Below are 56,354 nucleotides of genomic sequence, written 5' to 3'. Positions count from 1 at the left end.
GTTCATGGGGCAAGGGTCGCACGGCGTTCATGGCGCGAGAGCCGCGAGAGCCGCGAGAGCCCTGCGGTGGACTCGGTGCACTCCCGGCCGAGCCCTGCGGTGCACCGGGCGCACCCCCCGGACCGAGCCGTACGACTCACTCCCCGGGCTCGCCCTCCTCGAAGCTGGCGAAGTACGCCGCCGCCATGTCCTCGTCCCCGTGCCCCTGCGCGGCCGCCCGCTCGAAGCGCTCCGCGCTCGCCTCGGCCACGTCCAGACGGGCTCCGTGCCGCCGGCCCGCCGCCACGATGAGCCGCGCGTCCTTCGCCGCCGTGGTCACCGCGAACGCCGCCGGGGACAGCCCGCCGTTCAGCACCAGCCCGGTCTTGGCCCGCAGATACCCCATGTCGAGCGGGCCGCCGTCGATCACCTCGAAGAACCGCTGCGGGTCGACGTCGAGGGCCTTGGACAGCGCCAGCACCTCCCCGGCCGCGTTGGTCACCGCGAGCACCCAACTGTTGGCCACCAGCTTCAGCCGGGTCGCGGTGCCCGCCCCGCCGTCCTCGCCGGTCCACACGGTACGGGCGCCGACGGCGTCGAACACGGGGATCACCGTCTCCCGACCCGCACTCGGCCCCGCCGCCAGCACGGTGAGCTGACCGGCCTCGGCGGGCTGGCGGGTGCCGAGCACCGGGGCGTCGTAGAAGATGAGGCCGTGGTCGCGGGCGAAGGCGGCCAGGTCGGCGATGAAGTCGACGCCGGCGGTCGTCGACTGCATCCACACGGCACCGGAGCGCAGCCCGGGCGCCGCCTCGCGCATGACGTCCAGCGTCGCGGGGCCGTCGTACAGCATGGTCAGGACGGCGTCGGCGCCCTCGACCGCCTCGGCGGGGGTCGCGGCGACGGACGCCCCGTCGGCGGCCAGGGGCTCAGCCTTGGCCCGGGTGCGGTTCCAGACGCGGACGGTGTGCCCGGCCCTGACCAGGTTGCGGGCCATCGCGGCGCCCATGATGCCGGTGCCCAGGACGCTCACGGTGAGCTTGTCGGTCATGACGTCGACTTCCTGTTCTCGTGCGGACGTTGCTGCCGTGATCCAGCTTGCCCGGGGCCGGGGCGCCCGGGGGAACCGCCCCCGAATAGAGTGAACCGGTGAACGGCGACTGGCTCATCCGCGGCCGCGACGGCCGCCTCAGCGTCTATCTGCCGACCGACGACGGCGTGCTGTGCCGGGCGGAACTCGGACCCGGCGGCCCCTGGGAATCCCCGCGCCGGGTCGGCGGCGACCAGAAGCTGCGCCCCGGCCCCGCCGTCGGCCAGGGCGCCGACGCCTACGCCCATCTGGCCGCCTGGCGCCCCACCAGGGCGGGCGAGGCGGGCCTGGTCCACTCCACGCACTTCCGCCCGCGCCTGGCCGCCCTGGACTGGATCTCCATCGGCCACCCGAACCAGGCCGGCGACCGCACCGGCACGCCCGCCGTCGCGGTCGACGCGCAGGGGCGGGCCCATGTCTTCGTCCGCAACAGGGGCGGCGGTGTGAGCATGCGCGGCCAGAAGGAGGCCGGCGGCTGGGGCCCCTGGCGCGACCTCAAGGGGCGCGACGTACAGGAGGACCTGGCCGCCGTGACGGGGGAGTCCGGGCTGGTCGAGCTGTACGCGGCCGTCCCCGGGGCCATCCTGTACTGGCGGCAGGAGAAGCCGGGTGCCGTCCCGGTCCTTCAGGAGGCGATGGAGACCCCGGTCCGCCCGGGCACCCTGCGCGCCCTGGCCACCTCCGCCGAGCACACCACCCTCTTCTACGGCGACGACTCCGGCGACCTGTGCGCCTGGCGCCCCGGCACCAAGCCCGTCGCCCTGCTGACGTCCGCCGGCCCCGGCCCGGTGTCCGCGATCCGCTGTGAACTCGACGGCCACGATTGCACGTTGCTCGCCCAGCGCTCGGCGTCCGGGCGGACAGCCTTCGCCGCCTACCCCACCGAGGACGAGTCGGCCGGTGCCTGGTGGACCGAGTCGGGACCCCGGCTGCCCGCCGACGCCGCCGTGGCGCTGGCCAAGGACGAGCAGGACCGGGTGGTCGCGGCCTCCCTGTCCCCCTCGGCCGGACAGCTTCTGCTGACGCGTCGCAAGGACGAGCCGGGGCTGGCGCTGTCCGCGTGGGAAGCGGTCTGACGCGCTGCGAACCGCAGGGGAACTGGTGAACGAACCCGCATATGATGTACCGGGTTCAGGGGTTCCCGCGTCCGTGACGCGGCGGGCTTGAGGAAGGTGCACCAGGCCATGCGGAGAAGGTCGGCGGGCCCCGGGGGCACTGCAGGTCCGGTCGGGCGCGGCACGGCGGATCAGGGCCGTATCGCGTCGGGGGCGGCCCACGGCGAATGGCTCACCCTCGGCAGGGACCGCCGGCTCACGCTCTACGCGCCCACCGAAGGCGGGCTGCTGCGCTGGACGGAGACCGCCGTCGGGGGCCCCCAGTGGAGCGGACCGCACTACGTGCCCGTGGCGGGACTCACCCATCTGACGGTGGCCCGGGGCGCGGACACCTACGTCCACCTCCTCGGCCGCCGGGAGCGGACCGCCGCCGACGGCACGCGCGCGGTGGACGTCGTCCACGCCATCCAGTACCAGACGGGCCTCGCGGTCACCGACTGGCGCTCGCTCGGCAACCCGCACCAGAACCAGGACCAGAACCAGGACCAGAACCAGAACCAGGACCAGGACCGGGAGCAGGGCGGGGAACTCGGCCCGCCGGTCGGTGCCATCGCCTCCGACGGCACCGTGCACGTCTTCGTGCGCGGTGCGCACGGGGGCCTGATGCTGCGTCGAGAGGGCCCGAACGGCAAGTGGCGTGCCTGGGAGGACCTGCGCGGAGCCGGCCTCGACGCGCTGCCCGCCCCGGTCGCCCTCGCCGGCGGCCGGATCGAGGTCTGCGCCGCCGCCGAGACCGGCGTACTGATCTGGCGTCAGGCCGAGCCGGGCGGCGACTTCAGCGGGCCGCGCGGCTTCTCGCTGCGCCCCGCGCCGGGCACCGTCGCCGCCGTGGAGACCGGTCCGGACCGGCCCACGTTCTTCTGGACGGACACCGAGAGCGGTGGTGCCGCGGCCTGGCGGGTCGGGGGCTCGCCGATCGCGCTGGGCGCCTCCCCGGCCGTACGGCCGTACGCGGTGCTGCGTACGTCGCTGGACGGTTACGACTGCGTCGCCCTCGCCTACCGGGACCGGGACGGCTCGGCCGTGCTGGGCATGGGCGGCACCGAGAACGAGTCGGCCGGGTTCTGGTGGTACGGGCTGTCCGAGCCCTGCCAGGGCGCCCCGGCGCTGGCCCGGGACGGCCGCGACCGGGTCGTGATGGCACTGATCGGCCCCGACGGCCTTCCGAGGGTGGCCCGCCAGAAGGACGGCACCGGGGTCTCCCTCGGCGGCTGGCGACGCCTCCAGGGGCCCTTCTGATGGATCTCCGCGGAAGAAGCGGAAGAAGGAGCGGCGTTCGGTGCGTGCTCTCGGCGTGCCGGGCGTCGCGACGCCGCGGAGATCCATCAGAAGGGCACGAGGCCGCCCTGCCCGTCGAATTCCCGCCTGCCGCGCGGCGTCCGGCCCGCACGCTCGCGGCGTTGCGCAACCGCCCACGTGACTGCCGCCGGGGGAGGGCACCCCATCGAGGCGGGCCCGGCGCCTTGCGATCGCACGCACCGGACACCGCGCGTGCGTCCTTCGGGCGGACGGCGGGAATCCGACGGCAGGGCCCGGCCCGGCGCCCCGGTCGTCAGCCGCCCGTCGCGGGTGACTTCTTCGCGGACTCGGGGATCGCGGAGTCCGAGCGGATCGCCTTCCAGAGTTGGGTCGCCTGCGGTTCGACGGCCACCACCCGGTTGGGATCCACCTTGTCGTACGCCACCGGCAGCATGATCGTCTCCATCCTGGACGGGTCGACCCCGTTCAGGCTGCGGCCGAAGTCCGCGAGCTTGGTGAGCGAGGCGAGGTCGGAGTCGGTGGTGAGCGCGGTGGTGAGCTCGTCGGCGATCTTGTAGGTCTTGGTGGGGCTGCCCAGCAGGTCCTGCTTCTTGATCTCGGCGAGCAGGGCCACCATGAACTGCTGCTGGAGGCCGATGCGCCCGAGGTCGCTGCTGTCCCCGACGCCGTGCCGGGTGCGCACGAACTGCAGGGACCGGGTGCCGTCGAGCCGGTGGGTGCCGGCGGTCAGGTTCAGGCCGCTGGAGGAGTCGTGGATGTCCTGCTCGACCTTGACGGTCACGCCGCCGATCGCGTCGACCAGCCCCTTGAATCCGGCGAAGTCGATCTCCACATAGTGGTCCATGCGGACCCCGGACATCTGCTCCACGGTCTTGACCACACAGGCCGCGCCGACCTGCGAGTAGATGGAGTTGAACATCACACGCTCGGCCGACCTGACCTCGGTGCCGTCCGTCTTCGTGCACGCGGGCCGGCTGACCAGGGTGTCGCGCGGGATGCTGACGGCTACGGCACGGGTGCGGCCCTCGGGGATGTGCATCACCAGCGCGGTGTCCGAGCGCGCCCCGGCGACGTTGCCGGCGTCCAGCGCGGCGTTGGCGCCGGCGCGTGAGTCCGAGCCCAGCACCAGGATGTTCTGCCCGGACGTGGGCAGTTTCTCGGGCCGGTTGTCGCCGATGGTCTTGTCGAGGTCGACGTCCTTGATGTTGCCGTCGAGGCTGCTGTAGAGCCAGTAGACCGTGCCGCCCGCGGCCAGCAGCAGGACCAGGAGCGTCAGCAGCACGATGCGTCCCCAACGCCTCTTGCCGCGCGGGGACTTGCGTCGTCCTTCGCTCGGCGCCGCCCGGCGGGCACGGCGGGACTCGGTGGTGGCGCTGTGCGTCATCGTGTCCGGATTCCTCTCCTCACGGACCCCGCGTCGGCGGGGGTGCGGGGGTCCGGGTGGGGGGTGCCGGCCCACTGATGCCGTTGGTGAACTGCGAGAACTATAAGCAACGGCACAGAGTCGCTTTGAGAGCGGGGGACTTTAGCATGTCTTGGCGATGAACAACACAGTAAGCGCTCTTGACCGGCCATAAGAGTCGCATAAGATATGGCAATCCTGTGACCAGTGGTGGGGGAGCCGTTGGCCGGGGTGAGGGGATCCGGTGATGCCGCCGCGGCAAGGGGGCCGCTTGGCACTCCATGTTCAGGGGTGGGGCGTCCGGTGCGGAGTGAGTGACTGTCCGCATGGGGCGAAATGTTGTGGTAGGAGTGCCAGTTGGCGGAGCATCCGCGTCTCAGCGTCGTCGTTCCTTTTCAGGATGTTGAGGGCTATCTCGCCGAATGCCTGGAGTCGATAGCGCGCCAGTCGTTCCGTGACTTCGAGGTGATCCTCGTCGACGACGGCTCCACCGACGGATCCACGCGCATCGCCGCCGACTTCTGTGCGGCGGACCCGCGCTTCCGCCTGGTCCGCCAGCACCCGCACGGCCCGGGACACGCCCGTAACCACGGACTGCGGGCCGCCGACCCGCGGGCGGAGTTCCTCGCCTTCGTCGACGGCGACGACGTCATTCCCGAATACGCCTACGAACTGCTGATCCGCACGCTGCGGGAGTCCGACGCGGACTTCGTCTCGGGCAACGTGCAGATGATGAACTCCACCAAGAAGTGGCAGTCCCCCCTGCACAAGACGCTGATGCAGAAGAACCGGCGCGGTACCCACATCACCAGGTTCGAGGGGCTGATCTACGACCGCACGGTCTGGAACAAGCTGTTCCGCCGCTCCTTCTGGGACCAGCACGCCATCCGGTTCCCCGAGGGCGTCCTGTACGAGGACTCCTGGGTCAACATGTACGCCCACTTCAGCGCCGCCAAGGTCGACGTCATCACCGACGTCGTCTACTTCTGGCGCCGCCGCGAGGGCGGGGCCGCGCCCTCGATCACCCAGCGCCACAGCGAGCTGTCGAACCTGCGGGACCGGGTGTCCGCCGTGCGGTCGGTCAGCCGTTTCCTCGCCGGGCAGGGCTCGCGCGCGTACGAGGACAGCAAGCGCAAGTACGACCTCGCCTGTCTGAAGTCCGACCTCATGCTGCACATGAAGGTGCTGCCGGACGCCGACGACGAGTACCGCGAGTCCTTCATGCGGTGGGCCAAGGAGTTCCTCGACGAGGCCGACCCCGCCATCATCGACGAGCTGCCCGCCGTCGACCGGATCAAGTGGCTGCTGGTCCGCGCGGGGCGGCAGGCCGAACTGGTGGAGGTCGTCGAGTTCGAGCGCCGCGGCGGCCCGATACCCGTCCAGCGCCGCTTCCACCGCTATCTGAAGTACCCCTACCTCGGCGACCGCGAGGTGGGCCTCGACAAGAAGGCCTACCGGCTCGACAAGGAACTCTCCCTGCACGGCTCGCTGACCGACGCGAACTGGAGCCCCGACTCCGACCTGCTGACCCTCAGCGGCACGGCGTACGTCCGCTTCATCAACGTGCACAAGAAGCACATGTCGGTGAAGGCGATCGCGCTGCGGAACAAGAAGCAGGGGCGGATGCTGGTCACCCCCGCGAGGACGACGTATGCGCCGCAGGCCACCGAGCACTCCCAGCAGAATCGTTACTGCTATGACTGGGCCGGCTTCGAGACCCGTATCGACACCACCCGCCTCAAGCGCAAGGGCCAGTGGGTCGAGGGCACCTGGGACGTGGCCGCCGGCGTCCTCAGCCGCGGGCTCTTCCGCTACCGCGGCATCTCCCGCGGCAGCGCGGGCAACGGCGCCAACCCGCCGTACCGGTACGTCGACAGGAACACCCGCGTCCTTCCGGTGTTCCTGCAGGGCAAGCTCAAACTGCGCGTGGAGATCGTGCGCTGCCGGATCACCGGTCACCGCATCGTCGGGGACCGGTTGGAACTGCGCGGCGTGTACCTCGGCCCGAAGGTGCCCGAGTGGGGCAAGTTCCGGGTCACCAGCATGAGCGGCGCCGGACGGCACGACGCCCGGGTGTACTTCACCCCCGGCGGCGAGGGCTGGTGCACGTTCGCGGCCCGCGTTCCGCTGCGCGTCCTGGTGCCGGGCTTCCGCGCCGGCGACGGCACGGGCGCGGAGGTCCCGCAGTCCTGGAACATGGGCAGCAACGGCTGGAAGACCACCTTCCACGTGGAGGGCCGCAAGTCGCCCCTCTACCCGGTCATGGCGGAGGACACCCCGGACGGGCACCACCGCATGCCCGACTCGCTGCAGACCCCTCAGGGCGACCGCGAGGTCGTGGTCCACCGCAACGGCTCCGGCTACCTGGTGCTGTTCGAGCGCGCCACCCTGCCCATGGCGACGCGCGTGGCGTGGCGGGAGGACGGCGCACTGGAAATCCACGGCCGCTACCTGGCCGCCGACCGGCTGACCGACGAGGAGTACCGGGCCGCACACCTGGTCGTGCGCTCCCGCGCGCACGGCGCGGAACGCAGTGTGCCGCTCGAATGGGACGGCGACGAGTTCCGTTGCGTCCTGTTCCCCGCCGCCATGCGCACCCTGGCCGGGGACATCCCGCTGGCGGCCGGCCGCTGGGACTTCTTCCTGCGCCGCCAGGACCTCTCGGCCGTCGCGCGCGAGGACCGCCTCGAAGACCTGACGGTGAAGCTCGAGCAGGACCTCATCCCCGCGTTCGGGCAGGACTACGAGGAGAACGAGCGCCGCTACGAACTCCAGGCCGAGGCCTGGGACCGGCTCTCCCTGCTGGTGCACTCGGCCATGCCCGACGACGCCCGCGGCCCCTACCGCCAGAAGCTGCTGCGCACCAGGGCCTACCCGGCCGCCCGCCGCTGGCAGGTGCGCCCCGCCGTCCTCTTCGACGCCTTCAAGGGCACCCAGTACTCCGACAGCCCGCGCGCCGTGCACGAGGAACTCGTGCGGCGCGGCGTCGACATCGAGCACCTGTGGGTCGTCCGCGACGACCAGGTCCAGGTGCCGCCGACGGCGACGCCCGTGCGCATGTGGTCACCGGAGTGGTACGAGGCGCTGGCCACCAGCCGCTACGTCGTCGCCAACAACCACCTCCCCGACTGGTTCGCCAAGCGCGAGGGACAGGTCGTCGTCCAGACCTGGCACGGCACCCCGCTGAAGAAGATCGGCCACGACATCGAGGCCATCCACTTCGCCGACCAGCGCTACCTGGAACGGGTAGAGAAGGAGGTCCAGAACTGGGACATGCTGGTCTCGCCCAACAGCTTCTCCACCCCGATCCTCAAGCGGGCCTTCGGCTTCCCCGGCGAGATGGTCGAGTGCGGCTACCCGCGCAACGACGTCCTGCGCCGCCCGGACATGGAACACCGCGAGCAGGAGATCCGCCGCCGCATCGGCCTGCCGGAGGACAAGCGGGTCGTGCTGTACGCGCCCACATGGCGCGACGACCAGTTCTACGCCCCCGGCAAGTACAAGCTGGACTTCCGCATCGACCTGGCGGACGCCCGCGCCCGCCTCGGCACCGACCACGTGCTGCTGGTGCGCCGCCACCCCAACGTGGTGGACCCGGTGCCGGGCGCCGGCGACGGCTTCGTCTTCGACGTCTCCGACTACCCGGACATGGCCGACCTGTCCCTGATCACCGATGTGATGATCACGGACTACTCGTCCCTGATGTTCGACTACGCCAACACCGGGCGCCCGATCCTGTTCTTCACCTACGACCTGGACCACTACCGCGACACGCTGCGCGGCTTCTACTTCGACTTCGAGCACAGCGCGCCCGGCCCCCTGGTGCACACCTCGCGGGACCTGGTGACGGCCATCGCCGACATCGACCGCATCCAGGACACCTACGCCGAGCGCTACCGCCGGTTCCAGCGCGACTTCTGCGACCTGGACGACGGCTACGCCGCCGCCCGGCTCGCCGACCGGATGCTCGTCGCGGGCGGCGACCTCGCACCCGAGGACGCCATGGCCCCGCCCGCAGGCAGCGCCGGCACCCGGCACTCGGTGCGCTCGCTCACTCCGATCCGGTGGAAGGCCCAGCACTGGTTCGCGCGGCCCGGCGGCGACCGGCTGGACGCGCTGCCGGCTCAGCCCGCCATGGACGGCCGTACGTCCGAGGGGACCGCCGAGGACGGGACGTACGGGACAGCGACTGAGGGCCGAGCACATCAGGACGTGATCGCGTGACGTCGACGCCTTCGGCCGGTAACGCCCGCGAGCCCCGCCCCACCCCGGCCCGCCCACCGGGCCACGACGCCCGATGACCCCCGCCTCAGCCGGTGCGCACCCGGAGCAGCAGGGCCAGGTGGTCCGAGGCGCCGGTGTCGCGGACCTGGCACCGGGACTTGGGCAGCCCGGTGAACAGGTAGTCCAGCTTGTGGCCGGAGAGATGCGTCGCCCGGCCCGAACGGTCGGCGGCCGTCGCCTGGTCGCATTCCCGGTGGGTGCGGTAGGGGACGGCGGGCCACACCCCCGCGTCGGGGTTGCGGGCACCGGGCGGACCGACGTTCAGGTCGCCGCCGTAGACCGTACGCCGCGCGGGCACCGCGGCCACCAGCGCCCGGAGCTGGTCGTCGCGGAACTCCCAGTCGGGGTGCGCCCGGTCGCTGCCCGGCGGACTCAGATGCGCGCCGCACACCCGAACGTCGGCTGCCGCGACCGTCGCGCACAGGACGCCGCGCCGCACCCCGACGGCGGGCTGCCGCGTGGGCACCGACCGCACCTCCGACAGCGGATCGGCCGACAGGATGCCGAAGCCGGCCGCGCCCTGCCCGCGCCCGGCGCAGCGCACGGTCGCGGTGCGTCCGGCACCGTCGCGCCAGGTGTAGGCCCGGAACGCGGTGCGCCAGGACCGGCCGAGGTCCTCGCGCACCGCCTCCATGTCGCCGGCACACGCTTCCTGTACCAACACCACACGGGCCCCGCCGGTGGTGGCGAGCCACTTCAGCGCCCGCTGCTTCGCGTCGCGGTCGCCGGTGTGCTCGCAGTGCCACTGCCGCACCCCGCACATGTTCCACGTCGCCACCGTCAACGCCCGGACCGAGGGCGTGGAGCGCGCCGGCCCGGCGGCACACTGCGTCAGCGCCGCGGCCGCGGCGAGCGCGAGCAGCGCGAGCGCGGCGGCCGCGGCCCGCACCGGCCGGGAGGTTGTCGGAAGCATCACGACATGATGTCCGATGGGCTGTTCGGACACAAAAGTACCCCTCACTTCGCACGTTCCCGCCCGACCTCGAAGCATCTCTGAGAGTGGAGTCCGTACATGTCCAAAGCACCTTCGAACGGGCGGCCCCTGCTCAACGGCATCGAAGCCTCGGGGACGTTCCCGGTGGAGTACCGGTTCGCCCACGCCAAGGGCGGCAACCGGCACCTGGTCGTCGTCTTCGCCAACTTCTCGGCGCCCGACGACTACGGCTGGTCGAACGGCGTCTTCGACAACGTCAGGGCCAACATCCTCTGGATCCGTGACCGGTTCGACGGGATGAACAGCTATTACCTGTGCAAGGGGATGGACTTCTCGCTGGAACAGTCCGTCGCCACGCTCATCTTCAACGTCATGAAGGCCCTGTCGCTCACTCCGGGGGACGTCACCCTGTGGGGCGGCTCCAAGGGCGGCAGCGCGGCCCTCAACTTCGGACTGCGGTACGGCTTCAGGAACATCGTCTCCATCGTGCCCCAGTTCCAGATCGGGACGTATGTGCGGGACGTCCACCCGAAGGTGGCCGCTTACATGCTGGGCGAGGGGGTGCCGGAGGAGAACGTGCGGATCGTCGACTCGATCCTTCCCGACCTGGTCCGCTCGGAGGTCAACCGGGAGGCCAACATCTACCTGCTCTCCTCGCCTCAGGACGAGCAGTACGCGAACCAGGTGGAGCCGTTCCTGGGCCTGTTCCAACGGTACGAGAACTTCAACTTCATCTTCAGCGAGTCGTCGTTCATCACCGACCACACCCAGGTGACCCGGCGCAACGTCCCCGCCCTGATGGGCATCCTCAACCTGCTGGCCGATGGCATCCCGCCGCGCCTGGGATTCGTGCGCAACGGCTACGAGGAGCCCGATCGGGACAAGTCGGCGATCGACGCCTACCTGTCCGCCACGTCCATGGTGAAGGACACGGCGGCCTTCCCGCCGCCGGTGGTGAGGACGCCGGCCCTCAACACCGAGGTCCCGGTGTCCGGAGGGCTCTTCACGGGCGTCGCCGCGGGAGCGGTACGCGTGAGCCTGTGGGAGAACGGCAAGTTCCTGGCGTCGCCGCCCGTCGCGGCGGACGGCAGCTGGTCCTGGGAGCCGAAGCGGCCGTGGACCAAGGGAAAGCACCTCGTCAGGCTCTTCTCGGTGAACGCGGACGGCTTCCACTCGGAGCGGACCGAGGTGTCCTTCACCGCGGTCGACGTCCCGGCGGGCGTGGGACTGCCAGGGATGGTCCAGGGCGCCGTCGTGTCGACGGTGGGGCAGGGCGCGGACGCTCCGCTGGTGCTGGAACCCGTCGCCCACGAACAGGTGCTGGACTCCCGGGTGGTCTTCACGGGCTCCGCCGCCGGCGCCGCACAGATCGGGTTCCGGGAGAACGGCGCACTGCTGGGCGGCGTGGCGGTCGCCGCGGACGGCACCTGGTCGTGGGACGCGGGCTGGGCCTGGTCCGCCGGCATGCACGTCGTGGACGTCTTCGCCGTCGACGCCGCCGGGGCCGAGTCCGCGGTGACCCAGGTGCCGTTCACCGTCATGACCGCCTCCGCCGTGAGCGGCACGAGCGCCTATTACGGCGGTACTTACTGACCGACGACAGAGGGCCCCCGCCGCGGCGGGGGCCCTCTTCACACGCGTACGCCCGTTACGCGGGAACCGACGCCACGCCCGGCGCCAGGAACTTCTTGCCGTTCACGCGCTCCGAGACACCCTCGCGGTCCAGGTACGGCGTGATGCCGCCCAGGTGGAAGGGCCAGCCGGCGCCCGTGATCAGGCACAGGTCGATGTCCTGGGCCTCGGCGACGACGCCCTCGTCGAGCATGAGCCCGATCTCCTGCGCCACCGCGTCCAGGACCCGGTCGCGGACCTGCTCCTCGGTGAGGACCACGTCGCCCTGCTTCAGCAGCGCCGCGACCTCGGGGTCCAGCTCCGGCTTGCCGCTGTCGTAGACGTAGAAGCCGCGCTTGCCCGCCTTGACGACGGCCGCCAGGTTCTCGGAGACCTTGAAGCGGTCCGGGAACGCCTTGTTGAGGGTCTCCGAGACGTGCAGGCCGATGGCCGGGCCGACCAGCTCCAGCAGGACGAGCGGGGACATCGGCAGGCCCAGCGGCTCGACCGCCTTCTCCGCCACGTCGACCGGCGTGCCCTCGTCGATGACGTTCTGGATCTCGCCCATGAAGCGGGTGAGGATGCGGTTCACGACGAACGCCGGGGCGTCCTTGGTGAGGACCGCGGTCTTCTTCAGCTTCTTGGCCACCGCGAAGGCGGTCGCCAGCGAGGCGTCGTCGGTCTGCTCGCCGCGGACGATCTCAAGGAGCGGCAGCACCGCGACCGGGTTGAAGAAGTGGAAGCCGACGACCCGCTCGGGGTGCTTCAGCTTCGACGCCATCTCCGACACCGAGAGGGACGAGGTGTTCGTCGCCAGGATCGCGTGCGCCGGGGCGACCGCCTCGACCTCCGCGAACACCTGCTGCTTGACGCCGATCTCCTCGAACACGGCCTCGATGACGAAGTCCGCGTCCGCGAAGCCCTCGGCCTTGTCCAGCACACCGGTGACCAGGGCCTTGAGGCGGTTGGCCTTGTCCTGGTTGATGCGGCCCTTGCCGAGCAGCTTGTCGATCTCGGCGTGGACGTAGCCCACACCCTTGTCGACGCGCTCCTGGTCGATGTCGGTCAGCACGACCGGCACCTCCAGGCGGCGCAGGAACAGCAGCGCGAGCTGGGAGGCCATCAGACCGGCGCCGACGACACCCACCTTGGTGACCGGGCGCGCCAGGTTCTTGTCCGGCGCGCCGGCCGGGCGCTTGCCGCGCTTCTGCACCAGGTTGAAGGCGTAGATGCCGGCCCGCAGCTCGCCACCCATGATCAGGTCGGCGAGCGCCTTGTCCTCGGCGTCGTAACCCTGCTGCAGGTCACCGTTCTTGGCGGCGGCGATGATGTCCAGCGCACGGTAGGCGGCGGGGGCCGCACCGTGCACCTTGCCGTCGGCGATGAAGCGGCCCTTGGCGACGGCCTGGTCCCAGGCCTCACCGCGGTCGATCACCGGACGCTCGACCTCGATGTCGCCCTTGAGGACCTGGGCCGTCCAGATCAGGGACTGCTCCAGGAAGTCGGCGCCCTCGAAGATGGCGTCGGCGATGCCCAGGTCGTAGACCTGCTGGCCCTTGAGCTGCTTGTTCTGGTTGAGGCTGTTCTCGATGATCACCGAGACGGCCTTGTCGGCGCCGATCAGGTTCGGCAGCAGCGTGCAGCCGCCCCAGCCCGGGACCAGGCCCAGGAACACCTCGGGGAGGGAGAAGGCCGGGAGCGCCTTCGACACGGTGCGGTACTTGCAGTGCAGACCGACCTCGACGCCACCGCCCATCGCGGCGCCGTTGTAGTACGCGAAGGTCGGGACCGCGAGGGCCGCGAGGCGCTTGAAGACCTCGTGGCCGCCCTTGCCGATGGTCAGCGCGTCCTTGTGCTCCTTCAGCAGCTCGACGCCCTTGAGGTCGGCGCCGACGGCGAAGATGAACGGCTTGCCGGTGATGCCGACGCCGACGATGTCGCCGTCCGCGGCCTCCTTCTCGACCTGGTCGATGGCGGTGTTGAGGTTCGCCAGCGAGGCCGGGCCGAAGGTGGTCGGCTTGGTGTGGTCGAAGCCGTTGTCCAGCGTGATCAGCGCGAAGCGCCCGGCGCCGGACGGCAGGTCGAGGTGGCGTACGTGTGCGCTTGTGACGACCTCGTCCGGGAACAGCTCGGCCGCACCCTTCAAAAGCTCAGCGGTGGTGCTCACTTGTCCCCCTCGAAGTGCGGGTTCTCCCAGATGACCGTCGCGCCCATGCCGAAGCCGACGCACATGGTGGTGAGGCCGTAACGGACGTTCGGCTGCTCCTCGAACTGACGGGCGAGCTGTGTCATGAGACGCACACCCGACGAGGCCAGCGGGTGGCCGAAGGCGATGGCGCCGCCGTACTGGTTGACGCGCTCGTCGTCGTCCGCGATGCCGTAGTGGTCGAGGAAGGCCAGGACCTGGACGGCGAAGGCCTCGTTGATCTCGAAGAGGTTGATGTCCTCGATGGACAGGCCCGCCTTGGCGAGGGCCTTCTCCGTGGCCGGGATCGGGCCGTAGCCCATGACCTCCGGCTCCACGCCCGCGAAGGCGTAGGAGACCAGGCGCATCTTCACCGGGAGGTCGTGCTCGCGGGCGAAGTCCTCGGAGGCGATGATCGAGGCGGTGGCGCCGTCGTTCAGACCGGCCGCGTTACCGGCGGTGACCCGGCCGTGGACGCGGAACGGGGTCTTGAGGCCGGCCAGGTTCTCCAGGGTGGTGCCGGGGCGCATCGGCTCGTCGGCCGTGACCAGGCCCCAGCCGGTCTCGCCGGCCTCGGCGTTGGTCCGACGCACCGAGATCGGCACCAGGTCGGCCTGGATCTTGCCGTTGGCGTACGCCTTGGCGGCCTTCTCCTGCGAGCGCACCGCGTACTCGTCGGCGCGCTGCTTGGTGATCTGCGGGTACCGGTCGTGCAGGTTCTCCGCCGTCATACCCATGAACAGGGCGGACTCGTCGACCAGCTTCTCGCTGACGAAGCGCGGGTTCGGGTCCACGCCCTCGCCCATCGGGTGGCGGCCCATGTGCTCGACACCACCGGCGATGACGGCGTCGTAGGCGCCGAAGGCGATCGAACCGGCGGTGGTCGTCACGGCGGTCAGGGCGCCGGCGCACATGCGGTCGATGGAGTAGCCGGGCACCGACTGGGGGAGGCCGGCGAGGATGCCCGCCGTACGGCCGATGGTCAGGCCCTGGTCGCCGATCTGCGTGGTCGCGGCGATGGCGACCTCGTCGATCTGCTTCGGGTCGAGACCGGGGTTGCGGCGCAGCAGCTCCCGGATGGCCTTCACGACGAGGTCGTCGGCACGGGTCTCGTGGTAGATGCCCTTCGGGCCCGCCTTGCCGAACGGGGTGCGGACGCCGTCGACGAAGACGACGTCCCTGAGGGTACGAGGCACGATGGCTCTCCTCCAGAGGTGCGGGACGCTGAGCGCTTGCTCATGGCCATGCTACTTATGAGTAACGTAGCTGCACAGTCCCGGGGGCCCAAGCGGCGAAGGTCACACCTTCGGGGGAGCGGTCGAGCCCCTGGGGGTCAGTACCGGCGTGGGCACGGGATGCGACCCGGGCCCGTCTCCCATGATCACCCCGAACAAGGTCCGGGCCACCTCCGCACCGAACCCGTGCACGTCATGGCTCATCGCGGACAGGGTCGGATGGGTCAGCCGGCACAGTTGCGAGTCGTCCCACGCCAGCAGCGACACCTCTTCAGGCACCCGCAGCCCCATCTCGGCCGCCACCGACAGCCCGGCCACCGCCATGATGTCGTTGTCGTAGACGATCGCCGTCGGCCGGTCCGCGGGCGAGGCCGTCAGCAGCGACCGCGTCGCCCGCGCCCCCGCGTCCCCGGAGAAGTCGGTCGCGACCTGCGACGCCCCGGCCAGCCCCAGCCCCCGCGCCGCCTCGTCGAACGCGGCCGTGCGGATGGCGGTGTGGCCCAGCGCCGCCGCCCCGCCCACCCGCGCGATCCGCCGGTGCCCCAGCGCGGCCAGATACCGCACCGCCTCCGTCACGGCCGTGGCGTCATCGGTCCACACCGACGTCAGCCCGCCCGTCAGCGACGGATGCCCGACCGCGACCACGGGCATCCCGAGCCGCCGCGCCACCGCCACCCTGGGATCGTCCGCACGGAAGTCGACCAGGATCGACCCGCCGATCTGCCGCCCCCGCCACCACGACTCCTGCAGCCCGGCCTCCTCCTCCACGGTCCGCACGAGCCGCAGCAGCAGCGAGCACGAGTGCTCGGTCAGCACGCTCTCCACACCCGAGACGAACTCCATGTAGAAGGGCTCCAGGCCGAGCATCCGCGCCGGCCGGCAGACCGCGAGACCCACCACGTCCACCCGCGACCCGGCCAGCGTCCGCGCCGTGAGGTTCGGCGCCCAGCCCAGCTCCCGCGCGGCCCGGAAGATCCGGTCCCGGGTCGCCTCGGACAGCCCCGGCTTGTGGTTGAAGGCGAGGGACACCGCCCCCTTGGACACCCCGGCGCGCGCGGCGACGTCCTTGATGGTGACGCGAGGACCTGAGAGTCCTGTCATCGGGCGGGCTCCATGCAGTACAGGGCGGACCGGGCGGCGGCTGCGTCGGGAGTCTCCCAGCCGGACACGCCGATGGTCACCTCCTCGCCGGGCAGCAGCGTCACCAGGCCCCGGTCGGCACGGGCGCCCGGATCCAGCCGGTCGGCCTGGAGCAGCAGATCCCGTACGAGCGTACGGGCCGTCACCGCGACCCCGCCCGGCACCAGCGCGACCTCGAACTCCGGCCGGGGATACGGCACTTCCCGGTCCGGCGCGGGGAAGTGCACCGCCCGCAGCCCGTCCGCGTCGGCCACCAGGAACTCCTTCGGCCCGGCGGGCTCCAGCTCCTTCGGTACGGCGACCCGGTCCACCGCCCGCCGCCCGGCGGCGAAGTCCACGCTCGCCTCCTCGACGACCTCGCCCTCGACCGACATCCGCCGCAGCCGCACGGCACCGGCCCACGCCTCGGCCGCCTGGTTGACGACAGCCAACTCCCGCCCCCGGAGCGTCAGCAGCCGGTCCGCGTACAGCCGCCGCAGCTCGTGGTACAGCGGCTTCTGACGCCCGTCCCCGTCGATCGCCGCCCAGGACGTCACCGGCCAGCAGTCGTTGAGCTGCCACACGACCGTGCCCGCGCACACCGGCCAGTGCGACCGCCAGTGCTCGATCCCGGCCGCCACGGCCCGCGCCTGATTGACCTGGGTGAGGTAGTGCCAGCGGTCGAAGTCCCCTTCAGGGAAGGTGAAATGGCGCTCCAGGCCCCGCCTGAGCTTTCCGTTGCCGTCGTCGGCCTTCTGGTGGTGCAGCATGCCGGGGGAGTCCGCCGCGAGCTTCTCACCGGGCAGGGCGCGCCGCAGCGTGGCGTACGCGGGCGGCGCCTGCCAGCCGAACTCGGCCACGAAACGCGGCACGCTCGCGCGGTACTCGGCGTAGTCCTCCCGGTTCCACACCTCCCAGGAGTGGTGCGTGCCGTGCGCCGGGTCGTTCGGATGCCGGTGCCACGACCCGGACCAGGGGCTGCCCGCCGTGTACGGTCGCGTCGGGTCCAGCTCGGCCACCACCCGCGGCAGCAGGCCCAGGTAGTACCCCTCGCCCCAGGAGTCCCCGGCCAGCCGGGGCTCCCAGCCCCAGTCCCGGAACCCCCACAGGTTCTCGTTGTTGCCGTTCCACAGCACCAGCGAGGGATGCGGCATCAGCCGTACGACGTTCTCCCGGGCCTCGGCCTCCACCTCCCCGCGCAGCGGCTGCTCCTCCGGATAGGCCGCGCACGCGAACGGGAAGTCCTGCCAGACCAGCAGCCCCAGCTCGTCACAGGCGTCGTAGAAGTCCTCGCTCTCGTAGAGCCCGCCGCCCCAGATCCGCACCAGGTCGACTCCCGCGCCGGCCGCCTGCCGCAGCCGCTTGCGGTACCGCTCCCGGGTCACCCGGGACGGAAACACGTCGTCCGGGATCCAGTTGACTCCCCGGGCGAAGAGCCGCTCGCCGTTGACGACCAGAGTGAAGCCGGTGCCGTCGGCGTCGGCCCGGCGGTCCAGTTCCACCGTCCGAAAGCCGATCCGCCGCCGCCACACGTCCAGCTGGTCCGCACCGTGCAGCAGCGTCAACTCGACGTCGTACAGCGCCTGTTCGCCGTATCCGCGCGGCCACCACAGCCGTACGTCCGGCACCTCGAGACGTACGGTCCCGCTCGTCCCGTCGATCTCCGCCCGCGCCCGCACCCCGTCGACCGTCGCCTCGACGGTGAGCGGTGCCTCCACCCGGGTGCGCTCGACGTCGATCGCCAACTCGACGCGTCCGGCGCCCTGTTCGACGGTCACCAGGGGCCGCACCCGGGCGATCCGGGCCGTCGACCAGTGCTCGAGGCGCACCGGGCGCCAGATCCCGGCCGTCACCAGGGTCGGCCCCCAGTCCCAGCCGAAGGAGCAGGCCATCTTGCGGATGTACTGATACGGCTCGGCATAGGCGGCGGGCCGCTCGCCCAGCCTGCCGCGCACGGCCTCCGCCTCGGCGTACGCGGAGGCGAAACGCACCGAGAGCCGCCCGCTCAGGCCGGTCACATCGAAGCGGTACGAGCGGTGCATGTTCCGGACCCGGCCGAGCAGCCGCCCGTCCAGCGAGATCTCGGCGACGGTGTCGAGCCCGTCGAAGACCAGGTCGGTCTGCTCGTACGCCGCATGGGCGGACGCGGCGTCCAGATCGGTCTCGTACGTCCAGTCCCGCCGCCCCACCCACGCCACCTCGGTCTCACCCAGGCCGAGAAAGGGATCCGGGATCACCCCCGCCGCCAGCAGATCGGTGTGCACACAGCCGGGCACGGCGGCCGGCAGCGCGGCCGACTCGTGCCGCAGGACCCATCCGTCGGTGAGCGGTGTCGCCTGAAGCATGCGCGCTCTCCTAAACCGATTCATCCCAGTCTTGGGAAACAGGTTGGCATCGTTGGCGAGATAGGGACTTTACCGGTTAAGAAAACGTTGTCAGAGTTCGGAACCAGCCAACCCGCTCATGCTCGTCCGTCCCGAGAACGGAGCTGACGCACATGAACCGCCGTACAGTCCTCGCCATGATCATGGGTGCCCTGCTGCTCTCGGCGTGCACCGGCACCGGAGGAAGCTCGAAGGGCGCGGAGGCCAAGGCCGCCGACGACCCGTCAAAGGTGAGCGGCACCATCACGGTTCTCACCCACCGGACCGACCTCGTGCAGGACGGGACGATGGAGAAGTACGCCGCCGAGTTCAACAAGACGTACCCCAAGGTGAAGGTCGAGTTCGACGCCATCACCGACTACGAGGGCGAAGTCAAGATCCGTATGAACACGGAGAACTACGGCGACGTCCTCATGATCCCGGGCGTGATCGAGAAGAAGGACTACCCCAGGTTCTTCGCCTCGCTGGGCAGCCAGGCCGAGCGCGGCGAGAAGTACCGCTTCACCGACTACACCACCGTCGACGGCAAGGTCTACGGCCAGAGCCCGCTCGGCGCGGTGCCCGGCTTCATCTACAACAAGAAGGTCTGGCAGCGGGCCGGGATCACCGACTGGCCCACGACACCGGACGAGTTCCTCGACGACCTGAAGGCGATCAAGGCCAGGACCGACGCCGTCCCGTACTACACCAACTTCAAGGACATGTGGCCGCTGACCCAGTGGACGCAGGTCAACGGCTCGGTGAGCTGTGACGAGCAGGCCACCACCAGGCTCGCCGAGGGCGACCCGTGGGCCGAGGGCACCGATCTGCGCACCGCCGACACGCTGCTGTACGACATCGTGAAGTCGGGTCTCGTCGAGAAGGACCCGACGACCACCAACTGGGAGGCGTCCAAGCCCCGGATCGCCAAGGGCGAGATCGCCACGATGTGGCTCGGCTCCTGGGCGGTCATCCAGATGCGGGGCGCGGCGAAGCAGGCCGGCGCCGACCCGGACGACATCGGGTTCATGCCCTTCCCCGCCCAGAAGGACGGCACGTTCTGCGCGGTGACGCTGCCCGACTACAACCAGGCCGTCAACATCCACTCCGAGCACAAGGAGGCGGCCCGCGCCTGGATCGACTGGTTCACCGACAAGTCCGGCTACGCGGCGGACAACCTCGCCCTGTCCCCGCTCAAGGCCGACCCGCTGCCGGCGATCCTGAAGCCGTACGAGGAGGCGGGGGTGAAGCTCCTCGACCTCGACGACAGCAAGGGCGCCCAGGTCAAGTCCATCGACAACCAGTCCGAGGTCGGCATCAACAAGCCCGACTACCGCCAGGACCTGGTCGACCTCGCCCGTGGCGCCACCAAGGGCAGCCTGGACGACTTCCTGAACGGCCTCTCGAAGAAGTGGACCGACACGCAAGCGTCCCTGGGGTCCTGATGACGGACACCACCGAGAAGGCGGCCGTCGAGCCGGCCCCGGGGTCGGCCGCCCCGCAACCGGCCCCCGCCCCGCGCACGGCACGCCTGTGGCGCGGGGCCACCCCCTGGCTCTTCCTGCTCGCCCCGCTCGCCCTGCTGATCGTCTTCACCTACGCGCCGATCGCCAACATGGTCGCGTACAGCTTCACCGACTGGGACGGCGTGAGCCCCGAGCTGCACTACACGGGCGCCGAGAACTACGCCGAACTGTTCACCCGCTCCGACCTGTTCGAGGTGTTCTGGGTCAGCGGCTACTACCTGGCGGCGTCCGTCGTCCAGATCGTCGCCGCGCTGTACTTCGCGACGATCCTCAGCTTCAACGTCCGTTTCCGGAACTTCTTCAAGGGCGTGCTGTTCTTCCCGTATCTGATCAACGGGGTCGCCATCGGCATGGTCTTCCTCTACTTCTTCCAGGACGGCGGCACCCTCGACTCGGTACTGAGCCTGTTCGGCGTGGAGACGGACCGGGCCTGGCTCGGCACGCCCGAGTCGGCGAACACCTCACTGGCCGCCGTCTCCGTCTGGCGCTACCTGGGCCTGAACTTCGTCCTCTTCCTGGGCGCGATCCAGTCGATCCCGGGGGAGCTGTACGAGGCGGCCGAACTGGACGGCGCGAACCGCTGGCACCAGTTCCGCCACATCATCGCGCCCGGCATCAAGCCGGTCCTGTCCCTGACCGTGATCCTGTCGATCTCCGGCTCACTGTCGGTCTTCGAGATCCCGTACATCATGACGGGCGGGGCGACCGGCACCGAGACCTTCGTGATCCAGACGGTGAAGCTGGCCTTCCAGTTCAACAAGACGGGGCTCGCCTCGGCGGCCGCGGTCGTGCTGCTGCTGATCGTCCTGGCGGTGACCTGGGTGCAGCGGCGCCTCGTCCCCGACGAAAAGGTGGACCTCGTATGACCCGCCGCACGGTGGCCCGCACGCTGGTGTACCTGTCCCTGATCGCCGCGACGGTGGTGGTCCTGCTCCCGCTGGCGGCCGTGGTCCTGACGTCGCTCAAGTCCGAGCGGGAGATGGCGAACGACAGCGGAGCCCTCGCCCTCCCGGACGACCTGCTGAACTTCCACAACTACGCGACGGCGTTCCAGGACGGCCGCATGCTGTCGGCGTTCGGCAACACGGCGGTCATCCTGCTCTTCGCCATCGGCGGCACGGTCCTGATCGGCTCGATGACGGCCTACGCCATCGACCGCTTCACCTTCCGCTTCCGGAAGCTGGTCGTGGCGCTGTTCCTGACGGCCGCCCTGGTCCCCGGCGTCACGACCCAGGTGGCGACCTTCCAGATCGTCAACAGCTTCGGCATGTTCGACAGCCTGTGGGCGCCGATCGTCCTCTACATGGGCACGGACATCGTCTCGATCTACATCTTCCTGCAGTTCGTCCGCTCGATCCCGACCTCACTGGACGAGGCGGCCCGCCTGGACGGCGCGAACGCCTTCACGATCTACCGCAGGATCATCTTCCCCCTGCTGAAACCGGCGATCGCTACGGTGGTGATCGTCAAGGGCATCACCACCTACAACGACTTCTACATTCCGTTTCTCTACATGCCGTCGGAAGATCTTGGCGTGATCTCGACGTCGCTGTTCCGCTTCAAGGGCCCGTTCGGCGCCCACTGGGAGACGATCTCGGCAGGAGCGGTCCTGGTGATCCTGCCGACCTTGATCGTCTTCCTGCTCCTGCAGCGCTTCATCTACAACGGCTTCATGAAGGGAGCGACGAGGTAGGCGCTCGTCAGCAGACGGCGACTAGCCGGACAGCGCGGCGACCAGAGCGGGCGTGACCTGCTCGACCTGCCACGCCCGGGCGCCGTATCCGGCCAGCGCCTCGGCGACCGACTCCGCGCTCACTTCCTTCGGCGGCTCCCAGCAGACCCGCCGCACGGTGTCCGGAGTGATCAGGTTCTCCTGGGGCATGTTGAGCTGCTCGGCCAGCGCGGAGACGGCCGCCCGGGCCGCGGAGAGCCGAGCCGCCGCGACCGGGTCCTTGTCGGCCCAGGCCCGCGGCGGCGGAGGCCCGGTCACGGGCTGTCCGGGGGCCGGCATCTGCGACTCGGTCAGAGCCTTCGCACGATCGACGGCGGCCTGCCACTGCTCGAGCTGCCGTCGCCCCATCCGATGCCCGAACCCGTTGAGCGCGGCCAGGGCGTGCACATTCCCCGGCACGGAAAGCGCGGCCTCCACGATGGCCGCGTCCGACAGCACCTTGCCCGGAGACACATCCCGTTTCTGCGCGATACGGTCCCGCGTCTGCCACAGCTCCCGCACCACGGCGAGCTGCCGGCGCCGGCGCACCTTGTGCATCCCCGACGTCCGCCGCCAGGGATCCTTGCGCGGCTCGGCGGGCGGCGCGGTCGCGATCGCGTCGAACTCCTGCCACGCCCACTGAAGCTTCCCCTGCCGGTCCAGCTCCTTCTCCAGAGCGTCCCGCAGGTCCACGAGCAGCTCGACGTCCAGGGCCGCGTACCGCAGCCACGGCTCGGGCAGCGGACGGGTCGACCAGTCGACGGCCGAGTGGCCCTTCTCCAGCACGAACCCGAGCACGCTCTCGACCATCGCGCCGAGCCCGACTCTGGGGAACCCGGCGAGCCGCCCGGCCAACTCGGTGTCGAACAGCCGGGTCGGCACCATGCCTATCTCCCGCAGACAGGGCAGATCCTGGGTGGCCGCGTGCAGCACCCACTCCACACCGGACAGCGCCTCGCCGAGACCGGACAGATCGGGGCAGGCCACAGGGTCGATCAGGGCGGACCCCGCGCCCGCGCGGCGCAGCTGCACCAGATAGGCGCGCTGGCCGTAGCGGTAGCCGGACGCGCGTTCGGCGTCGACGGCGACCGGGCCCGAGCCCGCGGCGAAGGCGGCGATCACCTCGGCGAGCGCGGCCTCGTCGGCGATCACGGGCGGAATGCCCTCGCGGGGCTCCAGCAAGGGGATCGGCGCCTCCGTAACAGAAGATCCGTCGTCTTCCGGAGGGGCGCCTCCGGCGGTTCGCAGGGAACAGTCTGCTGCGGTTTCTTGGGCGTCGGTCACGTGTCAAGGGTATCCGCAAGGGTGAGCGGCTGACCTGCGCGTTCTGGACACATTGCCGCTGACCTGCACAAACGCGGCTCGTCGGCTCTCATGGCTGACCGATGCTTCTCGGCCACGCGAATGGCGGCGCCCGCCGACGGAACGTTCCGTCGGCGGGCGCCCAAGGGTCGTGCATCAGTCAGCGGCGGGCACGGGACGGGACCGGCGGCCGATCCCGTTCACGTCAGCGGGTTCATCGAGGGATTCAGAGATCAGGGGATCAGGGGATCAGGGGATTGAGTGGATTCAGTGGATGATGCCGGTCCGCAGGGCCACGGCGACCATGCCGGCGCGGTCACCGGTGCCGAGCTTGCGGGCGATGCGGGCGAGGTGGCTCTTGACGGTCAGGGCGGACAGGCCCATCGAGACGCCGATCGCCTTGTTCGACTGGCCCTCCGCCACCAGCCGCAGCACCTCGACCTCACGGCCGGACAGTTCGCGGTAGCCGCCCGGGTGGCTCGGGGCACCCGGGTGGCGACGGTGCATACGGGCGGCGGCGGCGCCGATGGGGGCGGCACCGGGCCGGGTGGGGAGCCCGACGTTGGTGCGGGTGCCGGTGACGACGTAGCCCTTCACACCGCCGGCGAGGGCGTTGCGCACCGCGCCGATGTCGTCGGCGGCGGACAGGGCGAGGCCGTTGGGCCAGCCCGCGGCGCGGGTCTCCGACAGCAGGGTGAGGCCGGAGCCGTCGGGCAGATGGACGTCGGCGACACAGATGTCGCGGGGGTTGCCGATGCGGGGACGAGCCTCCGCGATGGACGAGGCCTCGATGACGTCGCGCACACCGAGCGCCCAGAGATGCCGGGTGACGGTGGAGCGGACGCGGGGATCGGCCACGACCACCATGGCGGTCGGCTTGTTCGGGCGGTAGGCGACCAGGCTTGCGGGCTGCTCGAGGAGAACGGACACCAGGCCTCCTGGGGTGCGGGGACGACTTCAAGGTCACAGTCGTCTTCGGCACCAAACCCATGGCCCTTTAGAGAAAGATCACGATTTAGTGAGTAACAATTGGGGCAATTCAGACACATGGTCGATCACTCGGCGAGTGAATGGCTTCGATCATGGACTGTTCCTGACCGGAAGTGGCCGTATCGACAAAGTGACGGTCAAGCGTGTGGCAGTCCGGCGCCGATGGTGATCAACGGGACTGCGGATCGCGGCGCTGCGGCAGCGTCACCACCGACGCGTCGCCCGGACCCGCCGGCGGCAGGCCCGCGACCTGGGCCAGCAGATCGCACCACGACGCCAGATGGGCCGCGGTGTCCGGGACGCCGCCCAGGCCCTCGCGCGGGGTCCAGGAGGCCCGGATCTCGATCTGCGAGGCCGCCGGGCGCTCGGACAGGCCGCCGAAGTAGTGCGAACTCGCGCGCGTGACGGTGCCGCTCGGCTCGCCGTACGACAGCCCGCGCGCCTGGAACGCGCCGGTCAGCCACGACCAGCACACCTCGGGCAGCAGCGGGTCGGCGGCCATCTCCGGCTCCAGCTCCGCGCGCACCAGCGTCACCAGCCGGAAGGTGCCCCGCCAGGCGTCGTGGCCCGCCGGGTCGTGCAGCAGCACCAGGCGGCCGTCGGCCAGGTCCTGGCCGCCGTCGACGACCGTCGCCTCCAGCGCGTAGGCGTACGGCGCCAGCCGCTGGGGCGCCTTGGTCTGCTCGACCTCGATCTGCGGCCGCAGATGGCTGCCGCGCAGGGCATCGACTGCGGCCCGGAAGGCCGGGGGAGCCGTGTTGTGCGCATGACGGTCCGCCTCCCCGGTCTCCTTCGCGTCATCCGTTCCGCCAGTGCCGTCCGACAGTCTTCCCTGAGCCGCAGCCATGCCGGGAAGATTAAGGGGAACGGGGGCTTCGTGCAGGGAGAGACACCCGGACAACACGGCAACCCCGGCACGGGGCCGGTTTCCGCCGTGCGAGACTTGGCCCGTGAGTGCCAACCAGACGCCGCCGTCAGCCACCTACGATTCCGCCTTCCTCAAGGCGTGCAGGCGCGAACCCGTGCCGCACACGCCGGTGTGGTTCATGCGGCAGGCCGGGCGCTCACTGCCGGAGTACCGCAAGGTGCGCGAGGGCATCCCGATGCTCGAGTCCTGCATGCGGCCCGAGCTGGTCACCGAGATCACCCTCCAGCCCGTGCGCAGGCACGACGTGGACGCGGCGATCTACTTCAGCGACATCGTCGTCCCGCTCAAGGCCATCGGCATCGACCTCGACATCAAGCCCGGCGTCGGCCCGGTCGTCGAGCGTCCGGTCCGCACCCGCGCCGACCTGGACCGACTGCGCGACCTGACCCCCGAGGACGTCTCGTACGTCACCGAGGCCATCGGCCTGCTCACCCGCGAACTCGGCGCCACCCCGCTCATCGGCTTCGCCGGCGCGCCTTTCACCCTCGCGAGTTACCTCGTCGAGGGCGGCCCGTCGCGCACGTACGAGAACGCCAAGGCGATGATGTACGGCGACCCCGAGCTGTGGGCCGACCTGCTGGACCGCCTCGCCGACATCACCGCGGCCTTCCTCAAGGTGCAGATCGAGGCCGGCGCCTCGGCGGTCCAGCTCTTCGACTCCTGGGTCGGCGCCCTCGCCCCCGCCGACTACCGCCGCTCGGTGATGCCCGCCTCGGCGAAGGTCTTCGAGGCGGTCGCCGGGTACGGCGTCCCGCGCATCCACTTCGGCGTCGGCACCGGCGAGCTGCTGAAGCTCATGGGCGAGGCCGGCGCGGACGTCGTCGGCGTCGACTGGCGCGTCCCGCTGGACGAGGCCGCCCGCCGCGTCGGCCCCGGCAAGGCGCTCCAGGGCAACCTCGACCCGACGGTCCTGTTCGCCACCCCCGAGGCGATCGAGACCAAGACCCGCGAGGTCCTCGACGCCGCGGCCGGACTCGAGGGCCATGTCTTCAACCTCGGCCACGGCGTGATGCCGTCCACCGACCCGGACACCCTGACCCGGCTCGTCGAGTACGTCCACACGCGGACGGCCCGGTAGCGACCCTCACCACGTGTGGGGCCGCGCCCGCCTGCCGAACAACAGGCCGCGCGGCTCCGGTGGCGGCGGTGTCCCCGGCTTGAGCGGCCAGGCGATCGCCATGCCGGCCAGGAAGCCCACGATGTGCGCCGCGTACGCCACCGTGCCCGCGTCGGAGACGCCCTCGCCGCTCGAGTACACCGCCTGTAGCCCGAACCAGAAGCCGAGCACCAGCCAGGCGGGCAGCCGCAGCGGCAGGAAGATCAGGAACGGCACCAGGACCCAGACCCTGGCCTTCGGATACAGCACCAGATAGGCGCCCAGCACGCCCGCGATGGCACCGGACGCGCCGATCAGCGGGTCGGCCGAGTCGGCGTTGAGGAACGCGAAGCCGTAGGACGCCGCGTAGCCGCAGACGACGTAGAAGACGAAGTACCGCACATGGCCCATGCGGTCCTCGATGTTGTTGCCGAAGATCAGCAGGAAGAGCATGTTGCCCAACAGGTGCAGCCAGCCGCCGTGCAGGAACAGCGCGGTGAAGACCGACAGCGCGGGGGACTTGTCGTAGTCCGGCGGCCCGATCACACATCCGGGGCCGCGCGGGCCCACGGCGACCTCGCCGGTGGGCACCACTCCCGGCAACTGGCCGTGGATCAACTCCCGCGGCACCGCCGCGTACTGGTCCAGGAACGCGTGCAGTTGGCACGTCTGGGCCAGACTGCTCTCACCGGCCACGGAGCCGGCTATGCCGGGCGTGGACAGGAAGACGAAGACGTTCGCTGCGATGAGCGCGTATGTCACCCAGGGAGTACGGCGCACCGGGTTCACGTCATGGACGGGGATGACCACGACTGGTATCTGCCCGGGATCCGTGCGGCGAATCGGTGAACGTGGCCGCGGCCGTGTGCGTATGACTCGGCAACCGCTCGCGGCACGGGGAAGGCGGGTCGCGGGGACTACGTGAGGAACAGGCGATGAGCGACGACCGAGTTACCCCTCCGATCCACGCGTTGCCCGACGGTGAGGCCGAGATCGCGGTGGTGCTGCGGCTGCCGTGGGAAGACGTGGCCCGGCTGGGTCAGGAGGCCGGACGTCTGGCGGCGCAGATGCAGCGTCCCGTGACTCTCGACGAGGCCGTGAGCCACCGGTTGCGGTCAGCTGCGCATGCCAAGCCGGCTACTCAGCAACCGTCCGCCGTTGCTGCGGCGTCCGTTTCGGCTCTGCCCCCTCGGCCTGCGGCGCCCGCCGAGCAGGCGCGGCAGGCGATCGATCGGATCAACGGCAGCGCGTAAGCGTCGCAGGGGTGTGGGTGGTTGGGCGGCTGCGGGGCCCGTTGTGGCTGGTCGCGCCCACGCGGCGGAGCCGCATATCGATACAGCCCCGCGCCCCTAGGCGGGCTGCCCTACTGCCTTTACAGCCTTACGGGCCGCTACCAGTACCGGATCCCATACCGGTGAGAACGGCGGGGCATATCCCAGGTCCAGGGACACCATCTGTTCCACCGTCATGCCCGCCGTCAGTGCCACCGCCGCGATGTCCACCCTCTTTCCCGCGCCCTCCCTGCCGACGATCTGGACGCCCAGGAGGCGGCCCGTGCGGTGTTCCGCGAGGATCTTGACCGTCATGGGGGAGGCGCTGGGGTAGTAGCCGGCGCGGCTCGTCGATTCGATCGTGGCCGTGACGAACTTCAGGCCCGCCCTGCGGGCGTCCTTCTCGCGCAGGCCCGTGCGGGCGATCTCCAGGTCGCAGACCTTGGAGACCGCGGTGCCGACGACGCCGGGGAACGTGGCGTAACCGCCCGCGACGTTCGTGCCGATGACCTGGCCGTGCTTGTTGGCATGGGTGCCGAGGGCGATGTGGCGTTCGCGGCCGGAGACCAGGTCGAGGACCTCCACGCAGTCGCCGCCCGCCCAGATGTTCTCGTGACCGCGCACCCGCATGGCGAGGTCGGTCAGCAGGCCGCCGTGCTCGCCCAGGGGGAGGCCGGCGGCTCGGGCGAGCGTGGTTTCCGGGCGCACTCCGATGCCCAGGACGACCACGTCCGCGGGGTATTCGGCGTCCTCGGTGGCCACCGCGCGGACCCGGCCGTCCTCGCCCGTGAGGATCTTGGTGACCTCGGCGTCGTTGACCATGGTGATGCCCAGGCCCTCCATGGCCTCGTGCACCATGCGGCCCATGTCCGCGTCGAGCGTGGACATGGGCTCGCTGCCGCGATTGACGACCGTCACCTCGTAGCCGCGGTTGATGAGCGCCTCGGCCATCTCCACGCCGATGTACCCGGCGCCGACGACGACCGCGCGGCGGCCACGCGTGCGGGTCAGCGTGTCGATCAGGGCCTGTCCGTCGTCGAGGGTCTGGACGCCGTGGACACCGGGAGCGTCGGCGCCCGGCATGTCGGGGCGGATCGGGCGGGCGCCGGTCGCGATCACGAGTTTGTCGTACGACGTCCAGGACTCGGCGCCGGAATCGACGTCACGCGCGCGTACCCGGCCGCCGGCCACGTCGATCTCCATGACCTCCGTCCGCATGCGCAGGTCGATGTCCCGGGCGCGGTGCTCCTCGGCCGTACGGGCGATCAACTGGTCGCGGTCGGGGACGTCGCCGCCCACCCAGTACGGGATGCCGCACGCCGAGAAGGAGGTGAAGTGGCCGCGTTCGAACGCCACGATCTCCAGTTCCCCGGCGCTCTTCAGCCGCCGTGCCTGCGACGCCGCGGACATCCCCGCGGCGTCGGCCCCGATCACGACCAGTCGCTCCGGCTTGCCCGGCACACCCCTCGCAGCGCTCATGCTCATGCGAACACGCTACGGGCGCCGGGCATTTCAGTCCTGCTCGCCGCCTTCGTCGTCCCCCGCGCGCGTGGGGCCCGGCGCGGGGCGGGCCGTCGGCAGCGGGCCCAGCGCGGTGGCCACGGCCGCGGTCGCCGGGCGGCGCGGCAGCCGGGGGCGCAGCACCTTCAGCCACAGCAGCACCAGCAGCGCCGTCACCACGGCGAACGGCAGCACGGCGCCGAACGCCACGGCGAGCCAGCGAAGCATCGTCACGAACGCGTTCCAGCCACCCGCGAGCGCGTCCAGGAAGCCGGGGTCGTCATCGTCCTTCGCGGCCTTCTTCACCGGCGTCTCGGAGAGCGAGAGGGTGATGGTGGCCAGGCTGGTGCGGTCCTTCAGGGACTCCTGCTGGGCCAGCAGCGCCTCCAGGTCGGCCTGGCGGCTGCTCAACTCGCCCTCCAGGGTCACCACGTCGCTGAGCCTCGTCGCCCGGTCCATCAGCTCGCGGATCCGCGCCACGCTGGCCCGCTGCGATTTGATGCGGGACTCCACGTCGACGACCTGGTCGGTGACGTCCTGCGCCTTCGCGCTGCGCTCGAGGAGCTTGCCCGCGCCCTCCAGCTCCGCGAGGACCTCGGCGTACCGGTCGACGGGCACGCGCAGGACGATCCGGGTGCGCTCGCGGCCCTCGCCGTCGCGTGTCGTGGTCTCGTCGCCGATGTAGCCGCCCGCGTTCTCGGTGGTCGTGCGGGCCTCGTCGAGGGCCTTCGGCACGTCCTTGACCTGCACGGTCAGTGAGGCCGTGCGGATGATGTGACTCGGGGCGACCTTGGCGGGCGTGGCCTTGTCGGCGCCTGAGCCGCTGCCTGAGCCGCTGCCGGAGCTGCCGTCGGAGGCGCCTTCCCTCGCGTCCGCCTGGGCTTCCGCCGGGGCCACCTCGCTCTTGGCGGCACTGGAGTCGCCCCCTGAGTCGGCCGCGCCGCTGCACCCGGTGAGGGCGAGGGCGGTGGCCAGGAGGAGGCCGGCCAGGGCCTGAACAGGCCGTACGCATCGTGCCGATCGTCGTGTGCGCATGCGGGTGTACCCCCCGAGGGTCGTCGTGACGACTGATGCTTCTTCGACGCCGGGGTCCTGTGGAACGTTGGCGGGAAACGGTCCCGATGAGGTCACGGTCGGGACTCGGCGCGGGCACGGGGTCCCGGTCGGGTGGGGCCGTACGGCCCTGGTGGGAGTGTCAGTGGGGTCTGAGAGAGTGGGATCATGCGCGAGCACAGCGAGGACACACGCACGGGCGGCGGCCCGACGGGGCAAGGTCATGTCGTCGTGATCGGCGGCGGGATCGCCGGACTGGCGGCTGCCCACCGGGCACTGGCCGGCGGCAGACGCGTGACCGTCCTGGAGGCGTCGGACCGCCTCGGCGGCAAGCTGCTGCCCGGCGAGATCGCGGGCGTGCGCGTGGACCTCGGCGCCGAGTCGATGCTGGCCCGCCGTCCCGAGGCCGTCGCCCTCGCCCGCGAGGTCGGCCTCGACGAGCGCCTCCAGCCGCCCGCCACCGCGACCGCCTCGATCTGGACCCGGGGGGCCCTGCGCCCCATGCCCAAGGGCCATGTCATGGGCGTCCCCGGCACCGCGTCCGCCCTGGCCGGGGTCCTGTCCGACGAGGGCCTGGCCCGTATCGAGCGCGACGCCGACCTGCCCCGCACCGAGGTCGGGGACGACGTGGCGGTCGGGCAGTACGTGGCGGCGCGCCTCGGCCGCGAGGTCGTCGACCGCCTGGTCGAGCCCCTGCTGGGCGGCGTCTACGCGGGCGACGCGTACCGCATCTCGATGCGCTCGGCCGTCCCGCAGCTCTACCAGGCCGCGCGGGCGCACGACTCGCTGACCGAGGCGGTCCGCGAGATCCAGGCCAAGGCGGCGGCCGGCCGGCAGACCGGGCCGGTGTTCATGGGCATCGAGGGCGGCGTCGGCCAACTCCCGCTCGCCGTTGCGGAGTCGGTGCGCGCGCGGGGCGGCGAGATCGTGACCGGGGCGCCGGTGACGGAGCTGCGCCGCGAGGCGTCCGGCGGCTGGCGCGTGGCCGCCGGCGACCGGGTGCTGCACGCCGACGCGGTCGTCGTCGCCGTACCCGCCCCGGCCGCCGCCGGCCTGCTGCGCGCCGAGGCCCCCGAGGCCGCCGCCGAGCTGGACGGCATCGAGTACGCCTCCATGGCCCTGGTCACCCTCGCCTACCGCCGCGCCGACACCGACCTCCCGGCGGGCAGCGGCTTCCTCGTGCCGCCGGTCGACGGGCGCACGATCAAGGCGTCGACGTTCGCCTCGCAGAAGTGGGGCTGGATCGCCGAGGAGAACCCGGACGTCGTCGTCCTGCGCACCTCCGTCGGGCGGTACGGCGAGACGGAGATCCTGGGCCGCGACGACGCCCACCTCGTCGACGTCTCCCGCCGGGACCTCAAGGAGGCCACCGGCCTCGACGCCACCCCCCTCGAAACCCGCGTCACCCGCTGGACCGACGGCCTGCCCCAGTACCCGGTCGGCCACCACGCGCGCGTGGCCCGCGTCCGCGAGCACATCGCCAAGGTGCCCGGCCTCGCGGTGTGCGGCGCGCAGTACGACGGCGTGGGCATCCCGGCGTGCATCGCGAGCGCCTGCGCCGCCGTGGATCAGCTCGATGGAGACCTCGAAGAAAACAAGGCAGCGCGAAGCGCTTCGGTTGAGGGTGGTGGTGGGCGACGGGCGGGCGTGCAGCAGCTCACCGCCAACCCGGTGCAGAGTCTGCACGGAGGAGCAGGAGAATAGGGACATGAGTGACGACGCCCCCACCACCGAGGCCGGCCGGATCCCGAACAAGGGCAAGCTGGCCAAGGACCTGAACGAGGTCATCCGCTACACCCTCTGGTCCGTCTTCAAGCTGAAGGACGTGCTCCCCGAGGACCGCGCGGGCTACGCCGACGAGGTCCAGGAACTGTTCGACCAGCTCGCCGCCAAGGACGTGACGATCCGCGGCACCTACGACGTGTCCGGGCTGCGCGCCGACGCCGATCTCATGATCTGGTGGCACGCCGAGACCAGCGACCAGCTCCAGGAGGCGTACAACCTCTTCCGCCGCACCAAGCTGGGCCGCGCCCTCACGCCGGTCTGGTCGAACATGGCGCTGCACCGCCCCGCCGAGTTCAACCGCTCGCACATCCCGGCGTTCCTCGCGGACGAGACGCCGCGCAACTATGTCAGCGTCTACCCCTTCGTGCGCTCCTACGACTGGTACCTGCTGCCCGACGAGGACCGCCGCCGCATGCTCGCCGACCACGGCAAGATGGCCCGCGGCTTCCCGGACGTCCGCGCCAACACGGTCGCCTCGTTCTCGCTGGGCGACTACGAGTGGCTGCTGGCCTTCGAGGCCGACGAGCTGTACCGCATCGTCGACCTCATGCGTCATCTGCGTGCCTCGGAGGCCCGGATGCACGTCCGCGAGGAGGTCCCGTTCTTCACGGGCCGCCGCAAGTCCGTGGCGGAGCTGGTCGCCGGGCTCGCCTGAGCCGAGGTGCGACTGAGCCCCGCGCCCTCTCGAAGGGGCGCGGGGCTCAGTCGCGTGGGCGTGGCCCGCTACGGACGGGCCGCGGCTTGATGACGGCCCTTGCGCGAAGTGCTCGGCTTCGGCTGCGGGTGCCCCTCGCACGACGCGTACCGCGCCGGGAGCCGGCCCTCGAGCAGATACGCGTCGACATGGCCGTTGACGCAGCGGTTCGGCCCGTACGCGATGCCGTGCGTCCCGGCGTCCCGCTCGGTCACCAGCACCGAACCGGCCAGCCGCCGGTGCATCTCCAGCGCCCCGTCGTACGGCGTCGCGGCATCCCGCTCGGCGGCCAGGATCAGCGTCGGCGGCAGCTCACCCGGCGCGGTCCGGACATCGAGGGGCCGCTGCCGGGGCATCTGCCAGAAGGCGCACGGCAGGTTCATCCACGCGTTGTCCCACGTCTCGAACGGCGCCACGCGCGCGAGCCGGGTGTTGTCCCGGTCCCAGACCGCCCAGTCCGTCGGCCAGGGCGCGTCATTGCACTCCACGGCCGTGTAGACCGCGTTGGTGTTCTCCTCCTCGGCCGCCGCCTCCTTCACCGGCGCGGCCAGCTCGACCAGCGGCTTGGAGTCGCCCTTCAGATACGCCGACAGCGCCTGCGCCCGCGAGGGCCAGTAGTCGTCGTAGTAACCGGCCTGCAGAAACGCCTCCTGCAACTGCCCCGGCCCGATCTTCCCGCCCGCCGGCTTCGCGGCGAGCCGCGCCCGCACCTTCTCGTAGTTGCGCAGCACCTCGTCGGCGGTGGTGCCGAGCCCGTACACGTCGTCGTGCTCGGCGACCCACTCCCGGAAGTCCGTCCAGCGCCCCTCGAACGCGACGGACTGGGCGAGGTTGTTGTGGTACCAGATCTGCCGGGGATCCGGGTTGACCGCCGAGTCGAACACCATCCGCCGCACGTGCGAGGGGAACATGTGCGCGTAGAGCGCGCCGAAGTAGGTGCCGTACGACGCGCCCATGAACGTCAGCTTCGACTGGCCCAGCGCGGCGCGCAGGACGTCCAGATCACGGGCGTTGTTGAGGGAGTTGTAGTGCTGCAGCGCGCTCCCGGTGCGCTCGGCGCAACCGCGGGCGTAGGCCTTCGCGCGAGCGACGCGCTCCTTCTTGTACGCCTCCGAGGGGTGCAACGGCGCCTGCGTGGGCCCCTTGAAGTAGTGCTTGGGGTCCTCGCAGGACAGCGGCGCGGACGGCCCCACGCCACGCGGGGCGTAGCCGACCAGGTCGTAGGCGGCGGCCAGTCGCTTCCACGCCGGGAGGACCCCGATCAGGGGGAACTGCAGGCCGGAGGCGCCCGGTCCGCCCGGGTTGTAGACCAGGGCGCCCTGGCCCGGCACCCGGTGCTTGCTGTTGTGCGGGTCCTTGTGCGTGGCCCGCGCCCGGCTGACCAGCAGCTTGATCTGCCTGCCCTCGGGTTGTGCGTAGTCCAGCGGGACGGACACCGTGCCGCACTGCACATTGTCCGGCAGTCCCTGGTCCTTGGGGCAGCGGCCGAAGGCGATGCCGGCCGCCGCGGCGCGCGCGACGGCCACCGTCGTGCCGTGCCGCTCGTCCATGCCCGGCGTGGCCCCGGCGTTGCCGGCCGGGGCCAGGGAGAGGGCGGACAGGAGCATGGCCCCCGCGGCGGAGTAGAGGGCGGCAGCTCTCATCGCGTATCCCTTCGGTGCACGGCAGCAACAAAAGGGATATTTCGTCCGTCTGTTGACGAAGGCAAGCACCGCCTCGCCGATGTCGCCGCATTGCCCCCTATGCGTCATCAACTCCGGGGCCCGTCGGCCCTGGAGCCCTCAGTCGCGCCGGTGCGTCGCCTCGTGTTCGCGATGCGCGAAGGCCGCGCGCAGCTCCGGCTCCCCGATCGCGCGTACGCCCCGTACCGCGACAGAGGTGAGATACGTACGGTCGCCCCCGCCCCCCGAACGCCTCACCAGGGCGCTCAACAGCCGCTGCCCGGCCGGGGAGGCCCACCGCGCGTACGGGTGGATCTCGACGCGGGCGATGACCAGGCAGCTCAGGGTGAGCACGAAGGGCAGCGCGAACCAGAGCGCGATCAGATGCGTCGGCATCTCCGACTCGGCGGGCGCCAGCAGCGCGATCACCCCGAGGGCCGCCACGACCGCCGCGGCGAGCCGCACCTGACGGATCGCGGCGCCTATTCCGTCGCGTGCCTCTTCGGGTACGGCGAGGCCGGCGCTGACCAGCTTGTCGGCGAGGCTGCCCACCGCGTCGGCGGCGGCCGCGGCGTCCCGCACCGGCTCGATCCGGGACTGGCCCTGCGGCCCGATGGCCCCTATCACCGAGCGCTCCATCTCGTCCCGTCCGCGCGGGTCGACGACCGTCGCCCAGCCGGTGTGCGCGAGCAGCAGCCGCCGCTGGCGCGCCATGGAGACGAGCGTCAGATCGGCGACCCGCCGGGGGCCGCCGGACAGGAACGCGGCCTCGTACAGCGTCAGATCGTGGTCCCGGGCCGTGGTCGCCTCGTTCCTGTCCATGGCCGCGGTGTGTACGGCGGCCAGGCACAGCCGCGTGCACGCCGTGCCGGCGACGGCCCAGGCCGGCAGCAGAAGAAGCACCCAGAGCATGGCACCATTTTGCGGCTGAACCGCCGCCGCTCTCGCGGAGTTGGTTGCTCGCCGTGGGGGTTCCTCAATTATTGGTTGCGGCCGTGGGGTGTTTATCAGTGGTTGCCGGAATTGTCGGGTGGGCGGCTGGTCGCGGCCGGCGGCAGGGTGTACGTCGGCGACGGGGACGGGCTCACCGGGACGGCCGGGGCGGGGTCGGTGGTCGGACCCGGCGGGGCGGGGGCGGGGGTGAGCGGAGGGGTGCTGTCGGCGACCATGTCCCGGGCCAGGGCGTCGAAGTCGACGTAACCGGTGGCCTCCAGGACCCTGATGTGGTCCAGCACGGCGGTGTTGGCGTCGTCGGCGAGTTTCCGAACCAGGGAGTTGCGGGTACTGGCCCGGACCTGGGCGACGATGGAGAACACCTTGCCGTGCGCCAGCCGCAGGATGTTGGCGAACTCCCGGTCGTACGCGACGCCCTGGGCCGCGTCGAGGGTCGCCAGCCACCCCCGCTGCTGCTCGGTGGGCTCGTTGGGCAGCGCGAGGCTGAGCTTGGCGGCGACGTCGCGCACCCGCTCGTCCAGGAACATGTGCCCCTCGACCAGATGCTCCCCCGCGGTGCGTACGGCCGGAGTCGTGCCCTTGCTCTTCGCCTGCTCACCGGCGGGCAGCTCCCACAGCCCGGCCAGCCGGACCTTGGTGAGGAAGTCGCGGTCGAGGGCGGACAGCGGCCCGTATCCGGTCGAGACGGTCTCGGCGTTCAGTACGTCAAGACCCGTCCCGGACCGGTCGGCGTACGACCAGATCGGGAAGATCATCGCCAGCAGCGTCGCCGCCAGGCCGGTGATGATGATCCCGGTGCCGCTGAAGATGCCTCGGCCCTTGACGGGGGGTCGCGGTCGCATGGTGCCTCCTGTTGCGGCACCGCACGTTAGTGCGCTTCGAGGGTCGGGTTGGCATATTACTTCGGCTCACTTGGGCGCCTACGTCAACTGCCGTACCGGAGGGAATGGTTGCAACCAGGGCGGATGCGGGCGAATGGGGAGTGATGGCGGATGATCTGCGGCGACATATGAGGACGAACCGGGTCGGCGCCCCATGGTGCGGCTGGGAGTGTTAACCCCGGCACACTCACCGCTCGCGGCCGCGTCCACCGGGGAGTGGGAGTTGGCGTAGGCGGCGCCCGCTCAGCGTCGCAGCAGAACCCTACGTGTGGCCCGGGCCAGCCGGACCCCCGGCCGCCGCGAACGCGGCTTCGGTCCCGACCGCTCCAGCCACCACTCCCGCAACTGTGCCCGCATCCGCGCGTCTTCGCAGCGCCCCTCGGCCAGCAGATATCCGGCGAAGTCGAGGGCGTCCCGCCGATAGCCGTCGGCCATCGGATGCCCGTGCGTGTACGCGACGAAGGCCCGCCGGTACCCGTCCCCGAGGATCACCGGCAACTCCGGCGCCACCTTCGCCACGACGTCCGCCCGCTTCCCGGCGAGCGCCCGCGCCTGCACCCCGAGCCGCACCCGGTCGAACCCCTCCGGCACGGGCGTCCCGGCGACGAGCGCGGAGAGCAGAGCGGCCTGCGCGAGGGCGATCCGCTGACGGGCGGGGGCGAGGGCGTCTTGAACCGGCGTCGTCCCCTCGGTGAGGGTGCCTTGGACCGGCGTCGTCCCCTCGGTGAGGGTGCCTTGGACCGGCGTCGTCCCCTCGGTGAGGGTGTCTTGGACCGGCGTCGTCCCCTCGGTGAGGGTGTCTTGGGTCGGCGTCGTCCCCTCGGTGAGGGCGTGGACCGGCCTCGTCGCTTCCGCGAGGGCTTCCTCGGTCGGCTTCGCCCCGTCCGCGAGGCCTTCCTGGACCTTGTCCGTCCTCTCCGCGCGGGCTTCCTGGACCGGCTCAGTCCCTCCCGCGACGCCCTCCCGGACCGCCCCCGTCCCCTCCCGCCTCTCCGGCGTGGTCTCCTCCGTCGGCGCCTCCCGTTCGGTGTCGCCCTTCTCCAAGGCCTCCCGAATCGCCCCCAACTCCCGCTCCAGCTCCGCCGGTTCGGGGAAGTTCTCGTCGCGTTCCAGCAGGACTCCCGGCGGGGACACCCGGGAGGCGAGGTCGGTCAGGATGTCGAGGACCGGCTGGGGGACGGGGTGGGCGTGGCTGTCGTGCCAGACGCCGTCGCGTTCGAAGCCGCCCGCGACATGGACGTACGCGATGGCCTCCAGCGGCAGCTCGGCGAGCGCCTTGGCCGGGTCCTCGCCGCGGTTGACGTGGTTGGTGTGCAGGTTGGCGACGTCGATGAGGAGGCGCACGCCGGTACGGTCGGCCAGCTCGTACAGGAACTGGCCCTCGGTCATCTCCTCGCCCGGCCAGGAGATGAGCGCCGCGATGTTCTCCACGGCGAGCGGCACGGGCAGCGCGTCCTGCGCGATACGGACGTTCTCGCACAGCACGTCCAGGGCGTCCCGGGTGCGCGGCACCGGCAGCAGATGCCCCGCCTCCAGCCGCGGGGACGCCGTCAGCGGCCCGCCCGCCCGTACGAACGCGATGTGCTCGGTGACCAGCGGCGCCCCCAGCTCCGCCACCCGCTCGGCGAGCGCGGCCAGCCGACCGGCCTCGGGCCGCTCCGCGCCGCCCAGGCCCAACGAGACGCCGTGCGGGATCACGGTCACGCCGCGCTGCCGCAGCCGTACCAGGGACTCCGGAAGATGCCCGGGGCAGACGTTCTCGGCCACGGTCTCGACCCAGTCGATGCCCGGCATGCGCTCCACGGCGTCCGCGATCTCCGGACGCCACCCGATCCCCGTGCCCAGTCGCACCATCGTCCCCTCCTCGGCCTCTTCCGTACCCGCCTGTCCCGTCTCCTCGGACCCGCCGGACGTGACGGGGGTATGGCCCCGCCGGCTCGGGCCGAACCCTTCGGGGACCGCCTTCAGAGCAACATTTGAGGTTGGGACCCGAGCCCGGACATCGCGATCGGCCGGTACCGGGAAGTACGCGCGAGACGGCGTGAGTGTTCAGGCCGGAAAGACGTTGTGGGTCTGGCTCAGCCGCGGGGCGGCATCCGGAAATCCCGCCGCCTTGGTGGCAGGCACGATGACCGGGAGGAAGGCCTCCATGGCCTCCCGCGACTCCCATACGTCCAGCACGCGCAGCCCGTCGTCCGAGACGATCGCCACGTGGCTGATCAGGCCCTCGATGGTGCGACCCGAGCGGGTACCGGCGGTGCGCTGCACCTCGTCGTACTGCTCGGCGGTCACCCCGGGATACTCGATCTCCAGCAACAGGGGCATACCACCACGGTAAGCCGGAGCCGCGGCTACCGCAGCGCAGGATGGTCGGCGACGACGGTGCACGAGCCGGGCGCGATCTCCGTGAACCCCGCGTCCCGCACCAATGGCAGCCCGGCGCTCGTCAGCTCGCGCCAGCGCCCCGGCTCCGCCGTCCGCACCGCCAGCGGAAACCCGGCGTCGCGCCACGCGGCCCGCTCCTCGTCCGACAGCTCCCACCAGGCGAGCTGCGCCGCGTGTCCCGTCTGCGCCATGGCCTTGCCGGCCGACATGTCGAGCTCGGGGTTCAGCCACAGCACCGGCGCCGACGCGTCGGCGGCCACGGGCGGCTCGGGGTCGTCGAGGTCGGTACCGGACACCTGGAGCTTGGCCAGCTCCTTGGGCCACCCGTCCAACGGCACGGGCGGGAAGACCCGCACCTCGGCCGACTTCCCGGTGACGGTGATCCCCGGCAGCCCCTCGGCCCGCCGCCACTCGGCCCCGCGGGCCCGCCGCACGACCTTGCGGATACGCGCGTCCTGCCAGTCGCGCATGGCCTGCGCCCACTCGCCGTCGCCGGTGGAGCGTGCGTCGGCGAGGATCACCAGCACGGCGCGGGCGGAGGTCTCCAGGGCGTCGGTGCGGGCGGGGGGAGCGCCCCGCTCGATACGTACGACGAGCGGGAGCACGAACTGCGGCGCGGCGTCGCGCGCGCCGGTCCCGGACCGAAAGGGGCTGTCAACCGAAGGATCGCTGTTCACGCCGTCCAGTCTGCCAACTCGGCGGACAGTGGATGGGAGAGGATGGCCCCTATGCAACGTGATCTTCGTCTGGACAACGTGGGCCGCCGCTACGGCCTGCGCGGCCCATGGGTCTTACGCGGTATCCACCTCACCGTGCCCCCCGGCGCCCTCATCCGCATAGAAGGTCCCAACGGCACGGGCAAATCCACCCTCCTGCGCCTCCTCGCCCGCATAGACGCCCCCTCGGAGGGCCGCATCAGCGGAGCGCCCCGCACCGCGTACGTCCCCGAGCGCTTCCCCACCGCCCTCCCCTTCACCGCCCTCGGCTACCTGACCCACCTCGGCACCGTCCACGGCCTCTCCCGCCCGGCGGCCACCCGTGCCGCCCTGGAGTGGCTCGACCGCTTCGGCGCCGCCCCCTACGCCCGTACCCCCATGGCCGAGCTGTCGAAGGGCAGCAGCCAGAAGGTCGCCGTCGTCCAGGCGCTCCTCGCCGAACCGGAGCTGCTGGTGCTGGACGAGGCGTGGACCGGGCTCGACGCCGACGCCCGCGCGGAGCTGGAGCGGGCCGTCGCCGAACGCACCGCGGGCGGCACCGCCGTGGTCTTCGTGGACCACGACCCGCGCCGTCTGGCGGGGGCGCCCGACGCGACATACACCGTGCGCAACGCGGGACTCGACCTGCGTACCGACCCACCGCCCGAGGAGCCCACCGGCCCGCGCGTGAGCGTCGTCGCCCAGGGGCCGAGCGGCGGGCAGCTCCCCGCCGACGCGACCCGCGCGGTCGTCTCGGCCGAGGAACCCACGCCGGGCACCCACCGTCTCACCGTGCCCGCGTCCCACTCGGACCTCCTCCTGCGCGCCCTGCTGACCGCCCGGCCGCCCTGGCACGTGGTGAGCGTGCACCAGGAGCCGGCCGGACCCGACACCGAGAGCCGCCGATGACCGCCCTGCTCGCCCTGATCGGATACCAGGCCGACCTGCTCGTCCGCTCGCAGCGCTGGCCGCCGCCGTTCATCCTGTACGTCGCGTTCCTCGGGATCGGCGTCCAGAGCGGCCAGCCGATCCTCGACTCGCTCGGCTACACGGCCGCGGCCCTGCTGCCCGTCGCCGCCTGGCTGGTGCGGATCTGCGTCACCAACGAGCCGCCGGCCGCCCGCAGTTGTGTCTCCGCGGCGGCCGGCCCCGGGCGGGCGCACCTCGCCGCGCTGCTGGTGGCGCTGGGCACCGCGGTGGCGCTGGGCACGGTCGCGACCGTCGTCGTGACGCTGATCAGCGACCCGGCGAGCGCGGATCACCAGACGCGCGTACCGCGCCTTCCGGCGGGTGCGGCCGGGCTGCTCGCCGCGCTGGCCTGCGCCCTGCTCGGCACGGCCGTCGGCGCCCTCACCACCTGGCCGCTGCTGCGCTCGACAGGCCGCGCGGTCCCGGCGATGCTGCTCGCGGCCCTGCTGTCCGTGGTGGTGACCGGCTCCCCGGCCCAGGCGGCGGTCAGCGGCCTGGTCACCGGCTCCCGCTCGGGCACGGTCCCGCTGCCCGTACTGCCCCTGGCGGCCGCGGCCCTGCTCACGGCGGCGGCGATCGCCGTGGCCTGCGCGCTCCCCTCCCGAAGATCACCCTGAACAGGCGGTGCGCTGCGCCTCCTGCCACTCGCACACCGGGCAGAGCGTGATCCCCTTGTACGACTCCGGGTACTCCGTGGGCTCCCGGCACAGCACGCACTCGGCGTACGGCGGCCCCTGTGCCCTGGGCGGCTTCACCGCGTCGGCGATGGTGCAGTAGTCCTCGCTCATGCCTCCAGCGTAGGACGCTCACCGCCGCCCGCTCGCGGCCCCGATCAGCTCGGACACCTTCACGAACCGGAAGCCCTTGCGGCGGAGCTGCGGCACGACGCTGCGGACCACGCGCTCGGTCGTCGGAGCGGCACTGCGCGTGGAGTGCAGCACGACCACGGACCCCCGCCGCACCCCTTCCAGCACCTCCCGGGCGACCGCGCCGGCGTCGGTCGCGAAGGCGTCCCCGCTCACCACGTCCCACTGCACGGCCGTGACACCGAGCGGGGTCAGCGCCCGCAGGGCCCGCCGGTCGTAGCACCCGCCCGGAAACCGGAAGTACGGCACCGCGTCCCGCACCCCCACCTTCCGGAACGCGGCGTACGCCCGCTCCACATCCGCCCGCATCCGCTCCTCGCCGATGGTCGGCAGGCCGTAGCAGTCGTCGGTGAAGGCGTAGTGGCTGTAGGAGTGGTTGGCGACCTCGAAGAGCGGGTCCCGCCCGATGGACCGGGCCTGGACCGGATACTCCTCGGCCCACCGGCCCGTCATGAACACGGTCGCCGGCACCTTCAGCTCCCGCAGCGCCGCGATGAGCCCCGGATTGTCGAACCGCTCTCCCCGCGCCGCCCGCGGCCCCTGATCGGCGGTCATGTCGGCGTCGAAGGTGAGCGCGACGGCCTTGGCCCCGCTGCGGGGCCCGTGCCCGAAGACGGGCGTCGTGCCGGCGGGACCCGGGGCGAGCGTCGGAGCCCTGGGCGAAGGGGAGGCGGCAGTGGCGCTGGGCGCCGGGCGGGGAGCGCGGGTCGCCTCGGGCGCCGTGCAGGAGGCGAGCGCGCTGAGGGCCGCGGCCAGGGCGCAGACGGCGGTGACGCGTCGTACAGGAGTGATCACTATATGAAGATATGGTGATTAAACAGACATTTTGGCACACCGATGTGGTGTGCCGTGTCCTTGTCACCCGCCCGGCGGGGCGGGGGGCTCCGGGGGCTTCAGTCCTTGCGGGTGCAGTAGCCCGTCGGCGCCGAGACCGGTGGGCGGCACTGGAGGATGGACTCGGTCGGGTCCGTGCTCAGGTAGCGGCCGAAGCAGGAGTCCACCGTGGTGCGGTCGTGCTCGGCGCAGAAGGTCAGGGCCGCGCGGCCGTTGCGGAAGGGGCCGGGGGCGTAGAAGACCCAGTAGCCGCCGCGGAGGGACGCGTAGTCGTCGCTGAGCAGGAACTCGGCCCCGGGAACGGTCCGGCGGATGGTGGCGAGCCTGCGGTCGCGGTTGGCGGTGCCGGCGGAGACCGGTTCGGAGTGGAGCTGGGCGATCCAGCGGCCCTGCGGGGTGCGGCCGGGGGTGGGCGTGGGGGACGCGCTGGTAGGGGCCGGAGGCTTCGTGAGCGGGGCGGCGGCCTTGTTGTCGCCGCCGGTGTCGCCGGCCCGCAGGGTCAGGATCAGAGCCGTGGCCGTGGCGATCGCCAGCACTGCCGTCGCGGCCACCACGAGGCGGGTGCGGGGCCTGGGGCCGGGGGCCGTGAGGCGCGGCGGGTCCGGCTGGGTGGGGGGCGGTGACGGCGTCGGGTGCGGTACGGCGGCGGCCGTCATCGTCGGCCGGGCGGCCCGGTGCGGTGTCGCCCCCGCCTCCACCCGCGCCAGCATCGCATCCAGTCGGGCGGCGTCCGGGCGGGCCGCCGGGTCCCGGACCAGCAGGGCCTGGAGCACCGGCGTCAGCGGACCCGAGCGGGACGGCGGTGGCAGCGGGTCGTCGAGTACGGCGGCCAGCGTGGCCAGCGTCGTCGGGCGGCGCAGCGGGCTGACGCCCTCCACGCAGAGGTAGAGGACGACGCCCAGCGACCAGAGATCGGCGGCCGGACTGTCGTCACCGTGCCCGCGGATCCGCTCCGGGGCCATGTACTCGGGCGAACCGACCAGCTCGCCCGTCTCCGTGAGGCCCGTCGTGCCCTGGAGGGCGGCGATGCCGAAGTCGGTCAGGACGGCGCTGCCGTCGGGGCGCAGCAGGATGTTGGCGGGCTTGACGTCCCGGTGCTGGATGCCCGCCGCGTGCGCGGCCCGCAGCGCGGCGAGCACCTGACGGCCGAGCCGGGCGGCCGCCGCCGGGGTCAACGAGCCGTCGTCCAGCCGCTGGTGGAGGGAGACGCCGGGCACCAGCTCCATCACGATCCACGGATGCGGCTCGGCGGCCACGATCTGATGGATCGTCACCACGTGTGGATGGCTGAGCCGGGCCAGCGCCCGCGCCTCCCGCATCACCCGCTCGCGCATCACGCCGACCGTGTCCGCGTCGGACCGGACCGCCTTGAGCGCGACCTCGCGGTGCAGCACCGTGTCGCGAGCCCGCCACACGGTGCCCATCCCCCCGCTGCCGAGCCGATCCACCAGCTCGAAACGGCCGTCGACCACATCCCCCGCTGCGTTCATGCCGCACAGGTTAGAGGACGTGACGGACACGCCCGCCTCCGGCTATCGACGCCAGGGCCCCGTCACCGCGAACGTCGTCCCCGGCGTGTAGCAGTTGACGTACATCGTCCTTGCGTCGGGCGAGAAGGCGACCCCGGCGAACTCGCCCCACTCCGGCTCCTCGGGCGTGCCGAGGTTCTGGGCGTTGCGGGCCATCGCGTACACCTCGCCGCGCCGCGTCACGCCGTAGACGTGCTGGGCGCCGTTGCCGTCCTCGCAGACCATGAGGCCGCCGCTGGGGGCGAGGCAGATGTTGTCGGGGGACTCGCCGGGCAGTTGGACATTGGTGTCGGGGCCGAAGACGATCACCAGGGTGAGGCGGCGCGCGGCGGGGTCGTAGCGCCAGATCTGGCCGTAGTGGTCCCCGGCCGAGCCCTCGGCGCTGCGGGCGAAGGAGGACACGAAGTAGACGCTGCGGCCGCCCCAGTAGCAGCCCTCCAGCTTCTGCGCGTGGGTGATGCCCTTGCGGCCGAAGTCCTGGAGGCGGATGGGGGTCCGGGTGGCCAGCGGGTCCGGTACGTCCACCCACTGGATGCCGTCGAACGCCGCGCCCGGCTCCTGGATCGACGACAGGTCGGGCACGCCCGGCACCCGCATCGCCTGCAGGCGGCCGCCCGCGCGCAGGGTGCCGAGGCCGCCGCGCGGCCGGTGGGGCAGGAAGCGGTAAAAGAGGCCGAAGGGCTTGTCGAAGGCGTCCTCGGTCTCGTAAACGATGCCCCGGCGCGGATCGACCGCGATCGCCTCGTGCTGGAAGCGGCCCATCGCGGTCAGCGGGATGGCGCCCGAGCGGTGCGGGTCGGCGGGATCGACCTCGAAGATGAAGCCGTGGTCCTTGGTGTAGCCGTTGGTGCCCGCCTTGTCCTCGGTCTCCTCGCAGGTCAGCCAGGTGCCCCAAGGGGTGGGCCCACCCGCGCAGTTGACCGCCGTACCGGCGATGGCGACGCGCTCGGACAGGACGTGGTTGTCGGCGTCCAGGGTGAGGGCACTACAGCCGCCCTTGCCGGCCGGGTCGTAGGTCAGGCCCTTGACCGTCGGTACGGGAACCCTGGCGTTCGCGCGGTTCTCGTGGTTGCGGACCAGGTGGACGCGGCCGTGTCTGCCGGGCAGCGCCGTCATGCCGTCGTGGTTGGAGGGGACCCGGCCCTCACCGGAGCGCAGCCGGTCGCCCTCGCGGGAGAGGACCCGATAACGGAAACCTTTCGGCAGATCGAGCAGGCCCTTCGGGTCGCGGACCAGCGGGCCGTAGCCGGAGTGGCCCAGGTTCTGCGCGGCGGCGGTGCCGGCGAACAGTTCGGTGAGATTTCCGGCGAAGGCGATCGAGACGCCCAACGCGCCCGTGCGGGCGAGAAGCTGACGGCGCGTCGTGGGGCCGGCTGACGTGTTCTCGGACATGGGGCAGCCTTCCTGCTGGCGGACAGGAACTGTGACCCCGCCGTGTCTATCACCTGGTGCGGGCCTCGGGAACCACGCGCGTAGCACGTGTCACTGCCCGGTGGCGTCCTCGATGATGTCCTCGATGGTCCGCTCGACCTCCCGCTCGGCCCGGGGTTCGACGGCCGGGTGAGCCTCTTCGCCGGCGGCGCCTTCCAGGACGTGATCCGCGTCCGGCTCAGGGGCGCGCTTCACATGTCGCTCGTGGTCCTCGCCCCGCTCCAGGAAGCGCAGCAGCTCCACCGGGATGGGCAGCACCAGGGTGGAGTTCTTCTCCGCCGCCACCGCCATCACGGTCTGGAGCAGCCGGAGCTGCAGTGCGGAGGGCGCGTCGGCCATCTGGTGGGCGGCCTCGGCCAGCTTCTTGGAGGCCTGCAGCTCGGCGTCCGCGTTGATGATCCGGGCCCGCCGCTCGCGGTCGGCCTCGGCCTGCCGGGCCATGGAGCGCTTCATCGTGTCCGGCAGCGACACGTCCTTGATCTCGACGCGGTCCACCTGCACGCCCCAGCCGACGGCCGGGCTGTCGATCATCAGCTCCAGCCCCTGGTTGAGCTTCTCGCGGTTGGAGAGCAGATCGTCCAGATCGCTCTTGCCGATGATCGAGCGCAGTGACGTCTGCGCCATCTGCGAGACCGCGTACTTGTAGTCCTCGACCTTGATCAGCGCGCTCGCCGCGTCGACCACCTTGAAGTACACGACCGCGTCCACGCGCACGGTCACGTTGTCGCGGGTGATGCCCTCCTGGGCCGGCACCGGCATCGTGACGATCTGCATGTTGACCTTGTGCATCCGGTCCACGATCGGAACGATCAACGTGAATCCGGGCGGCCGTACCTCACCCACCAGCCGTCCGAGCCGGAGCACGACCCCGCGCTCGTACTGTTTGACGACCCGGGCGGCGGCCGCGACGTACACCAGGCCCGCGGCACCCACGCCCACGAGCGCACCCAGCAGCTCCTCGAGCATGACGACCTCCTTCGCCGACGGCTGTTGAGGTCTGCTCCTGCAACGATATGCCCGGCGTCTGGTCCGGGGCCATGCCCGGCCCCGGACCAGGGGTCACACGCCGGTCAGGACGCCGTGACCCGCACCGGTTCCGTGCCCGCCGAACTGTGCCGCTCGGCCCAGTTCTCCAGGGCCGTGAGGCAGGCGTGGTCGAGGTGGTGCAGCCCGGACAGGTTCAGCTCCACCGGGCGGTCCTGGGGCAGGGCCTCCAGGCTGTCGAGGATCTTCGGCAGCCTCAGGAAGGTCGCGTTGCCCGACAGGTACGCCTGGATCGGTCCTGCGCCCTTGTCTATGACCTCCAGCTTCACGTGCGAGGCCTCCCAGGCGGTCTTGGCGACCGACAGGGCCAGACCGATCAGCACGCCCTCGAACATGTTCACCGCGACGATCGAGACGGCGGTGACGACCAGGATCAGCGCCTCGCCCCGGTGGCCCCGCCACAGGGAGACGATCCCGCGGAACGGAATCAGCTTGAAGCCGGCGTGGATCAGGATGCCGGCCAGCGCGGGGATCGGGATCAGCGCCAGCGTGGCGGGCAGCAGCGCCGCGAACAGCAGCAGCCACACGCCGTGCAGGACGCGGGACGCCTTGGTCTTGGCGCCCGCCTGGACGTTGGCGGAGCTGCGCACGATGACCGCGGTCATCGGCAGCGCGCCGAGCACACCGCAGACGGTGTTGCCGGCGCCCTGCGCCATCAGCTCCTTGTTGTACTCGGTGCGCGGCCCGTCGTGCAGCCGGTCCACGGCCGCCGCGCTGAACAGCGACTCGGCCGAGGCGATGAGCGTGAAGGCGACGATGGTGGCGAGCACACCGACGTCCGCGAGTTCGCCGAAGGCGCTCAGGGACGGCGGCTGGACGGCGCCCAGCAGGCCCTTGACCTCGACGGTGGCGACCGGCAGCGAGAACATCGCGGCCACGAGCGTCGCGAGGCCCACGGCGGCCAGCGGACCGGGGACGGTGCGCACCTGGCGCGGCAGCTTCTTCCACAGCACCAGGACGGCGATGGTGCCGGCGCCCAGTGCGATCGAGGCCAGAGCCTCGGTGTTCCCGGCGGCCCGGGCGAGCGCTCCGGGCAGCCCGGCTATCTTCTCCAGGCCGGAGGCGGGCGCCTTGGCGTCCGCCATCGAGTAGAGCTGCCCGGCGATGAGCACCAGGCCGATACCGGCCAGCATGCCCTCGACGACGGAGACCGAGATGGCCCGGAACCAGCGCCCCAGCTTCAGGGCGCCCATGAGGAGCTGGAGCAGGCCGGTGGCGAGCACCAGCACGCCCAGGACCGGCAGCCCGAACTCCCGCACGGCCTCGAAGACCAGCACGGTCAGACCGGCGGCGGGCCCGGAGACCTGAAGGCTGCTGCCGCGCATCATGCCGGTGACGATGCCGCCGACTATGCCGGTGACGAGGCCGAGCTCGGCCGGTACTCCGGAGGCGACGGCCACGCCGACGCACAGCGGCACCGCGACGAGGAAGACGACCAACGAGGCGGCGAAGTCCTGCCGCAGATGAGGGAACTTGGTCATCATGCCGATCACAGCGCCTCGAACGCGTCGGTCTCGGCGTTGTGGACGTGCACCGCGCCCTTGTGCACCTCGTAGTACCAGGCGTGCAGGTTCAGTTGACGCTCCTTCAGTTTCTTGTCGATGAAGGGGTACGAGCGCAGCCGCAGAAGCTGCGTCAGCACATGGGACTGGACGCCCTCGGCGACCTCCGGGTCCTCGACGGCACCCGTCGGGCGCGGGTCGGCCTGCGCGAGCCAGCTGCGCACGGCCGGTACGGCGTCGAGGTCGTCGCCGCGCACCAGCGCGCCGACGGCCCCGCAGTGCGAGTGGCCGCAGACCACGATGTCGCTGACGCCGAGGACCTCCACGGCGTACTCGATGGTGGCCGCCTCGCTGGTGGGGTGCTCGGAGGCGTACGGCGGGACGATGTTGCCCGCGGTGCGCAGCTCGAAGAGCTCGCCGGGGCGGGCGCCCGTGATCAGGGCCGGAACGACCCGGGAGTCGGAGCAGGTGATGAACAGGACCTGCGGGGACTGCCCTTCGGCCAGTTTGGCGAACTCCTCAGGGCGCTGTCCGAACATACGGGCGTTGTCGATGAGGGGCTGCATGTGTGGTGACTCCTCCTGGCGCGCAGCTGTGGCGCGTCGGGGTTTACATGACAAGTGGGGGGGACCGCTCTGCTTCTCAGCAGCGGAAGACCTGAAGCGCGGCCGGGGTGTGCGACGCCGAGGATCTCGACGTGCGGTGCTGCCCGGCCCCGGGTATCTCCGGCCGGTTCGTGGACGCGGGGTCCCGGGTGAGCGACGATCGGTCGGGCGCCGTGGGCCCGCAGTCGGCGAAGCGTGAACGGTCCCGACCGGGCAGCGGACCGGTCGGGCCCCCATCGCCCGACGGTGTGCACTGGTGGGACATGAGTGTTTCGTCGCGCAGCGCCTTCCCGGAGAGCTTGTTTCCGGGCTGGGCCTTGGCCTCTGCCTGACTGACCGTATGCGCGTGTGCGAAGGAAGCGCGGGGAGCGAAAAACTGGAGGGCGAGCAGGACGGCGGCGAGGAGCGACATCACGGTCCGGGCCGTCGTACCTCGGAACATGCGCCTCCCTCCGGACAGTCCACTCCTCATGCGCGAGCCAACGCTTGGTCAACCGTTGGTCAAGAAACACATTAGCCCGGCAAAGTTGTTTGCAGGGTTAACTTAACGTTTCCACCTGAAGAGAGCCTGAAATGCGCGGGTGGCATGGCTTGAACTCCCCCTTGACCAGGAGGAGTTCAGCAGGTTAAAGAGCGTCAGGCGATGACGAGGTCCTTGGCGTCGCGCGCCAGGGCGGTGAGGCGCGAGATCGCGCGGAAGTACTTCTTGCGGTAGCCGCCCTTCAGCATCTCCTCGCTGAAGAGCCGGTCGAAGGGCAGCCCGGAGGCCAGGACCGGGACCTCGCGGTCGTACAGCCGGTCGGCGAGCACCACGAGCCGCAGGGCGGTGGACTGGTCGGGAATCGGCTGTACGTCGGTGAGGCACACGGCCTTCAGGCCATCGGTCAGCGCGCCGTACCGGCTGGGGTGGACGCGGGCCAGGTGCTCCAGCAGATGCGGGAAGTCGTCGAGCGAGGCGCCCTCGGTGGCGTACGCCGCCTTTGTCACCTGCTCGTCGGAGTACGGCGCCGGAGCCTCGGGCAGGCCGCGGTGGCGGTAGTCCTCGCCGTCGATGCGCAGCGGGCGGAAGTGGGCCGACAGGCCCTGGATCTCACGCAGGAAGTCGGCCGCCGCGAAGCGGCCCTCGCCGAGCTTGCCGGGCAGCGTGTTGGAGGTGGCGGCGAGCGCGACGCCCGCGTCGACCAGCTTGCCGAGCAGGGTGGAGACGAGGACGGTGTCGCCCGGGTCGTCCAGCTCGAACTCGTCGATGCACAGCAGCCGGTGACCCGACAGCGTCCGCACCGTCTGCTGGAAGCCGAGGGCGCCGACGAGGTTGGTCAGCTCCACGAAGGTGCCGAACGCCTTCAGGGACGGCTCGGCCGGGGTGGCGTGCCAGAGGGAGGCGAGCAGGTGGGTCTTGCCGACGCCGTAGCCGCCGTCGAGGTAGACGCCACGGGGCCCTGCCGGGGCCTTGGGCGCCTTCGCCCTGCCGAACCCGAACAGGCCTCGCCTGTTCTTGCCGGCGCCGCTCGCGTGCGCGCCGCCGAGCCCGCCCGCGAAGCCCTCCAGGACGCGGACCGCCTCGGTCTGGCTGGGCTGGTTCGGGTCCGGGATGTAGGTGCTGAAGCGGACCGAGTCGAACCGCGGCGGCGGCACCATCTCGGCGACCAGCCGGTCCGCCGGGACGTGCGGCTCACGGGCGCACAGGGACAGCGGGCTCGCTTCGGCTATCTCGCTCGGCTTGGACGCGGCTGTGGAGGACGACACGGGTCACCATGCTAAGCGCCGTGCCAGACTCCATGACATGCGACGCCTGTTCCCTGTGACCGACGAAACAACAGCGAGGACCTCCGGAGGTACGGCCGGGAAAGAGGGGGGTGGAGCTGCCGGGGGTGGGCTTGCGGCCGGTGGGTTTGGTGGGGCGCCGACCGGGGGGCTGGGCGGCCCGGTTGGTGCTGGTGCTGGTGCTGGGCCTGGGGCGATCGAGGGGGGCGAGGTGGCTGGTGCCGGTGTCGGGCGGGGTGGCGCGGTGGGTGCCGGGTCGGCCCGGGGAGGCGGTGCTGGTGTTGGGGCGGCCGAGAGGGAGCGCGCGGCGGGTGCCGGTGGCGAGGAGGTTCCGGAGGGTGTCGGCTCGGGGCGTGGGGCTCGGGGCGGTGCCGGCGGCTTTCCCGGTGGGGATCTCGTGGACCGCGAGTGGAGCCTCGCCGAGCTCGCCCTCGCCTATGCCTACCCCGCGCCCGGTCCCGGTGGGCCGCGGCCCTGGTTGCGGGCCAACATGGTGTCCACCCTGGACGGGGCCGCCCAGCACGAGGGGCGCTCGCAGCCCATCTCCACCGCGGCCGACATGCGGATCTTCGGGACGCTGCGGGCGCTGGCGGACGTCGTGGTCGTCGGCGCCGAAACGGTACGTCAGGAGGGGTACCGCCCGGCACGCGCGCGTGCGGAGTTCGCCGGGGCGCGCGAGGCCGCCGGGCAGGGGCCGGCCCCCGCCATCGCGGTGGTCAGCGCGAGCCTGGACCTGGACTACGGCCTGCCGCTGTTCACCTCGCCCTCCGTGCCCACCCTCGTCCTGACCGGCGCCGCCGCGGCCCCGGACCGGATCGCGGCCGCGGAGAAGGCCGGCGCCCGGGTCGTGATCGCCGGTGACGGCGTCGGCGTGGACCCCGTCCGTGCCGTCCGGGCCATCGGCGAGCTCGGGTACACCCGGCTGCTGACCGAGGGTGGGCCGCGGCTGCTCGGCCAGTTCGTGGCCGCCGGAGTGCTCGACGAACTCTGCCTGACGCTGTCGCCGATGCTCACCGCGGGAGACGCCCAGCGCATCGCCGGCGGGCCCTCGGTGGCGGTCCCGAAACGGTTCGAGCTGGTGTCCCTGCTGGAGGAGGAGGGCTTTCTGTTCGGCCGGTACCGGCGGACGTGACCTTGGTTCGGACATGGGTTCTGTGTGTGCCGTAGTCCTTAAAACGGCGGAATCCACCGTTCCGTTTAGCTTCCGCCGGGCACACTGAAAGTCGCAGCCCCCGTGCAGGCACGGGGCAGGATGGTTTCCGCAGAAGGGGCGCCCGGTGTTCACCAGCGTTTTGATGATTGAGAAGGCCCTGACGTCCGCCGACGTGGAGTTCGTCACCACGTTGCACGGGGACGAACAGGTCGCCTTCCAGGTGCTGCTCCAGCCGCGCGGCGAGCAGGCAGACAGGTTGTTGCGCGCCATCGACGACATCGCCCTCGGCGAGCTCGACGAGGCGGTGCGGGAGGGGGAGACCCCGGAGGGCGAGGAGGCGCTGAGCACGGGGGAGCGGGCGCTGGAGGTGTCGCTGACCGCTCTGCGTACGGCCGGGGCGGAGGCGGAGGGTCGGCTGCTGGAGGATCATCCGCTGGACGCGCTGAAGGCCGTGGTGGACGAGGTCGACGCGGACGAGGTCATCGTGCTGACCGATCCCCACTACGTGGAGGAGTTCTTCCACCGGGACTGGGCGTCTCGGGCCCGGCACAAGGTGGGGGTGCCGGTACTGAAGCTGTTTTCGCACAGCAAGGCGTAGCTGACCAGCGGTGTCAAAGAAAGTACGAGTGAGTACAAGTAAGTACTAGGGTCGGCATCGAACGTCCGCTGCACCAGCACGCACACAGGGAGAACACGCATGGCACCCGGCATCCCCACCGCCATGGACCGACCGCACTTCATCGGCATCGGCGGAGCCGGGATGTCGGGGATCGCGAAGATTCTCGCGCAGCGTGGGGCCAAGGTCGCCGGCAGTGACGCGAGGGAGTCGGCGACCGCCGAGGCACTGCGGGCCCTCGGTGTGACCGTGCACATCGGGCACGCCGCGGAGCACCTGGCCGACGACGCCAGCTCTGTCGTGGTGTCGTCGGCGATCCGGCAGGACAACCCCGAGCTGGCCCGCGCCGCCGAGCTGGGCATCCCGGTGGTGCACCGCGCCGACGCGCTGGCCTCGCTGATGGCGGGGCTGCGCCCGATCGCCGTCGCCGGCACGCACGGCAAGACGACCACGACGTCGATGCTGGCGGTCTCCCTGTCCGAGCTGGGCCTCAGGCCGTCGTACGCCATCGGCGGCGACCTCGACGCCCCCGGCTCGAACGCCCTGCACGGCGAGGGCGACATCTTCGTGGCGGAGGCGGATGAATCGGACCGCAGCTTCCACAAGTACGCGCCCGAGGTCGCCATCGTCCTGAACGTCGAGCTCGACCACCATGCCAACTACGCGTCGATGGACGAGATCTACGAGTCCTTCGTGACCTTCGCCGACCGCATCGTCGAGGGCGGCACTCTGGTGATCTCGGCGGACCAGGACGGGGCGCGCGAGCTGACCCGGCGGGTGTCCGGGACCGTCCGGACGGTGACGTACGGCGAGGCGGAGGACGCCGACGTACGGGTCCTGTCGGTGCTGGCGCAGGGGCTGAAGAGCCAGGTCACCGTCCTCCTGGACGGCCAGGAGCGCACCTTCGAGGTCTCGGTCCCGGGCCGCCACTACGCCCTCAACGCGGTGGCCGCCCTCGCGGCGGGCGCGGCCCTGGGCATCCCGGCCGGCGAGCTGGCCCCGGCGCTGGCGGCGTACACCGGCGTCAAGCGGAGGCTCCAGCTCAAGGGCGAGGTCGGGGGCGTCCAGGTCATCGACTCCTACGCCCACCACCCGACCGAGATGGTGGCCGACCTGGAGGCCATGCGCGCCGCCGCCGGGGACGCCCGGATCCTGGTCGCCTACCAGCCCCACCTGTTCTCCCGCACCCAGGAGCTGGGCAAGGAGATGGGCCAGGCCCTCGCCCTCGCGGACTCCTCGCTGGTCCTGGACATCTACCCGGCCCGCGAGGACCCGATCCCCGGCGTCACCAGCGAGCTGATCATCGACGCGGCCCGGGCGGCCGGCGCCGAGGTGACGGCGGCGCACGACAAGAGCGAGGTGCCCGCGCTCTTCGCGGGAATGGCGAAGCCCGGTGATCTCGTTCTCACCATGGGCGCGGGCGATGTCACCGACCTCGGCCCGCTCATCCTGGACCGCCTGTCGAAGTGAGGGGCAAGCATTCATGTCGTACGACGTCGAAAAGCCGGACGAGCAGTGGCGCGCGGAGCTGACCCCGGCCGAGTACGCCGTGCTGCGCGAGGCCGCCACGGAGCCCGCCTTCACCGGTGAGTACACCAACACCAAGACGACGGGCGTCTACTCCTGCCGCGCCTGCGGTGCCGAACTGTTCACGTCCGGCACGAAGTTCGAGTCGCACTGCGGCTGGCCGTCCTTCTTCGACCCGAAGGACACCGACGCGGTGGAGCTGATCGAGGACCGCTCGCACGGGATGGTGCGGACCGAGGTGCGGTGCGCCCGGTGCGGGTCCCACCTCGGGCATGTGTTCGAGGGGGAGGGTTATCCGACGCCCACGGATCAGCGGTACTGCATCAACAGCATCTCGCTCAGGCTGACGCCGGACGAGAACTGATCCCGCGCACGGTCCGTGGCTGGGGCCCGACGAGGTTGAATGGCCTGGATGGGCTCCAGACACGCGTCTCAGGGACCTGTGCGGCGAGGATTCTTGGCTGGCACCAAGGGCACGGGGCTGCGTGTGGAGCCGGAGTCGCAGCTGCCGGAGGATGCGCGCGGCTGGGCGCAGAGCGTGCCGGCAAACGCAGAGGAACCCGCCGAAGATCGCCGCGTCGACGGCCCCGATGAGTCCGCCTCCGTCACGACAGCGGTGACGGCCCCTGGTGCCCAGGGGCCGTACATCGTCCGAGGCCCCCACGGGGCTCGGACAGCTCTGCGTCCGACGCGTCACCCGGTTTGCCGGTGTGGCTGTGCCAGTAAACCGTGGTCGGTCTCTCGCCCGGTCGGCCGTCAGGACCCTCCCCCGCAGCGCACGATGTCAGTCGGCGGTGTCGCGCAGCGACTCGTTGATGTCGCTCAGCGCGCCGGTCAGCCGTGTGTAATCGTCACGGGCCACGGGCGTGACGAAGTACCGCTCGACGACATGGGCGTGAACGGTCGCCGCCTGAAGAAACACGGTACGGCCGTGATCGGTCGGTTCCACCAGGACGCTTCTGCGGTCCTCCGGTGACGGTACGCGGCGGACCAGACCGGCTTCTTCCATGCGGTCGATCAGCCTGGTGGTGCCACTGCTGGTGAGGGTGAGGTCGTCGGCGAGCCGGCGCTGGGAGACCTCCTCGCCCGGCTTGCGGCACAGCCTGATGAGGACCTCCAGCATCGTGTGACTGATCCCGCACTCACGTCGCAGGGCGGAGTCGATCCGCTGCTCCAGACGGGTCGCGGCTTTGATCAGCAGCCCGAAGTCATGAACGAGCCTGCTGTTGGCGGCACGGGCGGCCTGGTCGCCCTGCCGGGTCGCGGCATTCACCTGTCCGAGCCCTCCCATCCTGACGGTCCTGGCCCGCGAGTTTACTGCCACATCACCTACTGCCATCTCAATTGCTGAGCTGTCAATTGCTGACTGCTCAATGAAATTCTATGGTGGACGCCACCCCGTCAGCCACATCGGAGAGAGGGACATCCGTGGACCTGCAGCACTGGCTCGGCCGAGCCACCCACGCAATACAGGACTGGGCCGACACCTTCGGTCCCTACCAGCCGCACCCGTCGCTCCAGGTCGACGACGACCGCTTCACCACGGCCTTCGAGGACTTCGCCGGGAGACTGCGGGACAACTACCCCTTCTTCCACCCGCACTACGCGGGGCAGATGCTCAAACCCCCGCACCCCGCCGCGGTGGTCGGCTACCTCACCGCCATGCTGATCAACCCCAACAACCACGCCCTGGACGGCGGCCCGGCCACCGCAGCGATGGAACGCGAGGCCATCGGGCGGCTCGCCGCGATGTTCGGCTACGACACCCACCTCGGCCACCTCACCACCAGCGGCACGATCGCCAACCTCGAAGCCCTCTTCGTCGCCCGCGAACTCCACCCCGGCCGAGGAGTCGCGTACAGCGCGGATGCCCACTACACCCACGGCCGCATGTGCCGGGTGCTGGGGATGGAGGGACACGCGGTGCCCACGGACAACCGGGGGCGTATGGACCTCGACGCGCTGGAGGACCTGCTGCGCGGCGGCCGGGTGGGCACGGTCGTGCTGACCGCCGGAACCACCGGGCTGGGGGCCGTCGACCCGATCCACGAGGCCCTGCTCCTCACAGAGCGTTACGGCGTCCGTATCCACGTCGACGCCGCCTACGGTGGCTTCTTCGCCCTGCTGGCAGGCGCCGACGGGCCCGAGGGACTGGCGCCCGAGCCATGGCAGGCGATCGCCCGGTGCGATTCGGTCGTCGTCGACCCGCACAAACACGGGCTCCAGCCCTACGGCTGTGGTGCCGTGCTCTTCCGCGACCCCGAGGTGGGGCGCTTCTACCTCCACGACTCGCCCTACACCTACTTCACCTCCACCGAGCTGCACCTCGGGGAGATCAGCCTGGAATGCTCACGCGCCGGCGCATCGGCCGCCGCCCTGTGGCTCACCTTCCAGCTCATCCCGCCCACCGCCGACGGCCTGGGCCAGGTGCTGGCGGCAGGCCGCCGGGCCGCACTGAAGTGGGCACGGCTGATCACCACCTCCGACCACCTGGAGCTGTACCAACAGCCAGAACTGGACATCGTCAGCTACTTCCCCGTTGTCGACCCCGCCACCCTCAGCGGCATCGACACGGCCTCCGCCCGCATCCTGGCGGACGGCATGACGAGCCCCGACCCGGTGTTCCTGAGCACCCTCAAAGCCGACCGCCGGGCGTTCACCGCACGCCACCCCAAAATCACCTCGGACACCGACAGCGTCCGCATCCTCCGCAGCGTGCTGATGAAACCGGAATCCGAGCACCACGTGGAGCACATCCACCACCAGGTCGAACGGCTCACCCGATCCTGATGGCGATGACCGCCCGCGAATCAGGCGAGGAGCGTGTCCACCGGCTCGTGTGCCTCGGGCGGGTGCTTCATGGCCCGTTCCTGGCACCTGTCGACGTCAAAGCTCCAGGCCACACCACCATGACGCGCAACTCGCACGAGGGGGCTGCGTACTCGAGTTCCGCCCAGGCGGCGAAACTGGGCGTCGGCATCGCAGAGAGGGTGCGGACCTGGGTCCGCAAATCGCAGGTCGACACCGGCCGGCGGCCCGGCGTCACCTCCGAGGAGGCCGCAGAGATCAAGCGGGCAAGGCCGAAAACACACACCGCCAGGTGTGCGGAGTCGAGCCGATCTGCCGAGTCCTGACCAGCCACGGACTGAAAATCGCGACGAGCACCCACTACGCGGCGAAGAGCCGCGCCCCCGGCGCCCGGACCGTCCGTTCAGCGTCTACGGGGTCCGCAAGGTCTGGCGGCATCTGCACCGCGAAGGCATACACAGGCGCGACTTCACCTGGTCCGGGATCGTCTCCATAGCCTGTCTCCGTCAGTAGTAGGAAGACCGCTCGTAGGGAAAGCGGTGGCTGGTTGCCGGTGGCGAAGAGCGGAAGGATCGCCACCACGTCCGGCGGTCCGTCCGATCCGAAGACCCCGTATGGCTCGTGCCCATGGCGCCGGGTCTCGTGCTTCCCCCAGCAGAGAGAGGTCTTTCCTACATGTCCAGCTTCCTCAGCAGGC

The 56,354-nt window shown here is 71.2% G+C and carries 50 protein-coding genes (1 of these 50 running past the window's edge); 19 read left to right on the top strand and 31 right to left on the bottom strand.

Features of this window, described 5'->3' with window-relative positions; genetic code table 11:
• Nucleotides 1-6: the 5' end (the start) of an NTP pyrophosphohydrolase gene (locus tag ACP4J3_RS18420; protein WP_426535656.1), read on the bottom strand. The gene continues 366 nt to the left of window position 1, outside the view; only the first 6 of its 372 coding nucleotides appear in the window; its start codon is at nucleotides 4-6; its stop codon lies beyond the left edge, outside the window.
• 130 nt (nucleotides 7-136) lie between these two features.
• On the bottom strand, nucleotides 137-1,030 hold the full coding sequence (locus ACP4J3_RS18415; protein ID WP_426535654.1) for an NAD(P)-dependent oxidoreductase: 894 nt from the start codon (nucleotides 1,028-1,030) through the stop codon (nucleotides 137-139).
• Between the two features lie 98 nt (nucleotides 1,031-1,128).
• On the opposite strand from ACP4J3_RS18415, the gene ACP4J3_RS18410 reads away from it, so the two are divergent.
• Nucleotides 1,129-2,145: a hypothetical protein gene (locus ACP4J3_RS18410; RefSeq protein ID WP_426535652.1), complete on the top strand. Its 1,017-nt coding sequence runs from the start codon at nucleotides 1,129-1,131 to the stop codon at nucleotides 2,143-2,145.
• A gap of 108 nt (nucleotides 2,146-2,253) precedes the next feature.
• On the top strand, nucleotides 2,254-3,423 hold the full coding sequence (locus tag ACP4J3_RS18405) for a hypothetical protein (RefSeq protein ID WP_426535650.1): 1,170 nt from the start codon (nucleotides 2,254-2,256) through the stop codon (nucleotides 3,421-3,423).
• A gap of 313 nt (nucleotides 3,424-3,736) precedes the next feature.
• Here the strand turns inward: ACP4J3_RS18405 and ACP4J3_RS18400 are convergent, their stop codons facing one another.
• Entirely contained in the window at nucleotides 3,737-4,828 is a 1,092-nt protein-coding gene (locus ACP4J3_RS18400; RefSeq protein ID WP_426535648.1) for an LCP family protein, read from the bottom strand.
• A 375-nt stretch (nucleotides 4,829-5,203) separates the two neighbouring features.
• Between ACP4J3_RS18400 and ACP4J3_RS18395 the strand changes: the two genes are divergently transcribed.
• Nucleotides 5,204-9,070, top strand: coding sequence for a bifunctional glycosyltransferase/CDP-glycerol:glycerophosphate glycerophosphotransferase (locus ACP4J3_RS18395; RefSeq protein WP_426535646.1), 3,867 nt, complete (start codon nucleotides 5,204-5,206; stop codon nucleotides 9,068-9,070).
• 85 nt (nucleotides 9,071-9,155) lie between these two features.
• Here the strand turns inward: ACP4J3_RS18395 and ACP4J3_RS18390 are convergent, their stop codons facing one another.
• Nucleotides 9,156-10,043: an endonuclease/exonuclease/phosphatase family protein gene (locus tag ACP4J3_RS18390; protein WP_426535644.1), complete on the bottom strand. Its 888-nt coding sequence runs from the start codon at nucleotides 10,041-10,043 to the stop codon at nucleotides 9,156-9,158.
• Between the two features lie 99 nt (nucleotides 10,044-10,142).
• On the opposite strand from ACP4J3_RS18390, the gene ACP4J3_RS18385 reads away from it, so the two are divergent.
• Entirely contained in the window at nucleotides 10,143-11,657 is a 1,515-nt protein-coding gene (locus ACP4J3_RS18385; RefSeq protein WP_426535642.1) for a hypothetical protein, read from the top strand.
• A gap of 55 nt (nucleotides 11,658-11,712) precedes the next feature.
• Here ACP4J3_RS18385 and ACP4J3_RS18380 read toward each other — a convergent pair whose 3' ends face one another.
• From ACP4J3_RS18380 to ACP4J3_RS18365, 4 genes are all read right to left on the bottom strand, one after another.
• On the bottom strand, nucleotides 11,713-13,842 hold the full coding sequence (locus ACP4J3_RS18380) for a 3-hydroxyacyl-CoA dehydrogenase NAD-binding domain-containing protein (RefSeq protein ID WP_426535640.1): 2,130 nt from the start codon (nucleotides 13,840-13,842) through the stop codon (nucleotides 11,713-11,715).
• Entirely contained in the window at nucleotides 13,839-15,056 is a 1,218-nt protein-coding gene (locus ACP4J3_RS18375; RefSeq protein WP_426535638.1) for a thiolase family protein, read from the bottom strand. Before ACP4J3_RS18375 ends, ACP4J3_RS18380 begins: the two co-directional genes overlap by 4 nt.
• Before the next feature lie 102 nt (nucleotides 15,057-15,158).
• Nucleotides 15,159-16,196, bottom strand: a complete 1,038-nt coding sequence (locus tag ACP4J3_RS18370) for a LacI family DNA-binding transcriptional regulator (protein WP_426535636.1) — start codon at nucleotides 16,194-16,196, stop codon at nucleotides 15,159-15,161.
• A complete protein-coding gene (locus tag ACP4J3_RS18365) occupies nucleotides 16,193-18,559 on the bottom strand; it encodes a glycoside hydrolase family 2 protein (RefSeq protein WP_426535634.1) in 2,367 nt (788 codons plus the stop codon). The genes ACP4J3_RS18370 and ACP4J3_RS18365 overlap by 4 nt, the downstream gene beginning before the upstream one ends.
• Nucleotides 18,560-18,711: 152 nt before the next feature.
• Here ACP4J3_RS18365 and ACP4J3_RS18360 point away from each other — a divergent pair, with 152 nt between their 5' ends.
• From ACP4J3_RS18360 to ACP4J3_RS18350, 3 genes are read left to right on the top strand one after another with little or no spacing between them, the layout of a single operon-like run.
• Entirely contained in the window at nucleotides 18,712-20,022 is a 1,311-nt protein-coding gene (locus ACP4J3_RS18360) for an ABC transporter substrate-binding protein (RefSeq protein WP_426535632.1), read from the top strand.
• A complete protein-coding gene (locus ACP4J3_RS18355; RefSeq protein WP_426535630.1) occupies nucleotides 20,022-20,969 on the top strand; it encodes a carbohydrate ABC transporter permease in 948 nt (315 codons plus the stop codon). The genes ACP4J3_RS18360 and ACP4J3_RS18355 overlap by 1 nt, the downstream gene beginning before the upstream one ends.
• Complete coding sequence (locus ACP4J3_RS18350; RefSeq protein ID WP_426535628.1) at nucleotides 20,966-21,796, top strand: carbohydrate ABC transporter permease; 831 nt, start codon at nucleotides 20,966-20,968, stop codon at nucleotides 21,794-21,796. Before ACP4J3_RS18355 ends, ACP4J3_RS18350 begins: the two co-directional genes overlap by 4 nt.
• A 21-nt stretch (nucleotides 21,797-21,817) precedes the next feature.
• On the opposite strand, the gene ACP4J3_RS18345 is transcribed toward ACP4J3_RS18350, so the two are convergent.
• The 3 genes from ACP4J3_RS18345 to ACP4J3_RS18335 all read right to left on the bottom strand — a co-directional run bounded on the left by ACP4J3_RS18345 (nucleotide 21,818) and on the right by ACP4J3_RS18335 (nucleotide 24,953).
• The gene (locus ACP4J3_RS18345) at nucleotides 21,818-23,098 is read right to left on the bottom strand and encodes a ribonuclease D (RefSeq protein WP_426535626.1); all 1,281 of its coding nucleotides are present in this window, start codon (nucleotides 23,096-23,098) and stop codon (nucleotides 21,818-21,820) included.
• 285 nt (nucleotides 23,099-23,383) lie between these two features.
• A complete protein-coding gene (locus tag ACP4J3_RS18340) occupies nucleotides 23,384-24,046 on the bottom strand; it encodes a response regulator transcription factor (protein WP_003997051.1) in 663 nt (220 codons plus the stop codon).
• A gap of 229 nt (nucleotides 24,047-24,275) precedes the next feature.
• Nucleotides 24,276-24,953: a DUF3000 domain-containing protein gene (locus tag ACP4J3_RS18335; protein ID WP_426535624.1), complete on the bottom strand. Its 678-nt coding sequence runs from the start codon at nucleotides 24,951-24,953 to the stop codon at nucleotides 24,276-24,278.
• A 103-nt stretch (nucleotides 24,954-25,056) separates the two neighbouring features.
• On the opposite strand from ACP4J3_RS18335, the gene hemE reads away from it, so the two are divergent.
• On the top strand, nucleotides 25,057-26,112 hold the full coding sequence (hemE, locus tag ACP4J3_RS18330; protein ID WP_426535622.1) for a uroporphyrinogen decarboxylase: 1,056 nt from the start codon (nucleotides 25,057-25,059) through the stop codon (nucleotides 26,110-26,112).
• A gap of 6 nt (nucleotides 26,113-26,118) precedes the next feature.
• Here hemE and ACP4J3_RS18325 read toward each other — a convergent pair whose 3' ends face one another.
• Nucleotides 26,119-26,940 carry a rhomboid family intramembrane serine protease gene (locus ACP4J3_RS18325; protein ID WP_426535620.1) on the bottom strand — a complete coding sequence of 274 codons (822 nt, stop codon included), beginning with the start codon at nucleotides 26,938-26,940 and terminating at the stop codon, nucleotides 26,119-26,121.
• A gap of 125 nt (nucleotides 26,941-27,065) precedes the next feature.
• Here ACP4J3_RS18325 and ACP4J3_RS18320 point away from each other — a divergent pair, with 125 nt between their 5' ends.
• The gene (locus ACP4J3_RS18320) at nucleotides 27,066-27,383 is read left to right on the top strand and encodes a hypothetical protein (protein WP_426535618.1); all 318 of its coding nucleotides are present in this window, start codon (nucleotides 27,066-27,068) and stop codon (nucleotides 27,381-27,383) included.
• A gap of 96 nt (nucleotides 27,384-27,479) precedes the next feature.
• Here the strand turns inward: ACP4J3_RS18320 and ACP4J3_RS18315 are convergent, their stop codons facing one another.
• Together ACP4J3_RS18315 and ACP4J3_RS18310 are read right to left on the bottom strand one after the other, a co-directional pair.
• Nucleotides 27,480-28,886 carry an FAD-dependent oxidoreductase gene (locus ACP4J3_RS18315; protein ID WP_426535616.1) on the bottom strand — a complete coding sequence of 469 codons (1,407 nt, stop codon included), beginning with the start codon at nucleotides 28,884-28,886 and terminating at the stop codon, nucleotides 27,480-27,482.
• A gap of 27 nt (nucleotides 28,887-28,913) precedes the next feature.
• Entirely contained in the window at nucleotides 28,914-29,936 is a 1,023-nt protein-coding gene (locus tag ACP4J3_RS18310) for a DUF4349 domain-containing protein (RefSeq protein ID WP_426535614.1), read from the bottom strand.
• A 186-nt stretch (nucleotides 29,937-30,122) separates the two neighbouring features.
• On the opposite strand from ACP4J3_RS18310, the gene hemG reads away from it, so the two are divergent.
• Nucleotides 30,123-31,658, top strand: a complete 1,536-nt coding sequence (gene hemG, locus ACP4J3_RS18305) for a protoporphyrinogen oxidase (RefSeq protein ID WP_426535612.1) — start codon at nucleotides 30,123-30,125, stop codon at nucleotides 31,656-31,658.
• A gap of 4 nt (nucleotides 31,659-31,662) precedes the next feature.
• Complete coding sequence (hemQ, locus tag ACP4J3_RS18300; protein WP_426535610.1) at nucleotides 31,663-32,394, top strand: hydrogen peroxide-dependent heme synthase; 732 nt, start codon at nucleotides 31,663-31,665, stop codon at nucleotides 32,392-32,394.
• A 68-nt stretch (nucleotides 32,395-32,462) separates the two neighbouring features.
• Here the strand turns inward: hemQ and ACP4J3_RS18295 are convergent, their stop codons facing one another.
• The 6 genes from ACP4J3_RS18295 to ACP4J3_RS18270 all read right to left on the bottom strand — a co-directional run bounded on the left by ACP4J3_RS18295 (nucleotide 32,463) and on the right by ACP4J3_RS18270 (nucleotide 38,991).
• Nucleotides 32,463-34,076, bottom strand: a complete 1,614-nt coding sequence (locus tag ACP4J3_RS18295; RefSeq protein ID WP_426535608.1) for an alpha/beta hydrolase — start codon at nucleotides 34,074-34,076, stop codon at nucleotides 32,463-32,465.
• A gap of 138 nt (nucleotides 34,077-34,214) precedes the next feature.
• The gene (locus ACP4J3_RS18290; protein ID WP_426535606.1) at nucleotides 34,215-35,006 is read right to left on the bottom strand and encodes a TIGR04222 domain-containing membrane protein; all 792 of its coding nucleotides are present in this window, start codon (nucleotides 35,004-35,006) and stop codon (nucleotides 34,215-34,217) included.
• 95 nt (nucleotides 35,007-35,101) lie between these two features.
• Entirely contained in the window at nucleotides 35,102-35,890 is a 789-nt protein-coding gene (locus ACP4J3_RS18285; RefSeq protein WP_426535605.1) for a DUF4142 domain-containing protein, read from the bottom strand.
• A 282-nt stretch (nucleotides 35,891-36,172) separates the two neighbouring features.
• On the bottom strand, nucleotides 36,173-37,783 hold the full coding sequence (locus tag ACP4J3_RS18280; RefSeq protein WP_426535604.1) for a DUF692 domain-containing protein: 1,611 nt from the start codon (nucleotides 37,781-37,783) through the stop codon (nucleotides 36,173-36,175).
• 195 nt (nucleotides 37,784-37,978) lie between these two features.
• Entirely contained in the window at nucleotides 37,979-38,254 is a 276-nt protein-coding gene (locus tag ACP4J3_RS18275; protein WP_426535603.1) for a hypothetical protein, read from the bottom strand.
• A 26-nt stretch (nucleotides 38,255-38,280) separates the two neighbouring features.
• Nucleotides 38,281-38,991 (bottom strand): aminoacyl-tRNA hydrolase, encoded by a 711-nt coding sequence (locus ACP4J3_RS18270; RefSeq protein WP_426535602.1) that lies wholly within the window; start codon nucleotides 38,989-38,991, stop codon nucleotides 38,281-38,283.
• 51 nt (nucleotides 38,992-39,042) lie between these two features.
• Between ACP4J3_RS18270 and ACP4J3_RS18265 the strand changes: the two genes are divergently transcribed.
• The gene (locus ACP4J3_RS18265) at nucleotides 39,043-39,918 is read left to right on the top strand and encodes an ABC transporter ATP-binding protein (protein ID WP_426535601.1); all 876 of its coding nucleotides are present in this window, start codon (nucleotides 39,043-39,045) and stop codon (nucleotides 39,916-39,918) included.
• A 5-nt stretch (nucleotides 39,919-39,923) separates the two neighbouring features.
• A complete protein-coding gene (locus ACP4J3_RS18260; RefSeq protein WP_426535869.1) occupies nucleotides 39,924-40,595 on the top strand; it encodes an ABC transporter in 672 nt (223 codons plus the stop codon).
• Here the strand turns inward: ACP4J3_RS18260 and ACP4J3_RS18255 are convergent.
• The 9 genes from ACP4J3_RS18255 to zapE form a co-directional block, all read right to left on the bottom strand.
• On the bottom strand, nucleotides 40,587-40,766 hold the full coding sequence (locus ACP4J3_RS18255) for a hypothetical protein (protein WP_426535600.1): 180 nt from the start codon (nucleotides 40,764-40,766) through the stop codon (nucleotides 40,587-40,589). The two genes, ACP4J3_RS18260 and ACP4J3_RS18255, sit on opposite strands and share 9 nt — an antisense overlap.
• Nucleotides 40,767-40,784: 18 nt before the next feature.
• Nucleotides 40,785-41,639, bottom strand: coding sequence for a polysaccharide deacetylase family protein (locus ACP4J3_RS18250; protein WP_426535599.1), 855 nt, complete (start codon nucleotides 41,637-41,639; stop codon nucleotides 40,785-40,787).
• Nucleotides 41,640-41,737: 98 nt separating this feature from the next.
• A complete protein-coding gene (locus ACP4J3_RS18245) occupies nucleotides 41,738-43,168 on the bottom strand; it encodes a protein kinase domain-containing protein (protein ID WP_426535598.1) in 1,431 nt (476 codons plus the stop codon).
• A 42-nt stretch (nucleotides 43,169-43,210) separates the two neighbouring features.
• Entirely contained in the window at nucleotides 43,211-44,599 is a 1,389-nt protein-coding gene (locus ACP4J3_RS18240; RefSeq protein WP_426535596.1) for a PhoX family protein, read from the bottom strand.
• A 90-nt stretch (nucleotides 44,600-44,689) separates the two neighbouring features.
• Complete coding sequence (locus tag ACP4J3_RS18235) at nucleotides 44,690-45,604, bottom strand: slipin family protein (RefSeq protein WP_426535594.1); 915 nt, start codon at nucleotides 45,602-45,604, stop codon at nucleotides 44,690-44,692.
• A 104-nt stretch (nucleotides 45,605-45,708) separates the two neighbouring features.
• On the bottom strand, nucleotides 45,709-47,166 hold the full coding sequence (locus tag ACP4J3_RS18230; protein WP_426535592.1) for a SulP family inorganic anion transporter: 1,458 nt from the start codon (nucleotides 47,164-47,166) through the stop codon (nucleotides 45,709-45,711).
• 5 nt (nucleotides 47,167-47,171) lie between these two features.
• Nucleotides 47,172-47,750, bottom strand: a complete 579-nt coding sequence (locus ACP4J3_RS18225) for a carbonic anhydrase (RefSeq protein WP_426535590.1) — start codon at nucleotides 47,748-47,750, stop codon at nucleotides 47,172-47,174.
• Between the two features lie 76 nt (nucleotides 47,751-47,826).
• Entirely contained in the window at nucleotides 47,827-48,231 is a 405-nt protein-coding gene (locus tag ACP4J3_RS18220; RefSeq protein WP_426535588.1) for a hypothetical protein, read from the bottom strand.
• Nucleotides 48,232-48,425: 194 nt separating this feature from the next.
• Nucleotides 48,426-49,535, bottom strand: a complete 1,110-nt coding sequence (gene zapE, locus ACP4J3_RS18215; RefSeq protein WP_426535586.1) for a cell division protein ZapE — start codon at nucleotides 49,533-49,535, stop codon at nucleotides 48,426-48,428.
• A gap of 415 nt (nucleotides 49,536-49,950) precedes the next feature.
• On the opposite strand from zapE, the gene ACP4J3_RS18210 reads away from it, so the two are divergent.
• From ACP4J3_RS18210 to msrB, 4 genes are all read left to right on the top strand, one after another.
• Complete coding sequence (locus ACP4J3_RS18210; RefSeq protein ID WP_426535584.1) at nucleotides 49,951-50,685, top strand: pyrimidine reductase family protein; 735 nt, start codon at nucleotides 49,951-49,953, stop codon at nucleotides 50,683-50,685.
• A 163-nt stretch (nucleotides 50,686-50,848) separates the two neighbouring features.
• Nucleotides 50,849-51,304 carry an indole-3-glycerol phosphate synthase gene (locus tag ACP4J3_RS18205; protein WP_426535582.1) on the top strand — a complete coding sequence of 152 codons (456 nt, stop codon included), beginning with the start codon at nucleotides 50,849-50,851 and terminating at the stop codon, nucleotides 51,302-51,304.
• Nucleotides 51,305-51,403: 99 nt separating this feature from the next.
• Nucleotides 51,404-52,792 carry a UDP-N-acetylmuramate--L-alanine ligase gene (murC, locus tag ACP4J3_RS18200; RefSeq protein ID WP_426535580.1) on the top strand — a complete coding sequence of 463 codons (1,389 nt, stop codon included), beginning with the start codon at nucleotides 51,404-51,406 and terminating at the stop codon, nucleotides 52,790-52,792.
• A 13-nt stretch (nucleotides 52,793-52,805) separates the two neighbouring features.
• Nucleotides 52,806-53,213, top strand: coding sequence for a peptide-methionine (R)-S-oxide reductase MsrB (gene msrB, locus ACP4J3_RS18195; RefSeq protein WP_426535578.1), 408 nt, complete (start codon nucleotides 52,806-52,808; stop codon nucleotides 53,211-53,213).
• Between the two features lie 420 nt (nucleotides 53,214-53,633).
• On the opposite strand, the gene ACP4J3_RS18190 is transcribed toward msrB, so the two are convergent.
• Nucleotides 53,634-54,122: a MarR family winged helix-turn-helix transcriptional regulator gene (locus ACP4J3_RS18190; RefSeq protein ID WP_426535576.1), complete on the bottom strand. Its 489-nt coding sequence runs from the start codon at nucleotides 54,120-54,122 to the stop codon at nucleotides 53,634-53,636.
• Nucleotides 54,123-54,277: 155 nt separating this feature from the next.
• Between ACP4J3_RS18190 and ACP4J3_RS18185 the strand changes: the two genes are divergently transcribed.
• Nucleotides 54,278-55,639, top strand: coding sequence for a pyridoxal phosphate-dependent decarboxylase family protein (locus ACP4J3_RS18185; RefSeq protein ID WP_426535574.1), 1,362 nt, complete (start codon nucleotides 54,278-54,280; stop codon nucleotides 55,637-55,639).
• Between the two features lie 5 nt (nucleotides 55,640-55,644).
• Nucleotides 55,645-55,983, top strand: coding sequence for a hypothetical protein (locus ACP4J3_RS18180; protein ID WP_426535573.1), 339 nt, complete (start codon nucleotides 55,645-55,647; stop codon nucleotides 55,981-55,983).
• Nucleotides 55,984-56,017: 34 nt separating this feature from the next.
• Here the strand turns inward: ACP4J3_RS18180 and ACP4J3_RS18175 are convergent.
• Nucleotides 56,018-56,354, bottom strand: a 337-nt coding sequence (locus tag ACP4J3_RS18175) for a hypothetical protein (protein WP_426535571.1), incomplete at its 5' end; no start/stop codon positions are given.

The organism is Streptomyces sp. UG1 (genome assembly GCF_049974585.1).
Taxonomy (GTDB): domain Bacteria; phylum Actinomycetota; class Actinomycetes; order Streptomycetales; family Streptomycetaceae; genus Streptomyces.
The sequence above is the reverse complement of the archived record's forward strand: the minus strand, read 5'-3'. Positions and strand labels throughout refer to the sequence as shown.

What these genes read in the sequence shown, in the direction of transcription:
- ACP4J3_RS18385 (WP_426535642.1), top strand. Translation starts at nt 10,143, where the DNA reads ATGTCCAAAGCACCTTCGAACGGGCGGCCCCTGCTCAACGGCATCGAA.
- ACP4J3_RS18355 (WP_426535630.1), top strand. Translation starts at nt 20,022, where the DNA reads ATGACGGACACCACCGAGAAGGCGGCCGTCGAGCCGGCCCCGGGGTCG.
- ACP4J3_RS18220 (WP_426535588.1), bottom strand. Translation starts at nt 48,231, where the DNA reads ATGTTCCGAGGTACGACGGCCCGGACCGTGATGTCGCTCCTCGCCGCC.
- ACP4J3_RS18405 (WP_426535650.1), top strand. Translation starts at nt 2,254, where the DNA reads ATGCGGAGAAGGTCGGCGGGCCCCGGGGGCACTGCAGGTCCGGTCGGG.
- murC (WP_426535580.1), top strand. Translation starts at nt 51,404, where the DNA reads ATGGCACCCGGCATCCCCACCGCCATGGACCGACCGCACTTCATCGGC.
- ACP4J3_RS18390 (WP_426535644.1), bottom strand. Translation starts at nt 10,043, where the DNA reads ATGCTTCCGACAACCTCCCGGCCGGTGCGGGCCGCGGCCGCCGCGCTC.
- ACP4J3_RS18265 (WP_426535601.1), top strand. Translation starts at nt 39,043, where the DNA reads ATGCAACGTGATCTTCGTCTGGACAACGTGGGCCGCCGCTACGGCCTG.
- ACP4J3_RS18240 (WP_426535596.1), bottom strand. Translation starts at nt 44,599, where the DNA reads ATGTCCGAGAACACGTCAGCCGGCCCCACGACGCGCCGTCAGCTTCTC.
- ACP4J3_RS18255 (WP_426535600.1), bottom strand. Translation starts at nt 40,766, where the DNA reads ATGAGCGAGGACTACTGCACCATCGCCGACGCGGTGAAGCCGCCCAGG.
- ACP4J3_RS18370 (WP_426535636.1), bottom strand. Translation starts at nt 16,196, where the DNA reads ATGACAGGACTCTCAGGTCCTCGCGTCACCATCAAGGACGTCGCCGCG.
- msrB (WP_426535578.1), top strand. Translation starts at nt 52,806, where the DNA reads ATGTCGTACGACGTCGAAAAGCCGGACGAGCAGTGGCGCGCGGAGCTG.
- ACP4J3_RS18400 (WP_426535648.1), bottom strand. Translation starts at nt 4,828, where the DNA reads ATGACGCACAGCGCCACCACCGAGTCCCGCCGTGCCCGCCGGGCGGCG.
- ACP4J3_RS18335 (WP_426535624.1), bottom strand. Translation starts at nt 24,953, where the DNA reads ATGGCTGCGGCTCAGGGAAGACTGTCGGACGGCACTGGCGGAACGGAT.
- ACP4J3_RS18320 (WP_426535618.1), top strand. Translation starts at nt 27,066, where the DNA reads ATGAGCGACGACCGAGTTACCCCTCCGATCCACGCGTTGCCCGACGGT.
- ACP4J3_RS18225 (WP_426535590.1), bottom strand. Translation starts at nt 47,750, where the DNA reads ATGCAGCCCCTCATCGACAACGCCCGTATGTTCGGACAGCGCCCTGAG.
- ACP4J3_RS18275 (WP_426535603.1), bottom strand. Translation starts at nt 38,254, where the DNA reads ATGCCCCTGTTGCTGGAGATCGAGTATCCCGGGGTGACCGCCGAGCAG.
- ACP4J3_RS18230 (WP_426535592.1), bottom strand. Translation starts at nt 47,166, where the DNA reads ATGATGACCAAGTTCCCTCATCTGCGGCAGGACTTCGCCGCCTCGTTG.
- ACP4J3_RS18295 (WP_426535608.1), bottom strand. Translation starts at nt 34,076, where the DNA reads ATGAGAGCTGCCGCCCTCTACTCCGCCGCGGGGGCCATGCTCCTGTCC.
- ACP4J3_RS18180 (WP_426535573.1), top strand. Translation starts at nt 55,645, where the DNA reads ATGACCGCCCGCGAATCAGGCGAGGAGCGTGTCCACCGGCTCGTGTGC.
- ACP4J3_RS18360 (WP_426535632.1), top strand. Translation starts at nt 18,712, where the DNA reads ATGAACCGCCGTACAGTCCTCGCCATGATCATGGGTGCCCTGCTGCTC.
- ACP4J3_RS18280 (WP_426535604.1), bottom strand. Translation starts at nt 37,783, where the DNA reads ATGGTGCGACTGGGCACGGGGATCGGGTGGCGTCCGGAGATCGCGGAC.
- hemQ (WP_426535610.1), top strand. Translation starts at nt 31,663, where the DNA reads ATGAGTGACGACGCCCCCACCACCGAGGCCGGCCGGATCCCGAACAAG.
- ACP4J3_RS18415 (WP_426535654.1), bottom strand. Translation starts at nt 1,030, where the DNA reads ATGACCGACAAGCTCACCGTGAGCGTCCTGGGCACCGGCATCATGGGC.
- ACP4J3_RS18245 (WP_426535598.1), bottom strand. Translation starts at nt 43,168, where the DNA reads ATGAACGCAGCGGGGGATGTGGTCGACGGCCGTTTCGAGCTGGTGGAT.
- ACP4J3_RS18365 (WP_426535634.1), bottom strand. Translation starts at nt 18,559, where the DNA reads ATGCTTCAGGCGACACCGCTCACCGACGGATGGGTCCTGCGGCACGAG.
- ACP4J3_RS18290 (WP_426535606.1), bottom strand. Translation starts at nt 35,006, where the DNA reads ATGCTCTGGGTGCTTCTTCTGCTGCCGGCCTGGGCCGTCGCCGGCACG.
- hemG (WP_426535612.1), top strand. Translation starts at nt 30,123, where the DNA reads ATGCGCGAGCACAGCGAGGACACACGCACGGGCGGCGGCCCGACGGGG.
- ACP4J3_RS18315 (WP_426535616.1), bottom strand. Translation starts at nt 28,886, where the DNA reads ATGAGCATGAGCGCTGCGAGGGGTGTGCCGGGCAAGCCGGAGCGACTG.
- ACP4J3_RS18205 (WP_426535582.1), top strand. Translation starts at nt 50,849, where the DNA reads ATGATTGAGAAGGCCCTGACGTCCGCCGACGTGGAGTTCGTCACCACG.
- ACP4J3_RS18350 (WP_426535628.1), top strand. Translation starts at nt 20,966, where the DNA reads ATGACCCGCCGCACGGTGGCCCGCACGCTGGTGTACCTGTCCCTGATC.
- ACP4J3_RS18235 (WP_426535594.1), bottom strand. Translation starts at nt 45,604, where the DNA reads ATGCTCGAGGAGCTGCTGGGTGCGCTCGTGGGCGTGGGTGCCGCGGGC.
- ACP4J3_RS18285 (WP_426535605.1), bottom strand. Translation starts at nt 35,890, where the DNA reads ATGCGACCGCGACCCCCCGTCAAGGGCCGAGGCATCTTCAGCGGCACC.
- ACP4J3_RS18310 (WP_426535614.1), bottom strand. Translation starts at nt 29,936, where the DNA reads ATGCGCACACGACGATCGGCACGATGCGTACGGCCTGTTCAGGCCCTG.